Below are 57,671 nucleotides of genomic sequence, written 5' to 3'. Positions count from 1 at the left end.
CCTCGCACCAACCCTCTCCCGCAAGCGGGAGAGGGAGCACACAATCGGTCGTGATGCTGGAGCGGCCTGCTCCATCAGCGCCGCGTTCTGCGGCGTCACGGTATTCATATGCGCCAGCTCCCCTGACCTGCGCGATGCGATCTGGTAGCGCGGCACCGCGCCTGACCGTGCAGAAAATTCTTCGACTCTAATCGACTGATCCTGCTGTTTGAGCCCCCGCTATAGACCCAGCGCTGGCCCCCCACCTTACAGCCTGAACTCCCCCACCACCTGCTGCAACTCCGTCGCCCGTCCCGCCAGTGCCTGCGACGCACTGGCTGCCTGCTCCACCAGGGCCGCATTCTGCTGCGTCACGCTGTCCATCTGCGCCACCGCCTCGTTGACCTGCGCGATGCCGGCGCTTTGCTGTTCGGATGCTGCGGTGATTTCACCCAGCAGGCCGGTGACGCTGGCCACCGCCTGGACGATCTCCTGCATGGTTGCGCCGGCCTGGCCCACCAGCGCCGAGCCGCTGTCCACTTGCTGCACGGAATCGTCGATCAACTGCTTGATCTCGCGCGCCGCGGCGGCGCTGCGCTGCGCGAGCGTGCGCACCTCGCCCGCGACCACGGCGAAGCCGCGGCCCTGTTCGCCCGCGCGCGCGGCTTCCACGGCGGCGTTCAGTGCCAGGATATTGGTCTGGAAGGCGATGCCCTCGATCACTTCGATGATGTCGGTGACCTTGCGCGAACTGGCGCTGATCGCCGACATGGTCTGCACCACGTTGCCCACCACTTCGCCGCCGCGCGCGGCGATGCCCGAGGCGCTGGCCGCCATGCCGTTGGCGGCGCGGGCGCGTTCGGTGTTCTGCTGCACCATCGCGGTCAGCTCGCCCATGCTCGACGCGGTTTGCTGCAGCGCCGCGGCCTGCTCTTCGGTGCGTTGCGACAGGTCGGTATTGCCGGCGGCAATCTGGTGCGAAGCGTCGGTAATGGAGTCGGTGGCGGTGCGGATGCGTGTCACCAGGTCGGTCAGCATGTCTTCCATCTCGCCCAGGCCGCCCAGCAGCCGGCCGAACTCGCCGCCGCGTTCGGTGTTGAACTCCTGGCTGAGGTCCCCCGCGGCCACGGTTTCGGCGATGTGGACGGCTTCGGACAGCGGCGCCTCGATGCCGCGCGCCAGCGCCCAGACCCCGCCCACCGCCACGCACAGGGCTGCAGCGGCCAGCGCGATCAGCAAGCGCCGGGCATCGGCGGCTTCCTGCATGCGCGGCAAGGCCACCGCGATCCCGATCGCCATCAGCGACCACATGGCGCCAAACGCCGCGCCCAGGCGTATGCGAATCCCCAGGTTCTGCATGTCAGTCTCCCGTCTCCGTCCCACTGCGACCCCATTGTTTAACGGCCGGGAAGGGCGAGGGCTTTAGGGTTGGAAGCGCGCGCTCCGCTTACATTTGCAATTGAGTTGCGTTATGATGGCGCCCGTCGATTCCGCCAGCGCCACCTGCAATGCGTCAGCATGCGAACCTCGTACGTCTCGCCTGGGCCATGCTCCTGCTCGTTCTCGTGCAGGCGTGGGCGGCGGCGACGCACGTGCATGCGGTGCCTGAGCCAGGCTCGCAAGCCATGATGGCCAGCCCGTCCGCCACCGCGGCAGCGGACATACTTGACACCTCCGGCGCCGTCGATACCGACCGCGCGCCCGCCGACGGCGAGACCGAGTGCGATTGCCTGTGGTGTTCGCCCAGGCTGCATCTGTTCCTGGGCATCGCCATCGCGGCGCAGCTGCTTGGCGTAATCCGCCGCTTGCTCTCGCGCACGCGGCCGGTCGATGTCGCCGCGCCGCCGTGGCGTACCCGCTTCCTGTCTCCACCCACCTTGCGCGCGCCCCCGGCGCTGCCCCGCGCCGCCGGCTGACCGCCACGGCGCCACTCTCCCTTTACGTCTGATTCCGCGCCCGCGCCATCGCAGGCGGGCGGCTTCCTTACGTCTGGATTGGTACGGCCAGCCCGGTGCCCGCAGCGGCTACCGTTCGCGCTGCCGCAAGGTTTCATGCACAACAACGAATACACGGGTACCGCGCGCGCCCTCGCTTGCGCGCTGTTGCCGCTGGCGTCCGGCGGCCTCAGCCAGGCCGCTACGGCCGAGACCGGACACGCGATACTGCCGCAAGTCAGCGTGGTGGCGACACAGGATGACCGCCCGCATGACCAGCGCGGCGTCGTCACCACAGACAGCGCCGGCCTGCCGGCCGCGGTGTCGGTGGTGACGGCCGACGAACTGGCCACCATCAATATCGGCCGGGACATCTCCAACATGTTCCGCCGGGTGCCGGGCGTGGTGGCCAACAACATCGACCAGGGCGACACCGGCAATGGTTTGCGCATGCGCGGTTTTGCCACGCAGGGCACGCACGGCGCCGACACCGCGGTCTATGTCGACGGGGTGCCGCAGAACATGCCGTCCAGCCAGGCGGGTGCCGGGCATGGACCGGCGTTCCTGGAATGGCTGACGCCGGACATGATCGGGCAGATCGACGTCATCAAGGGGCCGGTGTCGGCGCTGTACGGCGACCAGAACCGGGCGGGCGCGGTGCCGATCCAGACCCAGTCTGGCGACGTGCCCTCGAGCATCGGCATCGGGCTGGACCGCTACGACGGCAGGCGCGCCACCCTGGTGCTGTCGGGCAGCCATGCGTTGCGGCCGGAAGCGGAACCGATCCGGTCGCTGTTCGTCGCCGACCTCTACCGCACCCACAGCTATCGCTACGATGGCAGCACCGATCGCGACAACCTGTTCTGGAAATTGTCCACCAGGATCGGCGAGGGCAGGTACAGCCTGCGCCTGAATCACTATCGCGCGGAATCGACGGCCGCCGGCTACCTGCTGCTGAGCGACCTGCAATCGGGCAAGGTGGACCCGCGCTCGACGCAGTACGGCCTGCCGGGCTTCGGCAGCGGCAAGCGCACGATGTTCGCGCTGAACCGGGCGCCGGCGCATGGCGAAGAAGGCTGGTACGCGACCGTGTACGGCGAGGCGTTCGAGCGCGAGCGCGGGATCGCCACCAGCAGCGTGCAGCATACCGTGGGCTCCGACGACCGGAATATCTTCGGTGGCCGGCTGGCCGGCAATGTCACCTTCGCCGACCGGGCCGCGCTCATGGCCGGCCTGGAGGTGCGCCGCGACCGCGGCGACGCACAGCGCCAGATCTGGCTGCGCGGCGCGCCGACCGCGAACTATGTCAATGCCCAGCAGCTCAGCCTGCTGACCTACGGGCTGTTCGTACAGGGGCAGTTCAAGCCGGTCGAGTCGATCAAGCTGAGCGCCGGCCTGCGGCGCGACTGGTTCGACTACGACATCGTCAATCGCAAGCTGCCGGCTGCCAGCACGCACTATTTCGACGGCGTCACCACGCCGAAGATCGGCGTGGCCTGGACCGTGCTGCCCGGGCTTGACCTGTTCGCCAACGTCGCCCAGGGCTTCCGTTCGCCTGCCGCGGAGCAGATCAGCAGCAGCGGCGCGACCGGGCCGCTGGGCGCGCCCGGCGGGACGGTTTATGACGTCTCGCCGTCGAAGGTGAAATCCTACGACGTGGGTTTCACCGCAACCCCGGCCCGCAACCTGACGGTCACCGCCGCGGCGTATTACACGCTGAACGAGGACGAGATCGTCGGACAGGCGGACGGATCGTTCCGCTCGGTGGGGGACACCACCCGCAAGGGCTATGAGGTCGAGGCCCGCTGGCGGCCGGTGCGGCCGGTGTCGGTCTATGCCAGCTACGGGCACATCATCCAGGCCGAAGCCAACAACCCGCTGCCCAACACCGGGGCACGGCTGTCGGTGCCCCGGCACCAGCTCAAGGTGGGGGCGGAGTACCGGCAGCGGCTGCAAGGTGCGCAGCTGACGCTCAATGCCGACGCCTACCTGACCACCGGCATCCCGTACTACATGGGCACGCCGCAGACCCAGCTGCGCTTCATGCCGGCCTACACGCGCTTCGACCTGCGCGGAGTACTCGACTGGAAGCAATACCAGCTGTCGCTGTTCGCGGTGCTGCAGCCGCACCGGTTCTCGACCGAGGCCGCCTATGGATCGGCGGCCGGGCTGCTGGTGGCCCCCCAGCCGACATGGCAGTTCGGCATGGCGGCGCGCTACTTCTTCTGACCTGCCCGACGGAGACAACACATGCTTGAAATTCGTGACCTGGTAGTGCTGCGCGACGGGCGTCGGGTGGTCGACGGCCTCCGTCTCCGCGTGCCCAGGGGCTGCGTCTATGCCTTGCTGGGCGGCAACGGCGCGGGCAAGACCACCACCATCGACGCGATCCTGGGCTTTGTGCCGCCGGCCGCCGGCGTGGTACGCGTGGACGGGCTGTCGCCGCTGGCCGAACCGATCGCGGTCAGGCGGCGCGTGGCCTATCTGCCCGAGAATGTCGCCCTGTATCCCTACCTGTCCGGTGTTGAGAACCTGGACTACTTTTGCGCGATGGCCGGCATTGCCCTGTCGCGCACCGAGGCCGCCGCGCTGCTGGACGGCGCGGGGCTGGCGCGCGAGGCGCAGGACCGGCGGGTCGGCGCCTACTCGAAGGGGATGCGCCAGAAGGTCGGGCTGGCCATTGCCGAGGCCAGGTCGGCGTCGCTGCTGCTGCTCGACGAGCCCACCTCGGGGCTGGACCCGGCGGCCGCCGATGACATGGCGCAGCGCGTGCGCAAGGCCGCCGACGCGGGCATGGCGGTGCTGATGGCCACGCACGACCTGTTCCACGCCAGGCAGCTCGCCGACCGTATCGGCATCCTGCGCGCCGGCGTGCTGGTGGCCGAGTTCGACGCGGCCACGCTCGACCACCTGACCCTGACCGCCGCCTACCTGGCGCATGCGCGCGCACCGGGGAGCGCGTCATGATCGGCGCGGTGTTTCGCAAGGAAATGAAGGCGATGGCCCGGGAAGGACGGATCGCCGCGCTGCTGGCCCTCGGTGCGGTGGTACTGGCCATCGCCTTGCTGGTGTCGCTGCAGCGGCATGCCACCGTCGCCAGCGAGTTGGCGCAGGCCGCCGCCGCGACGCGGCAGCAGTGGGACGACCAGGGCGACAAGCATCCGCATCGCGGTGCGCACTTCGGTCTGTACGCGTTCCGGCCAGCTTCGCCGCTCACCGCGATCGAGCCGGGACTGGGCGATTACTTCGGCCAGGCGCTGTGGCTGGAGCCGCACCGGCGCAATCTCGCGCGCTTCGAGCCTGCGCAGGACGCGCTGCCATCGGCGCGCTTCGGCGACCTGAGCGCCGGCTTCGTATTCGCGGCGCTGTTGCCGTTGCTGGTGCTTGCCGTCAGCTTCGATGCCGTCAGCGGCGAGCGCCAGCGCGGCACGCTGCGGATGCTGCACGGGGCCGGCATGGCCCCTGCCAGCCTGCTGGCCGGCAAGTTCCTCGCGCTGGCCGCGGGCTTCGCCGGTTTTTCGTTTGCGCTGGCGGCGGCGCCGGTGGTGGCCAGCTATGCCGACGGCTCGCTCGATGCCGCGATGTGGTGGCGCGCCGGGGGACTGGGTGCCGGCTATCTGCTGTACACGGCCATCCTGGCGGGCCTGGGGCTGGCGGTTTCGGCATGGATGGCCAACGGCAGGAGCGCGCTGCTGACGCTGGCCGGGCTGTGGCTGGCCTTTGTCTTCGTGATCCCCGGCGTCGGTGCGGCGCTGGCACGGCAGGCCGTGCCGCTGCCTTCGGCGCAAGCCTTCTGGGCCGCGATCGGGCACGACTACACGGAAGGGCTGCCGGGCGACGGCAACCTGGCCGCCCGCACCGCGCGCCATGACGCCGCGCTGCTGGCGCGCTACGGCGTGTCCCGGCTGGCGGACCTGCCAGTGGGCGCGGCGCCGCTGCGCCGGCTGCAGCGCGATGCCTACGCCGACCGGGTCCACGCCTTGCATTTCGATGCGCTGTGGCAGCGCTACGCGGCGCAGGAGAACGTGATGCGCGTGGCCGCGCTGCTCAGCCCGACGCTGGCGATCCGCAATTTCGCCATGAAGATGGCCGGCACCGATCTCGCGCACCAGCGCCACTACGAGACCGCCGCGGAACGCTATCGGCAAACGGTCAATACCGCCATCGATGCCTGGGATGCCAGCCACACCCGCGGGCTGACGTCGTTCGAGGAAAAATATGCGGGCGCATCGCTGTGGCGGGCGATCCGGCCCTTTGCCTACACCATGCCGCCGGCGGGCTTCGCGCTGCGCGCGGCGTGGCCCGAGATCGCGTGCCTGCTCTGGTGGTGCGTGCTGGTCGTGGCCGCACTGTACGGTTCCCTGCGGAGGATGCAGCCATGAATGTCATCGACGAGAGCGGGCGCATGCTGCGCGCCCAATGGCGCGCGCTGTGCGCCGCGCGGGGCGCCCGCTGGGCGCTGCTGCTGTTCGCCATCGCGCTGTGCGCCTGCGCGCTTGCCTCGGGGCTCGGCGCGCGCGCCTGGCATGACCGGTTCCAGCAACTGGAAGCCAGCGCCGAGGCCGCCTTGCGCCAGGCCGGGACGCACGCATTGCCCGCTGCGCCGGACGAGGCCGCCATGGCCGCATTCCGCTTTGCCCGGGCGCACGCGCCGGCGGCGCTGCTGCCCGCGGCCGGCGGCCGGGCGCTGACCAGCGGCATGCTCGAGCTGCTGCCGCCAGCCATCCGCGTCACCGTGGAAAGCCGCCATACCGACGCACGCAACGAGGAGAAGCTGGGCAACCCGCTGTTGCAGCGCTACGGCATGGTGGATCTGGCCACGGCGGTTGCGTTGCTGGTGCCGCTGATGCTGGTGTGCCTGGGCGCAGGCATTGTCCAGGGCGAGCGCGAGCAGGGCACGTGGCGGATGTCGCTGGCGCAGGGCGCGGCCGGCTGGCGCCTGCTGCTTGCCGCGATGGCGGTGCGGGCGGGCGCGGTGTGGATGGTGGCGGTGCTCGCTTCGCTGCTGGCGTTCCTGCTGGATCCGGCGGCGACGCTGCGCGCCTTCGCGGCGTGGGTGTTCTGCCTCACCGCGTTCGTCGTGTTCTGGAGTGCGGCCAGCGCATGGCTGAACTTGCTGGCGGGTTCCGCCGCCACGGCGGTGCTGGCTGGCCTGGGCCTGTGGGCGGTCATCACCTTCGGCGCGCCCGCCGTGATCGCGGCCGCGACTGATCGCGTGGCGCCGATGCCCTCGCGGCTGGCCGCGATCGTGCAGATGCGCGCCGCCCAGCAGGCGGCCGAAGCCGCCACGACGGAACTGGTGCAGGCATGGTATCGCGCCAACCTGCAATGGACCCCCGCCGTGCAGCGCCAGCACACCTGGCCGGTGTCGTTCATGCCGCGTTACCTCGAACAGGCCGCGCGGATCGAGCCGATCGCGGCTGCTTTCGAGAACGTGCGCGCGCAGCGGTTCGAGCACGCGGAAGTTTGGGGATGGCTGTCGCCGCCGCTGTCACTGCTGCTGGCGGCGGACCGGCTGGCGGGGCACGACGCCCCGCGCTATGCCCGCTACATGGCGCAGGTGAACCGCTTTGAAGCCGAGTGGCGTGCCTTCTTCGTCCCGCGCATCATGAGCTATCGCGGCGTGCTACCGCACGACTACGCCAACGCGCCGCGCTTCGCCTGGGCGGACCGCTTCCCATGGCATGCGGTGTGGCGTGCCGGCCTGCAGCAACTGGCACTGGCCGCTGCGCTGCTGGCCCTGCTGTGGCGGTGCCGGGCCCGGCTGGCCCGGCCCTGACGTGCGGCTCAGGCAGCTTCCTTCAGTGCCGCCAGCGCCTGCCGCCCTGCCACCAGCTGCTGCGCCACTTCGGCCACGCGCGCGCCCAGGTGCTCGGCGGTACGCAGGTCCGCCGGCGGCGGGGCCACCTCGGCGCTGACATCCGCATCCGACTGCGCGGCCGCGCCCAGGAAGAACCCGTGGCGGTTCAGCGAATCCTCGGTCGACTTCGAGTTGTTGTGGCCCGGAGGCAGGCCCAGGTTGACCCAGTGCATGCCGTGCTGCGCCGCGAAGATGGCGATCTGCTGCAGCGTGGCCAGCTTGTCGCCGGAGCGCGAGGCTGCGTTGGTAAAGCCGGCGGCTACCTTGTTGGCCCACTTGCCACCCTTGGCGAACACGTTGCGCGAGGTCGCGTCCATAAAGCCCTTGAACTGGGCCGAGGCGCTGCCCATGTAGGTCGGCGCGCCGAAGATGATGGCATCGACCTGTTCCAGGGTATCCCAGTGCTGGTCGATGTCTTCGACCGGGATCAGCAGGCTTTCGGCGCCCGCCACACGGCCTGCGCCGCGCGCGACGGCCTGGGCCTGCCTGGCGGTGTGGCCGTAGCCGCTGTGATAGACGATGGCAACGCGGGTGGAGGCGGTAGTCATGATATCGGGTCCTTTTAATTCCGAAAATCTGAATAAGCTTGTGCTGCATCGATTCCTTGTTTTGATGGGCGATGCGGCGGCTGGTGAGGGAAGTGTAGGGGGATGGAACACCTCTGGCAGGGGCGCTCCTGCAATCAGTTGTTGAAATTTTCTGAATATCCGTCCGAGGGGCGGTTCCGCCAGCCGATCCACGGGTTTTCCCGGCGGCGCCGCGCGTAGCCAGCATGGCGTCGGCCGGGATAAAGTTGCGCTATATCCGCTCACGCCCGGCGCTGCCCGGCTCCGCGCCCCAACCCGCAACCGCTTCCGATTCCCATGAACCCAGGCGGCAGGCAGATCCCGGCGGTGCGGCCACAGCGCCGTCCCCCCTCTCGTTTCCTTGCCGTGCGCACGCTGGCGTGCGCGGCGCTGGCGCTGGCCGGCGCGGCGCGGGCCGCGGATGCGCCCGGCACGGCCGTTGCCGCGGCCACCGGCGAGACCCTGCCCGACGTGGTGGTCAGCGCCACCCGCAGCGAGCAGCGCCGCTTCGACGCGCCCGCCGCGATCGACAGCGTGCCGGTCGATCCGCTGCGCAGCGCCACGCCGCTGGTCAACCTGTCGGAGGTGCTCGCCGGCGTGCCCGGCGTGGCGGTGCGCGACCGGCAGAACTATTCGCAGGACCTGCAACTGTCGGTGCGCGGCTTCGGCACGCGCTCGACCTTCGGCGTGCGCGGCGTGCGGCTGTATGTCGACGGCATTCCCGCCACCATGCCGGACGGGCAGGGGCAGGCTTCGACGGCGGACCTGGCCAATGCCAGCCGGGTCGAAGTGCTGCGCGGCCCGTTCGCGCAGCTGTATGGCAATGCCTCGGGCGGAGTGGTGCAGGTGTTCACGCCCGATCCGCCCACGGATGGGTTCACCGGGCGCGTCTCGACCGGCTTCGGCGCCGACGGCCAGTGGCAGGCCGGGGTGGCGCTGGCCGGCGGCAATGACCGGCTCGGCGGCTCGCTCGATGCGTGGACCTACCAGACCGACGGCTATCGCGAGCACAGCGCGGCGCGCCGCTACCAGCTCAATGCCAAAGTGGTGGCGCAGCCGGCCAGCGGCACGCGCGTGACCGGGCAGTTCAATTACTTCAACCAGCCGCTGGCGCAGGACCCGCTCGGCCTGACCCGCGCGCAGGCCGATGCCGACCCGCGCCAGGCGGTGGCCGCGGCCACCCAGTTCGATACCGGCAAGACCGTCGAGCAGGCGCAGGCCGGGGTGGTGGTGGACCACCAGGTCAGCGGCACCGACAGCCTGTCGGCACGGCTGTACGGCGGCACGCGCAACCTGTACCAGCGGCTGGGCTTCAGCGGCGCCGCGCCGACGTCGTCCGGCGGCATCGTCGACCTCGACCGCACGTTCGGCGGTGCCGCGCTGTCCTGGAACCGGCGCACCACCACTGCCGCGGGTCTGCCCTTGCTGTGGAGCGCCGGGCTCGAAGCCAACGGCATGCGCGACGGCCGCAACGGCTACGTCAACCAGAACGGCAGCCAGGGGGCGCTGCGCCGCGACGAAACCAATACCGCGACCGACCTCGGCGCCTTCGCGCAGTTCGACTGGAGCTTCCATCCGGCCTGGCAACTGGTGGGCGGGGCGCGCGCCAGCCGGGTGCGGCTGGGCATCGACGACCATTTCATCACCGCGGCCAGCCCCGACGACAGTGGCCACGCCAGCTACAGCAATGTCAGTCCGGTGCTTGGCGTGGTCTGGCACGCGCTGGATTCCCTCAACGTCTACGCCAACCTCGGCCGCGGCTTCGAAACCCCGACGCTGACCGAGGTCGCCTACGGTCCCGGCGGCGTCGGCAGCAACCTCGGTTTGCAGGCATCGACCAGCCGCCAGGGCGAGATCGGCATCAAGTGGCAAGGGTCGGGGCAGCGCCTGGAAGCTGCGCTGTTCGATGCCGACAGCCATGACGAGGTGGTGCCGCAATCGAACAATGCCGGGCGCACCGTCTTCCAGAATGTCAGCGGCGTGCGCCGGCGCGGGCTGGAGCTGGGCTGGCGCGGCGGCTTTCTCGGGCAGGTCGGCACCCCGGGCCAGGGCGGCGGCAGCCGGATCGAAGCGGGGCTGGCCTATACCTGGCTCGATGCGTACTTTGGTGATGGCTTTATCAATGCGCAGGGCCAGGCGGTGGCGGCCGGCAACCGCCTGCCCGGCACCGCGCGCCACAGCCTGGCCGCCGACCTGTCGTGGCGACCCGTCGCCCCGCTGACACTGGGCGCCGAGCTGCGCGTCGACAGCCGCGTCTATGCCGACGACCTCAACACCCAGGCGGCGCCGGGCTATGCCGTGTTAAACCTGCGCGCGGGCTATGCCTTCCGGATCGGGCCGACGCGTTTCTACCTGTTCGGCCGCATCGACAACCTAGCCGACCGGCGCTACATCGGCTCGGTGATCGTCAACGAGGCCAACGGACGCTACTTCGAGCCGGCACCGGGCCGGCGCTTCTTCATCGGGCTGCGGGCCGCGCTGTAAGCGCCGCGCCGATTGCCTCGGCCGTGGTTGCCCTTTAAGGTGTTGGCTTTGGCCGGCGCGCACCGGGTCACGGCGGCGGCGGCCGGACCCGGAGCCGTACCATGACCTCGCCCGCGCCCGACGACCGCACCCGCCGCATCATGCTGTGGGTGGTGGCGGTCGGCTTCTTCATGCAGACGCTGGACTCGACCATCGTCAACACCGCGCTGCCGTCGATGGCGCACAGCCTGGGCGAGAGCCCGCTGCGGATGCAGTCGGTGGTGATCGCCTACTCGCTGACCATGGCGGTGATCATCCCGGCCTCGGGCTGGCTGGCCGACCGCTTCGGCACCCGCACCATCTTCCAGACCGCGATCGCGCTGTTCGTGGCCGGCTCGCTGCTGTGCGCCTACGCGCCGACGCTGAACTTCCTGATCGGCGCGCGCGTGGTGCAGGGCGTGGGCGGCGCGATGCTGCTGCCGGTGGGGCGGCTCTCGGTGCTGCGCACCTTCCCGCGCGAGCAGTATCTGCAGGCGCTGAGCTTTGTCGCCATCCCCGGCATGATCGGCCCGCTGATCGGGCCCACGCTGGGGGGCTGGCTGACCCAGGCGCTGTCCTGGCACTGGATCTTCCTGATCAACGTGCCGGTCGGCGTGCTGGGCGCGCTGGCCACCGTGCGCTACATGCCCAATGCGCGGCTCGCTGGCGTCGGCCGCTTCGATCTCGCGGGCTACCTGCTGCTGGCGACCGCCATGCTGGCGCTGTCGTTCTCGCTCGATGGCCTGGCCGGGCTGGGCTTCCAGCACGCCACCGTGCTGATGCTGCTGATCGGCAGCATGGCCGCGCTGACGGCCTACGGTTTGCACGCCAACCGTCGCAAGCAACCGCTGTTCCCGTTGCGGCTGTTCCGCATCCACAGCTTCAGTGTCGGGCTGCTGGGCAACCTGTTCGCGCGTATCGGCAATGGCTCGATGCCGTTCCTGATCCCGCTGACGCTGCAGGTCAGCCTGGGCTATGCGCCGCTGGACGCCGGCCTGATGATGCTGCCGGTCACAGCGGCCGGCATGGCGTCCAAGCGGCTCGCCACGCGGCTGATCCAGCGCCATGGCTACCGCCGCGTGCTGGTGTCGAACACCTTCGTGGTGGGGTTGGTGATGGCGGCCTTCGCGCTGATCACGCCGCAGCTGCCGCTGTGGCTGCTGGTGCCGCTGCTGGCCGTGTTCGGCATGGTCAATTCGATCCAGTTCACGGCGATGAACACGGTCACGCTGAAGGACCTCAGCGGCGCCGGTGCCAGCAGCGGCAACAGCATGCTGTCGATGGTGCAGATGCTGTCGATGAGCCTGGCCGTGACGGCGGCAGGGGCGTTGCTGGCGACTTTCCAGCACCGCTTTGGCGGGGATCCCGCCGCGGTGCTGCCGGCCTTCCATGCCACCTTTATCTGCATGGGGCTGATCACCTGCGCGTCGGCCTGGATCTTCATGCAACTGGGCGTGCGCGAGGCCGCGCCGGCGATCCCGGTGCAGCACGGCGAAAAGGAGGTGTAGCGCGCGCAGCGTTTCGGCCTGGGCGTGGCACATGCGGCGCTTTGCGCCGCGGCGGCGAACTTACCGTGCGCTTTGCGGCTCCTATTTCTATCCCATTGGAGCCGGCCGTTGCCGGTACAAGGAGGCGTCCATGCGGCCGACCGGCAAGCCCGATTCCGAAACCGTGGTGCCACCGCCGCCCGGCACCGCCACCAGCGGCAGCACGGTGCCGAGCAGCGCCCCGGCCACGCCCGACGGGGCCGGCGCCGTGGCCGGGCCCGCCGCGGCGCCCGGCCAGATCCATGTGGCGGCGCGCCCGGGATTGATCACACACCGCGACTGCCCGCCGCCGCATGCGCTGCCAGGCTGCGCGTGCGCCGACATGCTGTCGCCCGCGGCACGCTATTGCGAACTGTTCGTCGACGTCCAGCACAGCGGCCTGTTCGCCGACAGCAAGACTTTCCCGGACTGCATTCCCAACTGCGACCCCGACCTGATCGTGGCGCGCTATCGCGAGACCCGCGACACGCCCGGCTTTTCGCTGGCGGATTTCGTGCAGGCGTATTTCACCCGCGCCACGGTGCCGGAAAGCCACTACGTGTCTGACCCGGCCAGCACCTTGCGCGAGCACATCGACGGCCTGTGGCCGGTGCTGACGCGCGAGCCCATGGCCCATCCGCCGCTGTCGTCGCTGTTGCCGCTGCCGCACCGCTACGTGGTGCCGGGCGGGCGCTTCGGTGAACTCTATTACTGGGATTCCTACTTCACCATGGAAGGGCTGGCCCGCAGCGGGCACGGCGACCTGATGGTGGAGATGACGCGGAATTTCGCCTACCTGATCGATCACTACGGCCTGGTGCCCAATGGCACCCGCAACTACTACCTGAGCCGCTCGCAGCCGCCGGTGTTTGCGTTGATGGTGGACTTGCTCGAACGCGAGCAACTGGCCAGCGCGCAGGACTTCCTGCCGCAGCTGCGCCGCGAATATGCCTTCTGGATGGACGGCGCCGACGGCCTGTGTCCCGGCCATGCGCACCGCCGCGTAGTCTGCCTGCCCGGCGGCGCGCTGCTCAACCGTTATTGGGACGACCGCCCATGGCCGCGCGAAGAGGCTTTCCTGGAAGACATGGAGACCGCGCTGCGCAGCGGCCGCCCGCACCATATGGTGTTCCGCGACCTGCGCGCCGCGGCGGAGTCGGGCTGGGACTTCAGCTCGCGCTGGCTCGATGCGCCCGACCCGGCCGCCGGCCAGCCCGCTGACCTGGCCACCATCCGCACCACGGCGATGCTGCCGGTCGATCTCAATGCGCTGCTGTGGCACCTGGAAACACGGCTTGCCGCGCTGTGCGAGCGCGCCGGCGATGCCGCGGCAGAGGCTTACCGCGCTGCGGCGCAGCGGCGCGAGGCCGCCATCCTGCAGTACCTGTGGGACGAGGCCGCGGGCGTCTTCATCGACTACGACTGGTGCCGCGGCGCACCGCGCCGGTTTCTCACCGCCGCCACCGTGATGCCGCTCTATCTCGGCCTGGCCAGTCCGGCGCAGGCGCAAGCGGTGGCGCAGGCGGTGCAGGAGCGGCTGCTGGTCGACGGCGGCCTGGCCACCACGGAGTGCACCTCGGGACAGCAATGGGACCATCCCAATGGCTGGGCGCCGCTGCAGTGGCTGGCGGTATGCGGCCTGGAGCGCTATGGCCACGCGGCCCTCGCGCGCGAGATTGCGCGGCGCTGGCTGGCCACCGTGGCCAGCCTGTACACCCACGAATGCAAGCTGGTCGAGAAATACCGCATCCGGCATATCGAAGGGGCCGCCCAGGGCGGGGGCGGCGGCGAGTATCCGCTGCAGGACGGCTTTGGCTGGACCAATGCGATCGCCGGTGCGCTGATGGCGCGCTACGGCGAGGTGCCGGCTACGTGCCGCGCGGATGGCGCGGCGAGCTGAGCCGCGCGTGCCTTGCGGTCAGTGTTGCCGCGCGAGCGCGTCGGCGATCTGCTTCACGTTGTCCTGCATGGCGCCCAGCCCGGCGCCGCCGAGCAGGTACCAGTTGGCGGGATCGAGGTACAGCACCTGGCCGCGCTGCCAGGCGCGCCCGCCCTGCAGCGGCGCCACGTCGAGCAGTTCCTTGGCCGAGGGGCCGGCGCGGCCGATGGCGGCATCCCGGTCGATCACCAGCAGCCAGTCCGGATCGGCCTGGCGGATCTCCGCCGGCGTCATCGGCATGCCGCGCGCGTCGGCTTCCGGCGCGGTGGCAAGCGCCGGGCGCAGGCCGAACGCCGCATGGATCACGCCAAAGCGCGTGCCCGGTGGCTGTGCGCTGATCTTGCCGCCGGTGGTCAGCACCACTAGCGCGGTACCGGCGCCCGCCGCCTGCGCCTGCAGGCGCGCCACCGCGGCGCGCAGCGCCGCAACCTGCTGCGCGGCCCGGGCCTGGCGGCCGGTCAGCTGGCCCAGCAGTTCCGCCTGCGCGGCGACGCTGCCGACCAGGTCATCGCGAGACGGGCTCAGGTCCAGCGTGGGGGCCAGCTTGGCCATCGCTTCATACTTCGATGCCGAACGCCCGCCGACCACGATCAGCTGCGGCGCCAGCGCGCGCAGGGCGTCGACGTTGGGCGCGCTGGCCGACCCGAGCCGGGTGTAGCGCGCGTCCTGGTAGATGCCGAGCTTGCCGGGCAGCTTGCCGTCGGGCACGCCGGCCACCGGGGCGTCCAGCACGCGCAGGGTGTCGAGCGTGGCCAGGTCGAACACCGCGATCCGGGCGGGATGCCGGGGCACTTCGGTGATGCCCTGCGCATGCCTGACCGGCAGCGCCAGCGCGGGAAGGACGGGTGCAAGCATTGCCGCCGCGCAGGCCGCCAGCAGGCGCCGCCGGGTGGGTTGGTACTTCATCATCGGGATTCCTCTGGGAGATGAATGCGCCCGGCCGGACCGCACGGGCGCCGGGACGCACGACAACAGCGGGGCTCAGAACTTGACCGCCACGCTCATCCAGTAGCGCCGGCCGTCCTCGACATAGCCGTAGTCGGTGTAGTTCACCTGCTTGTCGAACAGGTTGTAGATGCCGGCGAACAGCGACACGTTCTTGGTCACGGCGTAAGTCGCGCCCAGGTCGACGAAGGTGTATGACGGCGCCACCACGGTGCTGGAAGACGGCCCGGTGATCGGCTGGCTTTCCTTGCCGCGGTAGTTGACGCGGGCCCAGGCGTTGAGCTTTTCCGACGGGCGCCAGTTCAGCGTGGCCACCAGCAGATGCATCGGCAGCTGGTTCAGCGGCTGGCCCTGGTACTGGCCGGTCTTCTGTTCCGAGCGGGTGTAGGTATAGCTGCCGGTCAGCGACCACGCCTGCGCGATGGGCCAGCGCAGGCTGGCTTCCACGCCGCGCGAGTAGGCGCGGTCCACGTTCATGTACGTGGTCGGTGCGGCGCCGAACTGGTTGGGACCGTCGGTGCATTGCGTGAGTGGGCAGGCCACGCGCGTGATCTTGTCCTTGAAGTCATTGTTGAACAACGTCACGCCGGCCTGCAGGCCGTTGCCCTTGTCGTAGAGCAGGCCCAGTTCCTGCGACACCATGGTCTCGGGCTTCAGATCCGGGTTGCCGTACATGTTGCCGCCGCGGCTGGTCTGGCCCCAGCCGGCCACGGTCTGGCGCAGGTCCGGCGCGCGGAAGCCGGTCGACACCCCGCCCTTGACGGTCCACCGCTGCGCCGCGTGCCAGACGCCGTACAGGCGCGGGCTGTAGTGCTGGCCGAAGTTCTGGTCATGGTCCATGCGCACGCCGCCGGTCAGTGCAAAGCTCTGCGCCAGGCGCCATTCGTCCTCGGCAAACAGCGCCCACTGGTAGCGCTCGACCCGGTTCGGGCCGCCCGCGATCTGGTTGCCGGTCTGGTCGTTCAGGCGCTGGTTCAGGTATTCGGCGCCGACCGACAGCATGTGGTTGCCCAGCGGCATGGCCCAGCTGGTGCGCGCATCCAGGTTCTTGATCTTCATCCGGCGGCTGCGATTGTCGAACTCCTCCTGCTGGATATAGCTGTCGGAGACGCCGAAGCCCCAGCGGCCGGTGTGCGACAACGCGTACTTCTCGCTGCGGTAGTCGGTCTCGGACGAGGTGGGGCAGCCGGTGCGCGGGCACGGCGTGCCTGGCGGCAGCGGCGGCACGGTCTTGCCCACGGTCTCGCTGCGTTGCTGGCGCATGCCGGTGGCCTCGAACACGATGTCGTGCTGGCGCGTGGGCGTCAGCGCCAGCTTGGCGGTCAGGCTCTCGGCACGGCGGCCGCGCAAGCCGTAGTCGATCTCGTCCTCGACGCGGTGCGTGCTCTGGCCGTACAGCTGCAGCCCCAGCAGGTCGCTCTTGAGCGGCCCGGCCAGGTAGAAGTTGCCCTGGTACTGGTTGCCCGAGTCGCTGTGCTGCTGCAGCGTGGCGTCGCCGCGCAGCTCGCCGGTCCATTGCTTCGGCACCTTGCGCGTGATGATGTTGACCACGCCGCCCATGGCATCGGACCCATACAGCGACGACATCGGGCCGCGCACCACCTCGATCCTCTCGATCGCGGCCAGCGGCGGGGTCCAGCTGCTCTCGACGCCGGACGAGTCGGAGTTGGTGCGGGTCTCGCGCGAACTCTGGCGCTTGCCGTCGATCAGCACCTGGGTGTACTTGGCGCCCATGCCGCGCAGGCTGATATCGGTGCGGTCGCCGCCGCCGCTGACGATCACGCCCGGCACTTCGACCAGCGCGTCGTTGATGTCGCGGTAAGCCTTGTTTTCCAGTTCCGAACGGGTGACCACGCTGATCGACGCGGGCGCATCGCGGATATCCTGCGCGCTGCCCGCCGCCGTCACCACCACGGTGGCGAGGGTGGCGTCCGCCTTGGGTTCCTGCGCCTGGGCCCAGGCCCCCGTCATGCCCGAGGCCGCGCAGACCGCCGCCAGCCCCTTCGTCCATTGGGCCCGCGACATGCCGCCCGGTGATGCCGTCCCAACGACTGCCCGTGCTGCCGCCTTCAATGCCAACCCGCTTCCGGCGGCCTGCCTGTCCTTCATTATTTTCCCCGCTGTATGCAAATAACAATCATTCTCATATTAGAATCGGAGGGCAAATTGCTAACCAGTCACTTTGGAAAGCTTTTGTTTTCTTGACGTTTCTTGACGGAACCGGAGGCCGGCGGCCCGCTCCTCGCCCGCCAGGGCCCCGGCAAGCTGCATGCTGATGTGCTCTCACACGCCGCCCGCGCGCGTGCTGCTGATCGACGACGACCTGGAACTGGCGCAGATGCTGCGCGAATACCTGGAGCCCGACCACTGCACCGTCACGCTGGCGCACACCCGCGAGCAGGGTGAGATCCTGCTGGCCCGCAATGACTACGATGTCGCGCTGCTGGACCTGATGCTGCCCGACGGCAACGGCCTGGAGCTGCTGCGGCTGCACCGCGCGCGCTCGCAGCGCCCGGTGATCATGTTTACCGCGCATGGCGACGAGACCGACCGCGTGCTCGGGCTGGAGCTCGGTGCCGACGACTACCTGAGCAAGCCCTTCAGCCCGCGCGAACTGCGCGCGCGCATGCACGCGGTGCTGCGCCGGTTCCAGTGCGCCACGCCGGCCACCGGCGCCAACCCATGGCTGGAGGCCGGCGCGCTGCGCCTGAACCTGGCATCCGGCGAAGCCATGCACGGACCGGCGCTGGCCACGCTGACCGGCGCCGAACAGCGCGTGCTGGAAATCCTGATGCGCTCGGCGGGCCGGGTGGTCGCGCGCGAGGAAATCGGGCGCTTCGCACTGGGACGCGCTCCCGAGCGCTATGACCGCAGCCTCGACACCCACGTCAGCGCGCTGCGCCGCAAGCTGGCGCTCGACGGCACCTCGTCGCCGCTGCGCATCCGCAACCTGCGCGGTCAGGGCTACCTGCTGGTGCAGGCGCCGTGACCGGCTGGCGCCGCGTGCGCGCGCTGTTTCCGCTGCCGCTGTTCTGGCGCAACTTCCTGGCGTTCTGGCTGGGCATGGCCGCGATCGTCGGCATCGGCATGGCGCTGACGGCAGCGGTGGCCTGGTACCGCTTCGAGGCGCTCGACGGCCTGAGCCCCGCCGCGCTCACCCAGGACGCGGTCGAGGTGGCGCGGACACAGGGGCGTCCCGGACTGCGGCGCTGGCTGCGGGCGATGGATTCGCATGCGTCGGCGCTGGACGTCTATATCGTCGACCACGCGCTGCAGGACATGCTGGGCCGGCAGCTGCCGGCGCGGCTGCGCAACCATCTGGCCGACCGCATCGTGCCGATGTGGCGCGCGGGCATGATCGGCCATGCGGTCGCCCACGTGCCGCGGCCCGGCGCGCGCGTGTCATGGTGGGACCCGCAACCGATCGCGCTGCCGGACGGCGGCGAGGTGCTGCTGCTGTTCCTGCCGTTCGATTCGTCGCGCTGGGAGGTCCTGCACCTGTCGCCGGTGGCGCTGGCGCTCGGCCTGTTCGCCCTGGCGGTGTCGGCGCCGCTGTGCTGGGCCCTGACGCGACACGTGACCGGCCCGGTGCGGCGCCTGCGCGAAGCCACGCAGGCCCTCGCCCACGGCGAGCTGGCCACGCGCACGCCGCCGGTGCTGGCCCGCCGCGCCGACGAGCTTGGCCAGCTGGCGCGCGATTTCGATGCCATGGCCGGCCAACTGCAGCGCCTGGTGGACTGGCGCGAGCAATTGCTGCGCAATATTGCGCATGAGCTGCGCTCGCCGCTGGGGCGGCTGCGCCTGTCGCTGGAGCTGGCGCGCCGCCGCGATGCCACGCTCGCGCTGCAGTTCGATCGCATCGAGCGCGAGACCGAGCGGCTCGATGCCCTGGTCGAGCGCACGCTGCAGCTGGCGCGGCTGCATGCGATGGCGCCGGTGCGCAGCCCCATCGACCTCGCCGGACTGGTCGACGTGATCGTCGCCGATGCCCGCTTCGAGGCCGCGGCCCGCGGCGTGGCGATCCACTGGAGCGCGCCGGACGAGCTGATCTTCGACGCCGATGCCGCGGCGCTGGGCAGCGCCATCGAGAACATCCTGCGCAATGCCATGCGGTACACCGACCCGGCCGCGCCGGTGAGCGTGACGCTGCAGGCCGACGCGCACGAGATCCGCCTCGATATCGTCGACGGTGGCCCCGGCGTGCCGGCTGAAGCGCTGGCAAGCCTGTTCGAACCGTTCTATCGCGTGCGCAGCGGTCCGGGCCATCCGGCCGGCGCAGGGCTCGGGCTCAGCATCGCGCATGCGGGCATCGCCGCGCATGGCGGTACGGTGTCGGCCCGCAATGCCCAGCCGCGTGGGCTTGCGGTGTCGGTGTCACTGCCGCGCCTGGCCTGAGGCGCGCAGCGGCGGCCCAGCAACAGGGCGGCCCGAGGGGTGCAGACCCACGCCGGCCCCCCGGTGGTGTCAACGCATCATGGCGTGACCCTGGTATGTCAAAGGGGAAAATTCCGAACAAGATCTAAGGCTTGCCTGATTGGTGGCATTAAGCACCATCCCTATATTCCACTTGTCCCCGGGGCGGCCGGCAACTGCACAACCTGATCGGCAGTTGCACGCGGCACGGGGCAAGGCGGGATCCGCCGGATCCGCATGCCATTGACCTACCAACCTCTGAATCACCCATCATGACCAATAACAAGCTTCTCGCCGCTCTGATCGTCGCCGGTACCGCCATGGGCGCGCAGTTTGCCCATGCCGCCGATGGCACCATCACTTTCAATGGCAACATCACCGCCCAGACCTGCACCATCAACGGCAACGGCACCGGCTCGCACGACTTTACCGTGCAGCTGCCGACGGTTTCGGCCTCGACCCTGAACGGGATCGGCAAGGTCGCTGGACAGACGCCCTTCAACATCGCGCTGACCGAGTGCACGCCAGACACCGGCAACGTGCATACGTTCTTCGAGGCTGGCCCGACCACCGACCTCACCACCGGCAACCTGATCCTGAACGCGGGCGGCGCCCAGAACGTGCAGATCCGCCTGCTGAACGGCGGCACCGCCAACACGCCGATCAAGGCCGGCGCCACCAATGCGGCGCAGAACTCGAATTCGGTGCCGCTCACCAACGGCGCGGCCACGCTGTCGTACTACGCGCAGTACTACGCCACCGGCGCGGCAACTGCCGGTGCCGCCAACTCCAGCGTGATGTACTCCATCGCCTACGAGTAAGCCTTGTGCCCGAGGGTGCGGAGCGTGTTACCGGTGCGCTCCGCGCCTTGCACTACCCGATGTGCGCCGGTAAACCCATTTGGCGGTCCATCCGGTTGCCGGTTCATCCGAACCATGGGTCCCGCTGCCATCATGAACATGACAATCAAGTCCCTGATTTCCGCCGGCGTTGTTGCGCTGGGACTCTTTAGTGCTGTGCACGCGCAGGCCTCCGTGGTCATCGCCGGTACGCGGGTCATCTATCGCGCCCAGGAGACCGAGGCCACCATCAAGCTGACCAACGAAGGCAAGGCGCCGGCCCTGACGCAGGTGTGGATCGACAAGGGCGATCCCAAGGCAGCGCCGGCGGCCATCGAAGTCCCGTTCACCGTAACCCCGCCGGTGTCGCGTGTCGATCCAGGCAAGGGCCAGACGCTGCGCATCCTATACACCGGCGAGCCGCTGGCGCAGGACCGCGAATCGGTGTTCTGGCTCAATGTGCTCGAAATCCCGCCCAAGCCATCGGCGGAAGAAGCCGATACCAACAAGCTGCAACTGGCGTTTCGCTCGCGCATCAAGCTGTTCTTTCGTCCCGCGGGGCTGAAGGGCACGGCGGAGGAGGCACCGGGCATGATCCACTGGCGCGTCGTCCAGGCGGGCGGCAAGCCTGCGCTGGAAGGCAGCAACCCGAGTGCGTATCACGTTTCCTTCGCCAAGATTGAACTGGTCGGCGGCGGCAAGACCGCCCGCTTTGAAGAGGGCGGCATGATCGCGCCGGGCGAAAGCCGAAGCTTCCCGCTGACCGGCGAGGTTGCGCAGGGCCCCGACGCCAGAGTTCGCTTCAACACCATCAATGATTACGGCGGCGCCGCGCGCGGTGAAGCCGCGCTCGACGGCGCCAGCACCCAGGCCGTTTCGCGCTGATCTTGCGCCGGGCGCCGCCCGGCGAACCTCCAGGCTGAATCCTCCGATTGACGATGCCGCGCAGGCGGCAGGGGCAAGTCTTGCCCGCGCAGTGCCAGACATCCGGCATAAACCATGAAAACCCAGAAGACCTCGTCGTTCCCGTCGCGGCTGCGCCCGGCCAGTGCGGTGGTGTTGTCCTTGTTTGCCAGCATGAGTGCGTGGGGAGCGCCCGGCAGTTCCCGTGGTTCAACGTTGCTCGCCGAAGTCGAATTCAACGATACCTTCCTGCAACAGCCAGGCGGGGTCCGCATCGACGTGAGCCGCTTCAACAAGGGCAACGTGGCCCTGCCGGGCAACTATCGCGCCGAGCTCTACGTGAACGACGTCTGGCTGGGCCGGACCGAGGTGACGCTGCGCCAGGTCGGCGACGATACGCGCAACGTTCAGCCCTGCTTCGACCGCGCCGGGGTCGAGCGCATCGGGATCGATCTGTCGAAACTCTCCCCCGAGGCCTCGGCCAGACTGGTGGCGGGCTGCGTGACGTTGCCCGAGCTGGTGCCAGATGCCACCGCCAGCTTCGACAACGGCGAGCAGCGGCTGGACGTGTCGGTGCCGCAGATGGCCCTGTCGCGCACGGCACGCGGTTATGTCGATCCCAAGTACTGGGACGAGGGCGTCACCGCGGCGCGGCTGCAGTACAACGCCAACGTCTACCACTCGGACGCTGGCGGGCTGTCGACCACGCAGAGCTACGTCGGCCTGAACGCCGGCTTCAATTTCGGCGGCTGGCGCTTCCGTCATGTGGGCAACCTGACCCATGGCGATTTCGAGGGAAGTCGCTACCAGAGCGTGCAGACCAGCCTGCAGCGCTCGCTGGCGCCGATCCGCAGCCAGCTGGTCATCGGCGAGGCCTATACGGATGGGGCGCTGTTCGACAGCTTTGGGTTTCGCGGCGTACAGGTCGCCAGCGACGACCGCATGTACCCCGAATCGCAACGCGGCTATGCACCCGTCGTGCGCGGCATTGCCAACAGCAATGCCCGGGTGCAGGTGCGCCAGAGCGGCAACATCATCTACGAAACCACGGTCGCGCCCGGCGCGTTCGAGATCACCGACCTGTATCCGACCGGGTACGGGGGCGACCTCGAACTGGTGATCACCGAAGCCGACGGCAGCGTGCGCACCTCGCGCCTGCCCTTTGCCGCGGCCGTCAATGCGCTGCGCCCCGGCATCACGCGCTACAGCATGACCGTGGGGCAGTACCGCAATGTCGCGCTCCAGAGCCGGCCGATGATGATGCAGGGCACGGTCCAGCACGGCATCAGCAATATGGTGACCGGCTACGGCGGCTTTATCGTGGCGCAGGACTACACCGCGGTGATGGGCGGCGGGGCGCTGAACACGGACCTGGGCGCCTTCGGCGCCGACATCACGCAAGCCTGGACCGACCTGCAGAATGCCGGCGGGCGCGACGGCCAGAGCGTGCGGCTGTCGTACAGCAAGCTGGTGGCGCCGACCAACACCAACCTGACCCTCGCCGCCTACCGCTACTCCAGCAGCGGCTACCTCAGCATGGCCGATGCCATGGCGCTGCGCGACCTGGAACAGCGCGGCATGGCCGCTGGCATGTTCATGGGCGGAATCCAGCGCGGCCGGCTGCAGGTGACCATCAACCAGATGCTGCCGCAGGGCTACGGCTCGTTCTACCTGACCGGGTCCACGCAGAACTACTGGAACCGCAGCGGCAGCGACACCCAGTTCCAGGCCGGCTACAACAACAGCTACAAGCGCATCAGCTATGGGATTTCGGCATCGCGCCAGTTCAACGTCAACGCCGGCAAATGGGATAACCGGGTGATGCTGACGGTGGGCATCCCGCTCGGCACCGGCCAGCATGCACCGCACTCGATGACCAGCCTGTCGCACGACTCCAGCGGCGGCACCTCGCTGCAGGAATCGGTGACCGGCACGCTCGGCGACGACAACGCCTTCACCTACGGCATCAACGCCGGCTACACCGGCGGCGGCAACAACACCGACACCGCCACCGTCGGCGCCAACGTCGGCTATGTGTCGCCCTTTGCCACCGTCACCGCCAGCGCCAGCAAGGGCCGCAATTACTCGCAGGCCGGGTTTGGCATCAGCGGCGGCATCGTCGCCTATGCCGGCGGCGTGGCGTTCACGCCGATGCCGGGGGACACCATGGCCATCGTCGAGGCCGCGGACGCCGCCGGCGCGCGCGTGACCAATGGCAGCGGCCTGCGCGTGGATCCGTGGGGCCACGCCATCGTGTCGAGCCTGACGCCGTTCTCGACCAACCAGATCGAGATCGATCCCAAGGGGCTGCCGATCAGCGTGGCGCTGAAGACCACGCAGCAGAACACGGCACCCACCGCCGGCGCCATCGTGAAGATGAAGTTCGAGACCGACAACCCCGGGCGCGCCGCGATCCTGCGGGTCATGGGCCCCGATGGGGCGCCGCTGCCATTCGGCGCCGAGGTCACCGACGCGCAGGGCCAGGCGGCCGGCACCGTGGGACAGGGCGGGCGCATCATCGTGCGCGGGCTGAAGCAGGACAGCGGCGAGCTGCTTGTCAAATGGGGCAGCGATGCGAAATCCTCGTGCGCGCTGCGCTATGCGCTCCCCCCGGAAACGGCGCGCCCGGCCAACCCGTTCGCGGTGCTTGACGCGGCGTGCGTGGCATCGGCGGCGCGCTGACCCGGGACCATGACATCGTCCATGGCACGCCAGCCGTCGCGACACGGCTGCGTGCCGGGAAGAGCCGGGATGTTGATGCATAATCCATAGGCAATTCCCCAGCCATCGGGCGCCGGACGACGCCCGGTTCCCGAGCAGCGTCAGGCAGGTCGCTGAGAAGGAGCTTCGCCAATGCCCAATTGGCTGTCTCGCGCAAACAAGCAGTTTCCCGGTCGCCTTCTCGCCGTCGTTGCCGCCCTGCTGATCGTGGTCATCAGCGGATGCCTCGCCTTGTTTCTGCATAACCGGTTCCAGCGCGTCGTATGGGAGCAGGCGTGGGCCGCGCGCCAGCACTTTGTCGCCGTGATGGCGGCCAAGGCCACCCATGAGTACTTTATCCGGCGCATGGCCGAGATCACCGGGCCCGAGTACCGGCTGGTGCGCAACGACCGGCCCGCTACCCAGCTGGAAGCCACGCTCATGGACGTGCCCGCGGGCAGTGCGCGCGCCGTCGACTTGCCCGGACTGATCAATCCCGCGACCCTGATGCGCGGCGCACCGGTGCCTGGCGCGGACCGGTCCGCGGCGGTGTCGCACATCATCCGCTTTGCCATCTTCGAGCGCGCGTACTGGGGCACGGCGCCGCAGGGCGTGCGCTCGGTGTTTCTGATGGCCGACGGCAGCGAGGCGCTGGTGACCCCCGCGCTGCCGGCGGCGCTGCCGCTGAGCGGGCCGCGGGTTGCCGATGCCGTCAGCAACTGGGCCAAGGCGCTGGCGCGCCGGTCCGGCGAGGCGCGCGCCTCGACGCCGGCAGGCACGCCGTTGTGGGCCGGGCCCTATCCGGGCCTCATCGGGCAGGAACCGATGCTGAGCTGCTACCTGCCCGTGCGCAACGCCACGGGAACGCTGCTCGGCTATGCCGCGACCGCCATTCCGATCCATGCCCTGATGGGCGATGTCAGCCTGCCGGGCGCCACGCAAGCGGCGCAGCGGGTATCGGGCAAGCGCGCCGTGTTTTTCGATGAGCGCGGCAAGCTGCTGTTCCAGGGCCGCGGCGCCGGCTGGCTGCGCACGCAGGCCCTGGGCGAGCGGGTTGCGCGCGAGCTGGTCCCCGGCGAGCAGGGCGTGGCCTACTGGTTCGAGCAAGGCAGCCTGATGATAGGCAGCATGGCGCGCGACCAGGGCTGGCGTGCGGCCTATGCCTACCCGCTGTCGCAAGGCCTGGCCGACCACGGGCTGGCGCTGGGGGTGGCGCTGCTGCTCTACGGGCTTGGCATCGCCGCGGTGCTGCAAGGCGCGCGCATGGTCCGGCGCCGGGTCGTGGTGCCGATGCAGCGCAATGCAGAACGCATCGAGGACAGCGAGCGCTTCAACCGCACCGTGATGCAGGCCGCGCCGGTGGGCCTGCGGGTGGTGCGCATCGCCGATGCGCATGTGCGAGTCGAGAACGCGCTGGCCGCGCAATGGCTGCCGCTCGATGCGCGCACGCAAGGCCGGCCATGGCTGGATGCCATCCTGGCGCGGCGCGGCGAAACCCCCGTGCGGCTCGAGGTGCGGGTACCGGCGGGCGCCGGCGGCGCGCGCGACGTGCTGGTGGTCGGCCGCCGTACCCGCTTCGAGGGCGAGGACGTGTTGCTGTGCGCGATCCATGACGTGACGGAAGAACGCGAGGCGCACCGCAAGCTGGCCCGCGCGCGCCAGCTTGCGGACGAAGCCAGCGCCGCCAAGCTGCGCTTCCTGGCCACCATGAGCCATGAGATCCGCACGCCGTTGTACGGCATGCTGGGCACGCTGGAATTGCTGTCGCTGACCAGCCTTGCGCACAGCCAGCGCGAGATGCTGTCGACCATCCAGTCTTCGTCGCAGGTGCTGCTGCAGATCCTGGACGACCTGCTTGACTACTCGCGCGCGGAAGCGGGCCAGATGCAATTGGACAGCGTGCCGTTCGACCCGGTCGACCTGCTCGAGTCGACGGTGCGGGCGCACGCGCCGATCGCCCTGCAGAAGGGGATTGCGCTGTCGTGCTATCCGGAGCCGGGCCTGCCGTGCCTTTGCGGCGACCCCGTGCGCGTGCGCCAGATCATCGGCAACCTGGTCGGCAATGCGCTGAAGTTCACCGCCACAGGCCATGTCATCGTGCGCCTGGGCCGAGCGCCGCAGGGTGAGGTGGCCGCTGTACCGGAGACCGCCGATGCGGCTGGCAGGATCACGATCCAGCTCGAGGTGGCGGATACCGGGCCCGGCATCGCGCCCGAGGTCCAGGAAAAACTGTTCGAGCCATTCGTGCAGGCCGACCCGTCCACCGCCAGGCGGTATGGCGGCACGGGCCTGGGCTTGTCGATCTGCCGGCGGCTGGCGGCGCTGATGGACGGCAGCGTTTCCGTGCACAGCGAACCCGGCAAGGGCAGCGTGTTCCGGGTCTTGCTGCGCATGCCGCAGGCGGGGCCGCGCACGGCGCTGGAACCGTTGCTGCCGCCGGTGGCCGTGCTGACCGAGGACGACGAGATCCGCAACCATGCCATCGACACGCTGCGTGCGGTCGGGTGCAAGGCGATCGCCTGCGACGGGCCGGCGCCGGAACCCGGCATGGTGCTGTTCGTCGCCACCCGCCGTATCGCGGCGATTCCGCAGGGCTATGCCGGCGTGGTGTTCGGACGTGCCGATGGCCCGGCCGAACCGCAGCTCGTCGGGGGCAGCTGGCTGGTCAGCGCTTATCACCAGGCTGGCATCCTGCGCGCACTGTGCCTGGCCGCCGGCATGACGCCGATGAGCGCGCCGCCAGCGGCGACGGCCGCCGATCCCGTGCCGCAGCTGGGCCTGGAGATCCTGGTGGTCGACGACCACCCCTACAACCGGCTGCTGATGCAGCAGCAGCTCGACCGCCTTGGCTGCCGCGCCACGCTGGCGAGCGGTGGCGAGGAAGCGCTGGCGCTGTGGCGGCAGCGCAAGTTCGACCTGGTGCTCACCGACGTCCACATGCCCGGCATGGACGGCAACGAACTCTGCCGCAGGCTGCGCGCGCAAGGCGTGGCCGTGCCGATCGTCGGGCTGACCGCCAGCATCGCGCAGGGCGAGGCGGAGCGCTGCCTGGAAGCCGGCATGGACCGTTACTTGTCCAAGCCCGTCTTGCTCGGTCCCCTGGCCGAGTGCCTGCGGGCAGTGCTGCCGGAGCATGCGGCCGGGCCGAAGCGGCCGGCCGACGTCGAAGCCGGGTTGCCGCGGATCCCCGACAGCGCCGCCAGCCTGGCGCTGCTGGCGCATACCATGCGCGAGGACTTCGCGGCGCTGTCCGCCGCCGCGCGCAGCGGGGAATGGAAGGCTATACGCCACCACGCCCATCGCATGCGCGGCGCCATGGCATTGGCCGAAGACGGCGAGGAAATCGTCGCATTGTGCCGGGAACTGGAACTGGATGTGGCGCAGGCGCAGGAGGCCGTGCAGGCCCATGTCGACAACCTGGCCTTGTATCTTGCAGCGTACTTTGACGCGTCCGGCGATCCCGCAGGCGAACAGAACGGCAGCCAGAACGACAGCAAAAGCGGCAGCAACAGCGGCAGCCGGAATGGCCATCCTGGCGATTGGCGGAGTACTATTTAAGGAATACCTTAATTCGGGTTTTTCGGAAGACTCCTAATATTAAGTCAGCGAAGATGACCGGTATTGAATACCGGCTCAGTTCCGCGGCGCACCAGTGCGTGGCCCACGGAACCGAAAAATCAGGGGGTAAGAATGATCAAAATAATCATCGCCGATGACCACCCCGTCGTCCTGGACGGCATGAGCCGTGTGCTCGCCCTTGAAGTGGGCATGCAGGTTGTCGGCAGCGCCACCAATTCGACGCAACTGGTCGCCTTGCTCGAAAGCACCGACTGCGACGTCATCGTCACCGATTACTCCATGCCCGGCGGGCAGTTTGGCGATGGCCTGCCGATGCTGCAGATGCTGCGGCGCCGCTATCCCACCACGCGCGTCGTGGTCATGACCATGCTGGATAATCCGGCGCTGATCCGCAATATCCAGAAAGTCGGCATTTCGGTGATCCTCAACAAGACCGATCCGGTGCAGGAACTGATTCCCGCGGTGCGGGCCGCGTTCAGCGGCCTGAGCTACCAGCCGGCCTCGGTGCGCGCCATCCTCGCCTCGGGCGGGCTCGATGAACTGTCGCGCCGGCCGATCCTGACGCGCCGGGAACTCGAAGTGATCCGCCAGTGCGCGGCCGGCGTGCCAGTCATCGAGATTGCGCGCCAGGCCAATCGCAGCAGCAAGACCATCAGCGCGCAAAAAAGCATCGCCATGAAGAAGCTGGGCCTGGCAAACGATTATGAGCTTTACGAATATGCCCGCACCAATGGCCTGCTTGGGGGCGCCTGATAATCGCGGCCGCATTGCGGCCGCGGCTGCGTGAGCGCCCGGGCTTCAGCTTCCCTTCCTTCGCTTTCTCCTTCTCTTTCTCACTGCCGATTTCCGCGCGGGCGCTGACCCGCGACGTTATGGCCGGTCTGCGCTCGACCGCGCGTCCCCTCGGCAACTGCTGATCAGAAAATACCGCAGACATTTCAGGCTTGGCTGATTTCGAAAGCCGGGCGCATGGCCCATCCTGAAACCGGGACAACGCTGGAGCGAAAAGCGGTCATGGAAAAGATCCGGGTGATCGTCGCGGACTCGCAACCCGTGATGCGGCGGCTGTTGGGCCGGCGGCTCGCGGCCAGCGCCTGCATCGAACTGGCAGGCCTGGTCGCCGACGAGCGCGGCCTGGTGCAGGCGCTGGGGCAAGGCGCTTGCGATGTGGTGGCGCTGCGGTTCCCGCTCGGCAACGGCAACGATGCGCGTTTCGGCAGCTACGCGCGCCTGGGTGCGCGGCTGGCCACGCTGGGGCGGCAACGCGTGGTCGCCATCGCCAACATCGCGGACCGCGCCGGCGTGCTGCAGCTGATCAAGGATGGCTGCCGCAATGTCGTGACCGCCCGCGACCACGCCGATGAGGTCGTGAAGGCAGTGCGGATGGCACACCTGGATCTCGCCTCGGTGTCGGAAATCGCTTGTGACCTGATCTGGGGCCGGCGCTGCCGCGGCCTGGGCGATTTCGACGACTGGGCCGAATTGCTCACCACCCGCGAAAGCGAAGTGCTGCGGCTCTATCTGTCCGGCCTGTCCGTGACCGAAATCGCGGTGCGGACCGGGCGCACCGTCAAGACCATCAGTACCCAGAAGCAGAGCGTCATGCGCAAGGTCGGCGCCGACAACGACGTCGAGCTCGCCGCCTTCGCCATCCAGCGCGGCATGTTGTGAGTCACCCGGCGCCACGCGCGCCCGGGCGGTTCGCGGTGAATACGAGGTAATCCATGAAAAGGCTGATGCCGGCCGACAGCAGCGCCGCATTGCCGTTGAGCATTCGCCAGATCCGCTATCTGGTTTATCTGTTCTCGGCCTGCGTGGTGGGCCTGACCGTATTGTCCTGGGGCGTGCTGCTCCATTACCGGCTGCGCGAGGCGATCGACCGCCAGGGCATGGTGCTGCGCGCGCAGTCCGAGCAGCTGCAGTCGACGCTGCATCGTGCCGAGGCGCTGACCGTGCGCGCGCAGGGATCGCTGGCACGGCTGTCCGATATCGGCCTCGCCAACGATGTCACGGCGGTCCGCGACGCGCAATGGACCGACCGCCTGGAGCGCCGCGGCGACCGCCAGTACATCGCGTTGCTGGTCGCGCCTGCGCACGCCAGCCCGCCGGCCAAGCGCCTGAAGGATCTGGTCGACGTGATGACGTTCACCTTCCGCGTCAACAACCTGCAGTACCGGGACGTGCAGAACGCTTACCTGATCGATCTGGAGGCCGACCAGCTATATGTCATTCCGCGCCGGCTCAGCCCCGCGCGCACGCTGTTGCAACGTGACGACGCGCGCCAGAACTTCCTGCACGACACCCTGCAGCGGCTGCGCAACGATGCGCTGCTGGCACGCCTGCGCGCGCATCCGGCCCAGGCGGTGATGCTGCCGCCGGCACAGGACTGGATCAGCGGCATCCGCACCGTCACCTTTGCCACCCTCGTGCAGGACGGCGGCGAGCCCGCCGCGGTGCTGGCGATGGAGTTCCCGCTGTCGCCGATGCTGCCCGACGGGCAGGCCCTGGACAGCGACTTCATGCTGCTGACCGATGCCGGCATGGTGCTGACTGCCGGCGGCATGCCCGGCGGCCCGCTTGCAGCGCCCGTCGCCGCGGCGCTCGCCGCCGCAGGCGCGCGGCCGGGGACGGTGCGGTCATCGCTGGTGCGGCATGGGCTGCTGCAGCATGAGCTGGTGCTGGAGTATCCGCTCGATGCCTGGGGCTGGCGCACCGTTGCCGTGGTCGAGGTGGGCCGCGTGTGGCGTCAGTTCCGCGAGAATACTTTTTGGATGCTGGGCCTGACCGGTTCGCTGTCGCTGATGGTCTTTGCGTGGATCTGGTTCATCGACCGGCGCATCATGCGGCCGGCGCAGCGCCAGTCCCTGCGCCTGCAGGAAAGCGACGCGCTGGGGCGCTTCGTGATCGAGGTGGCTGGCGTGGCCCTGATGATCGTCGAGCGCAGCACGCGCCAGGTGCTGCTGGCCAATGCCGCGGCCCAGTCGCTGATCGGCCAGGCCACCCCCGCCGGGCTGGCGCAGTTGCAGGACGCATGCGAAGCGCGCCTGGCCAGCGGCGACGCCAGCGCCGAGGGGCCGCCGCAGGTGCTGCCTTGCTTCGATGTCGACATGGCCTGCGGCAACGGCGAGACGCGCTACCTGGAAGTCCGCCTGGTGCAGATCACCTACGAGGTCCGCGCCGCGCTGCTGTGCGCCCTCAACGACGTCACCGAGGCGCGGCGCAGCGAGGCGCGCCTGCGCGAGGCGATCCGCGCGGCGGATGCCGCCAACCGGGCCAAGTCCGCGTTCCTGGCAACCATGAGCCATGAAATCCGCACGCCCCTCAACGGCATGCTGGGCAGCATCGAACTGCTGAGCCTGACCCGGCTCGAGCCGCGCCAGCGCGACCAGCTGGCCGTGATGCAGCACGCCTCGCAATCGCTGATCGACATCATCAACGACGTGCTCGACTTCAGCAAGATCGAGGCCGGACAGATGTCGCTGCAGCCGCGGCCGTGCCGGCTCGACGAGGTGGTGGAGGAAGTGACCCGGGGCTTTGCCGCCGAAGCCGCGCGCAAGCACCTGCGCCTGCTGTGCATCAACGATCCGTCGCTGTCCGAGCCGGTGATGGCCGACGTGCTCAAGCTGGAGCAGATCCTGAACAACCTGGTCAGCAATGCGGTCAAGTTCACCGAACAGGGCAAGGTGATCGTCACGGCCCGGCGCATACGGTCTGCGCAGGGCGGCGGCGCCGAAGGCGTCGAGATCCGCGTGGTCGATACCGGTATCGGCATTGCGGCGCACGACCAGCGCCGCCTGTTCGAGCCATTCGTGCAGGCCGGGCAACCGGATACGCGCCACTATGGCGGCACCGGGCTGGGGTTGTCGATCTGCAGGCGGCTGGTCGAGCTGATGCGCGGCGAGATCCGCGTGGTCAGCGAACCGGGCCTGGGCAGCTGCTTTATCGTCGGCCTGCCGCTGGCCAGTGCCGGCATCCCGGCGCCCGCGGAGCCCTGGCCGCAGACCGCGCTGCGCGGCCTGACCGTTGGCCTGAACGTCACCTTGCAGGAGCTCTACCAGGGCGTCGAGCAACTGCTGCGGTACTACGGCGCACGCGCGGTCAGGTACGATCCCGGCGCGCCCCCGGTGACGCCGGTCGACGTGCTGGTCTGCGACGAAGAGGCGCTGTCGGCCTGCGCCGATGCCGATGTGGTGATTTCCGCGCTGGCACCGATCGCGCCGGACCTCACCCAGACCCCCGTGGTGGCCTCGCCTTATTCCTGGCAGGGCCTGGTCGCGGCAATCGCGGCCGCCGCGGGCGCGGAGGTGGAGGCGGTGCCCGCCACCGCGCCCGCGCGCGCCGAGGCGCCCGCTGCGCAACTGGCCTTGCTGCTGGTGGAAGACCACCCCATCAACCAGGTGGTCATGCGCGAGCAGCTGGAGAGCCTGGGGCAATCGGTCGACCTGGCCGGCGACGGTCCCGAGGCCCTGTCGCTGGCGTCGGGCCGGCACTACGACCTGATCCTGACCGACCTGCAGATGCCGGGCATGGACGGCTTCACGCTGGCGCGGCGCCTGCGCGAGGCGGGACACGCCATGCCCATCGTCGCCATCACGGCGAGCGTGGGACCCGATGTGGCCGAGCGCTGCCGGCATGCCGGCATCGACCGCTGCCTGACCAAGCCGGTCGGCCTGGCCACGCTGCGCGAGCTGCTCGGGGATTTCTCCGGCGCCCGCGTGACCGCACGCACCGCGCCCGACCGGCATGCCGGCGGCGGCGCCGTGCTGCATGCCGATGCGCTGCGCAGCGACCAGCGCGCGCTGGCCGAGGCGCTGCGCGCGGGCGATGCCGACACCTTCGCCCAGCGCCTGCATGGGCTGGCCGGCGCACTGTCGGTGATGGGCCATCCGGTGCAAAGCCAGGCCTGCCGCTGGCTGGAGCAGACCGTGCGGCGCGCCGGGCTGGGCGCCGTCGGCAGCGACTGGCAAGCCATCCGCGCCGAACTGGAGCAACTGGCGGAGCGGCTGGAAGCGCAGTGCGGCAGCCACGCCGCCTGAGCAAGTCAACGCAGCCGTGCCTCCATTACTGCAGATCGGCCAGGCGCTGGCGGCACAGGCTGACGAACTGCTGTGCCGCAGTGGATTGTCCCAGGCTCGGATGGAAGGCCAGGATGGCGCGGAATCGAATCGGAGCGGTCAGGGGTACGCTGCGCAGCCCGAGCGCCACATAGGTGCGGGCGACCAGGGGATTGGTGATCGCCAGGCCGGCACCGGCCAGGGCCAGTGAGCATTGCGTATGGCTGTACGGGGTCGTCGCCACGAAGCGCGGCGCGATGCCGAGTTCGGCAAAGCACGCCTGCAGCCGGCGTTGCGCCGGATCCGCGGCGTCCAGGCCGATCAGCGGTACGTCGACCAGGTCCTCGATGCCGACCTTCGCGCGCGCCGCGAACGGATGCGTTGCCGGCGCGACGCAGACGGCCTGCACCGCGTAGAACTCGGAAGCGGTCAGGCCGCTGGTGTCGGCTTCGTCGCCCATGAAGGCGATATCGAGTTCGCGTTGGAGCAAGCGCTCGCGCAGGCCGCGGGAGCTGTCGACCTCCAGCTGGCAACGCACGCGCGGATAGCGATGGACAAAGTCTGCCACCGCCGCCGGCATCACGCTGGACGCCATGGCGTGCAACACCCCCACGCGCAGCACCGTATCCTCATGCGCGCGCAATTGATCGATCCGGCGTTGCACGGCGTCGAGGCCGACATAGACCCGCTCGACCTCGTCCAGCAGCGACGCCGCCTCGGGCGTCGGCACCATGCGCCCCTTGCTGCGGTCGAACAGCCTCAGCCGCGCCGCCTTTTCAAGCTGCAGCACGATCTGTGTCACGGCGGGCTGGCTGATATGCAGGGCTTCGGCGGCGCGGCGCGCCGATCCCAGGCGCATGACCATGCGGAACACCTCGACCTGCCGGGCGCTGATGCCTGAATCGGCGGCTGTCTCCATCTCTACCCTATAAGTTTTACTTAAGTCGATCATCGGCACGCCTGCGCCGCGGGGTCGTCGCCTGGCATAGACTCGAACCACTTTCACTCCGGCCTTTACCATGCGCGCCAGCGGCAATCCGCCTCCGACCAAACCGCTCATCAACCCGGCCATGCAAGGGCTGCGATGCATCACCTGCCACGCCCGTTATCCGCTCGGCGACATGCCGGAAGGCTGCCCGGCCTGCGCGGCCGCGGGTCATCCCAGCAGCCTTGAAGCCGTCTACGACGCCCAGGCACTGGATTTTGCACCGAAAAGCGGAAGTTATACATGGGGCCATTGGCAGCCCTACCTGGATGGCGTGTCACTGGGAGAGGGCGCCACGCCATGCATTCCAGTGCCAGCTCTGGCGTCGCTGGCCGACGTGGCGTCGGTCTGGATCAAGAACGAAGGCGCGAACCCGACCGGCTCGCACAAGGACCGCATGTCGGCGCAGGCCGTCAGCCGCGCCCTCGATATTGGCGCGCGCGAGGTGGTGCTGGCATCCAGCGGCAACGCCGCGGTTTCGGCCGCGGCCTATTGCGCCGCCGCCGGGCTGGACTGCGAGGTCGCGACCTACCAGGCGCTGCCCGCCGTATTCGACGCGGCGTTGCGCCATTACGGCGCACGGCGCGTGGTTTGCGATAGCGGTCATGCGCGCTGGGCGCATGTGCGCCGGCGCGTCCGCGAGGAGGGCGCCTTCGCGCTGACCAACTACAGCGTGCCGGCGGTGGGCAGCCCCGTTTTCGGCGTGGAAGGCTACCGGGCCGTTGCGTTGGAGTGGGTGGCGCAAGGGTGCCGGCCCGACCATGTCATCGTGCCGACCGCGCGCGGAGACCTGTTGTGGGGCATCTACAGCGCACTGCGGGATCTGGTCGCGCTGGGGCACCTGCCGAAGCTGCCGCGCCTCTGGGCGGTCGAGCCGTTTCCACGGCTGTCGCGGGTGCTGGCGGGCGCGTCGCAGCAGGCCGACTTCGCCGGCACGACGCTTCAGTTCTCCACCGCCGGCTCTACCGTGACCGCCCAGCAAGTCTTTGCCGTCAGGCGCTCGGGCGGCGGCGCGGTGGTTGTCGACGACGCCGCGGCACGCGACGGCACCGGCCATCTCGCAGCCGCGGGATTCTGGGTCGAACTATGCGCCGGCGCGGGCCTTGCCGCGGCGCAGCGGCTACGCGCCGACGGCCGCATCGACCGGACCGAAGCCGTGATGCTGATGCTGACCGCGCGCGGCGACCGCGATCCGGGCCAGGCATGATTTCAAACACCTTGGGGAGACACTCATGACGTTGCGTTACCTGCTGACTGCCATCACCTGCTGCCTCGCGGCCCATATGCCGGCGGCGCTGGCTGCCTATCCGGAAAAGCCGATCCGGCTGATCGTGCCGTGGGCCGCCGGCGGCAGCACCGATGCGCTGGCGCGCGCGGTCGCGCAGCGCATGAGCGAATCGATGGGTCAGCCCGTGGTGGTCGACAACCGTGCCGGTGCCTCCGGCCGCATCGGCGCCGACACGCTGGCCAAGTCCGCGCCGGACGGCTACACGCTGGGCGTCATCGAACTGGCGCACACCGTTGCGCCGTCCGTTTTCCGCCAGATGCCCTACGATGTGTTGCGCGACTTCACGCCGGTTTCACTGCTCGGCGAGGCGCCGCTGGTGCTGTTCGCGGACAGCACGCAATACCGCGCCGGAGAGATCCAGCGCTTCCTGGCGGACTCGCGCAAGGCGGGAACGCCGCTGCAGCTTGCCACCAGCGGCAACGGCTCGATCAGCCATCTGGCCGCCAAGATGCTGGAAAGCCAGGCGGGTATTCCAGTCGACCCGGTGCCGTATCGCGGTTCCGCCCCGGCGCTGACCGATGTCTCCGCGCAACTGGTCAAGGGACATTTCGCCACGCTGGCAAGCGGCAGCAGCCTGCTTGGCGGCAACAAGATCTCGGCGCTGATGGTGACCGGCCCGGCGCGCGTGGCCGCGCTTCCCGGCGTGCCGACCGCCGCCGAAGCCAAACTGCCCGGCATGCAGGTCAGCCAGTGGTGGGCCCTGGTCGCGCCGGCGCGGACACCGACGGCGGTGGTGAACAAGCTTGCTGACGAAGTCCGCGCGGCGCTGGCCAGTCCGCAGACCAAAGCCCGGCTCGACAGCCAGGGCATCGACCTCAAGGCTTCGACCCCCGCCCAGCTGGGTGATCGGCTGCGCACGGAGGTAGACCGCTGGGGGAGCCTGGTGAAGCAATCGGGTATCCAACCGGAATAATCCGAGGGCCGGCGGGCCCTTGCGACGATCCATATCGACTGCCGATTATCCGGAAATCCACACTGCAAGCGCGCTTGTGGCCGTGGATTGTCGATCGACATTAATTACCGTCGGCAATTATTCAAGGAGATCTTGCGAATTCGCTTTGTGGAAAGAGGGATTGCGATAATGCTTGCGCAAAAAACATGGCTACCGTGGCAAGCAATTCGTGCAGGGGATTATTTGCGGGTGCCGGAGAACCGAAAATATTCTTTAGATCGCGCATAAGAAACATTCAATGCGAACGCGCGTTTCAATAAGCATATTATCGGTCTGCTCCTGAAAACGCAGAATAAAAACGCCCCTGGGAGATTCAACTTGGCCAGACACCTTGTCTATGCGTCGCTGCTGGCAGCGTCCGCATTCCATTGCGAGGCATACAGTGCCTGCGTCACCACCACCGGTCTCGGCGACCCCTACAACCCGGCTCCCGGCGAGAGCGTCTCCTGCAGCAGCGCGGCACCCAACCCCGACCCACAGCGGATCGACGCCGTGGCGGGCAGCAGCAATGTCAGCGTCAGCGTGGCGCAAGGCGCCGCGCTCAGCGTCGCCGGCGCCGATGCGGTGCGGCTGCGCAATACCAGCACGCTGACCAACGCCGGCCAGATATCCGCGGCCGCGGGATTTGCCGGCGTGTCGCTGGCCGGCAACGGCAATACGCTGACCAATACCGGCACGATCACGGGCGGCACCGGCGTGCTCGGCGCCGGCAGCGGCAACGCGGTGGTCAACCGCGGCACCATCACCGGCACCGCGGGCGCCGGTGTGTCGCTGACCGGCGGCGACAGCAGCCTGGTCAACAGCGGCAGCATTGCCGGCAGCGGCGCCACCGCGGTGCAGTTCGGCGCCGGCGCGGACAGCTTCACCATGGAGGGCGGCACCATCCAGGGAGCGGTCAGCCAGGGCGACGGCCGCAACCGCGCGGCCATCAGCGGCGGCACCATCACCGGTGCGGTGACGCAGGGCAATATGTCGGACGATTTCCGCATGACCGGCGGGCAGATCGGCTCGCTGGCGCAGGGGGATACGCGCGACACCTTCTTCATGTCCGGCGGCACCATCGTCGGTGCGTTCGAAGACGGCGACGTCGCCACCATGACCGGCGGCACCATCGGCCGGGTCGACATGAAGCTCGACAACAACATCTTCGACATGTCGGGCGGCGCCATCCGCGGCAACCTGGTGGCGGGCTTCGGCAACGACACCATCCGCCTGTCGGACGGCGTGATCGGCGGCAATATCAGCGTAAGCGGCGGCACGGACAGCCTCACCATCACCGGGGGGCGGCTGGAGGGCTCGGCGTTGATGAGCTTCGGCAGCGACACGCTGAGCTGGGATGGCGGCGGCACCGTGCTGGGCCGCATCGACATGGGCCCGGACAGCGACACCGCGACGCTGCGCAACCTCGGCGCCACGCAGCTGGCGCCGACTGCGTCCTTCGACGGCGGCCTCGGCACGGATACGCTGACGCTGGACAACACGCAGGCCGGCGGCGTGGCCCGCTTCGCCAACTGGGAATCGGTGGCGCTGCAGCGCGGCTCGGGCCTGGCGATGGACGGCGACCTGGTGCTGGGCGACAGCGGCACCGGTACCGGCGCGCTGACGCTCGACGCGACCAGCACGCTCAAGGCGGTGCCGGGCACGGCGGCGGCCATTCGCGCGATGACGGCGGGGCAGCTTGCCAGCGTGACCAACGCCGGCACCATCGACCTGACCGGGGGAGGCGCCGCCAACCGGCTCACCATCGCCGGCAACTACACCGGCAACGGCGGCACGCTGAAGGTGGATGCGGTGCTGGCCGGCGACGGTGCCGCGGCCGACCGGCTGATCGTGTCGCAGGGGCGCATCGGCGGCCAGTCGCTGCTGTCGGTCAACAACCTTGGCGGTGCCGGGTCGGCGACGGTCACCGACGGCATCATGGTGGTCCAGGCCACCAACGGCGCCACCAGCGATGCCGCGGCGTTCAGCATGCCGCAGACGGTCAAGGCCGGCCCGTACCAGTATTTCCTGTACAAGGGGGGCGTCAGTGCCGGCTCGCAGGAAAACTGGTACCTGCGCTCGACCATTCCGGTGGTCGCACCGCCGGCAGTGCCCGGCGAACCGCAGCAGCCGGTGCCGGAGCAGGCGCCGGGCGCTCCGGTGGTGCTGCCCCCCGCGATCGTGCTGGCGCAACCGCAGGCAACGCCGGCGGAAGTGCCGATCTATCGCCCCGAGGTGGCGGTGCAGGGCGCGGTGGTGGCTACATCGCGGCAGCTGGCCATGACCACGCTCGATACCTTCCACCAGCGCCAGGGCGAGCAGTCGCTGCTGACCGGCAAGGGCCGCTGGACCGGCAGCTGGGGCCGGATCTTTGGCGAGAGCGTCGACAACCGCTACAGCGGCGGCGCCGCGCCGCAGTTCGACGGCCATATCGCCGGCTTCCAGCTGGGGCAGGATCTCTACACCTGGCAGCGCGACAACAAGCACCAGGACCGCATCGGCTTGCTGGCCAGCTATGCGCGGGCCAAGGGTGACGTGCGCGGCTTCACGCTGGCGCAGTCAGGCGCGCTCAGCGGCTCGCTCGATATCGATGGCTACAGCCTGGGCGCCTACTGGACGCACGTCGGGCCCACCAACTGGTACACCGACGCCGTGGCCATGGTCACCTGGCTGTCGGCCGACATGAAGTCGCGCGACGGCATGGACCGCAGCACCCGCGGCACCGCCACCACGCTGTCGCTCGAAGGCGGCTATCCGCTGCCGCTGGGCAGCCGGCTGACGCTGGAGCCGCAGGCACAGTTGATCGCGCAGTTCGTGTCGATGAACGGCTTCAACGACGGCGTGGCGCAGGTCAGCTTCAATGAATCGAACGCCTATGTGGGGCGGCTCGGGCTGCGGCTGAAGAGCACCTTCGAATCCGGCGGCCGCCTGGTGGAACCCTACCTGCGCGCCAACCTGTGGCGCGAGTTCTCCGGTACCGACCAGACCGTGTACGACGGCGCCGCTGCCGTGCCCACGCGCTTCGGCTCGACCTCGCTGCAGTTCGGCATGGGCGTGGCGGCGCGCGTGCAGGAGCGTGTCAGCCTGTATGCGGAGGTGGACTACCTGACCGATGTGTCCGGCGACTATCGCCAGGCCTGGACCGGGAATCTCGGCATGCGGATCCGGTGGTAGCCGCGTAAGGCAAGGACATCGCTCGAGACGGCCGTCACGCCACGAAACTGGCGACGACGGTCGGCCAGCGATGGCACATCACAAGGCTGTGGGTGGCCGAACGCACATGCTTGCGCAGGTCCCGTCTTGACTTCCCCTTGCTGCACACTAGATTCAAGCCAGACTGCCCATCGTGCGGGGACGATAAGCAGGCGCTTAAGACGTCAAGCGCAAGGAGAACTGCCATGACCCCCTGGGAAATCCAAGGCACCGAGCTGATCAACTGCAATTGCTCGTACGGTTGCCCATGCCAATTCAACGCGCTGCCAAGCAATGGCTTTTGCGAAGCAATGGGCGCGATCTCGATCAGCGCCGGCCATTACGGCGAGGTGCGACTCGACGGCCTCAACATCGCGGTGGTGTTCCAGTGGCCCGGCCCCATCCACGAAGGGAGGGGCAAGTGCCAGCCGATCGTCGATGAACGGGCCGCCCCGGAGCAGCGCGAAGCTCTTCTGAAGATCATGACAGGGCAGGACACCGAGCCGTTCGCAACGATGTTCGCGGTATTCGCGTCGACGCTCGAGCAAGCCTTCGATCCGATCTTCACGAAGATCGACTTCGAAGCCGATGTCGATGCCCGCCGCGGCCGCATCCATGTCGAAGGCGTGTTCGACACCGTCGCCGAACCGATCCGCAACCTGGTGACCGGCGATGAACATCGGGTCCGTATCGATCTGCCGCACGGCTTCGAGTACGAGCTTGCCGAGATCGGCTCCGGCACCAGCCGCTCGCAAGGCAATATCGCCCTGGATCTCAACGGCACCTACGCGCAATTCGCGCGATTGCACATGAACAACAAGGGGCTGATCCGGCATCGCACTGCCGCATGAGCGGCCTCGAATACGTCCTCGGACGCGAGCGCGTCATCACGTCGCTCGGCATCGTCGTCATTGTCGCGTTGTCGTGGGCTTATCTGTGGACGGGGGCCGGCACCGGCATGTCTGCGCTCGACATGACGGCAGTCACGCTTTTTCCGCATCGGCTGCCGGGCGGCATGGGCGGCATGGATACGCCGTTGTCCACCGTCATCCTGATGTGGTGGGTGATGATGGTCGCCATGATGACGCCCAGCGCGGCGCCGGTCGTCCTGCTGTATCGGCGGGTATTGCGGCATCACGACGCTTCCGGTGGCGGGTCTGCCACGTCGATGTTTCTCCTGGCCGGCTACCTCACTGCATGGCTGGCGTTCGCCATCGGTGCGGCAGCGCTGCAACTGGCGCTGCAGCCGAGCGGCCTTATTTCGGCAATGATGCTGTGGTCGAAGAGCGCTCTCCTTTCCGCGACCGTGCTGCTCGCGGCGGGCATCTATCAGTTTCTGCCGCTCAAGCGTGCCTGCCTGGCACAGTGCCGCTCGCCGGCAGCGTTCCTGGTCGCGCACTGGCGTCCCGGCGTCGCCGGCAGCTTCCTGCTCGGCCTGCGCCACGGCGCCTACTGCGTGGGCTGCTGCTGGATGCTGATGGCTTTGCTGTTTGTCGGCGGCATCATGAACATCGTTTGGATCGCCGCGCTGTCCCTGGTGGTCTTCGTTGAAAAGATCCTGCCCGGCGGCGAGCGTGCCGGCCGAGTGCTGGGTGTCCTGTTGATCGTCTGGGCCGGCGCAACCTTGTTGGTGGAGTGAGGCTTCCGCCCGCTCATGGCGGGGGCGCCGGCATGGCAACCGTGTCTGAAACGGCAAGGCAAGGCCGTGGAAGTTGCCCTATAATTCTTGACAATGCAACGATTGATCGAGCAATAAAATGACCCCCGAACCACATAGTCCCCAGCCGGCCGGCCAGGTCCTGCCGTTTCGCGAGTCGCTGCTGGCCATGCTGGGCGTGGCCTTCGTGGTGATGCTGGTGGCGCTGGACCAGACCGTGGTGGGGACGGCGCTGCCCACGGTGGTGGCGGAGCTGCAGGGCTTCGAGTACTACGCATGGGTGGCCACGGCCTACCTGCTGACCTCGGTGATCACCGTGCCGGTGTTCGGCCGTCTGGGTGACTATTACGGGCGCAAGCCCTTCGTGCTGGCCTCGATCGTGGTGTTCTCGATAGCCTCGGCGCTGTGTGGCATGGCGCCGAACATGCCGTTCCTGGTGGCGGCGCGCGCGCTGCAGGGCATCGGCGGCGGCATGCTGGTCGGTACGGCCTTTGCCTGCATCGCCGACCTGTTTCCGGATTCGCACGTGCGGCTGCGCTGGCAGGTGATGCTGAGCGCGGCGTTCGGCGTTGCCAATGCGGTAGGTCCGTCGCTGGGTGGCCTGCTGACGGAGTGGTACGGCTGGCGCGCGGTGTTCTACGTCAACCTGCCGGTGGGCGTGCTGGGACTGTGGTTCGCCTGGCGCTACCTGCCGCATCTGCGCCAGCAGGCGCATCGCGGACCGATTCGCGTCGACTGGCTGGGGGCGCTGCTGATCGCGGCCGGGCTCGGCAGCTTGCAGATGAGCGTGGAATTGTTGCCGGCGCGTGGCCTTGACGCCTATACCGCGGGGCTGCTCGTGCTGGCGGCGGTGGCACTGGTGGCGCTGTGGCAGTGGGAGCGGCGCTGCGCCAATCCGATCCTGCCGGTCGAGATGTTCCGCGATCCGGGGCTGGCACCGCTGTTCAAGCTCTCGGTGTTCGCCGGTTTCACCATGTTTGCGCTGCTGCTGTATGCGCCGCTGCTGTTCCAGGGCGGCTTCGGCTACTCGCCGAAGGAGGCCGGGGTATTGATCACGCCGCTGGTGGTCTGCATCACCGTCGGCAGCATCCTGAACGGCCGCATCGTGACGCGCATCCGCCGGCCCAACACCATGCTTTACGCCGGCTTCGGCATGCTGGCGCTGTCGTGCCTGGGGTTGTCGCAGGCCACGCGCGGCATGCCGCACGGCGTGCTGATGGCCATCATGCTGGTCGGCGGCCTGGGCCTTGGCTTTATCATGCCGAACCTGACGGTGTTCGCGCAGCAGACCGCGGGGCGCGAGCACCTTGGCATCGCCACGGCCATGCTGCAGTCGCTGCGCATGGTGGGCGGCATGGTCGGCACCGCGATCGTGGGCACGCTGGTGACGCGCAGCTATACCGGTGGCGTCGAACAGGCGCTGTCCGGCGCCAATGCCACCCAGTGGGCATCGCGCATGGCGGACCCGCAGGTGCTGATCGACAAGGCGTCGCAGCTGGCGCTGCTCGGCCAGCTGGAGCAGGCCGGGCACAATGGCGCATTGCTGCTGGAGCAGGCGCGCGTGTCGCTGGTGGGGTCCATCCACCTCGGCCTGGTGGTGGCGGGTGCGGCGGCCGCGCTGGGCGTGTGGTGCGCGCGCCAGGTGCCGTCGATCAAGCTGACCCGCGCCGCCGCGCCGGCGATGGCGGCGGACTGAAGCCCGGCGGCAACTTACCCTGAGGAGAACGGATGGAACTGGAGCGACAGAGCGTGGCCGTATTGCAGCAGTTCGGCCGAACCTACCGCGCCTATGCGGGGGCGTTCGAGCAGCGCATGGGACTGCCCTTGCCGCGCTGGCGCATCCTGCATGCGCTGCATCACCAGGAGGGCGCCATCGGCCAGAAGGCGCTGGCCGACCTCGTCGTCATGGACCCCGGCGCGCTGACGCGCCAGCTCAAGGCCATGCAGGAACTGGGCTGGGTCGAGCGCACGACGTCCGAGCGCGACAACCGCGTGACCCATGTCACGCTGTCGCCGGCCGGGCGCGAGGTGGTGGCACGCGCCATGCCGCTGCGCTCGGCCTTTCTTGAGGACGTGCTGTCCGAGGTGTCGCCCACGACCATGCGCGAATTGTCGCGCGGCCTGGCGCGTCTGGAGGCGGGCATTGCCCATGCGCAGGCCCGCGCGGCGGAGCCGGCCGACGCGGCCTGATGGCTCGGTGCCCGCGGCGGTGCGCGGCACTGCGCTCAGCCGCTCAGCAGCAGGCCGTTGAGCGCGGCAAACTCGAACAGCTCGCGGTCGTTGGTCACGCCGAGCTTCTGCATGGCGCAGTTCTTCTGCCGGCTGATGGTCTTGACGCTGCGGCACAGCTGGATGGCGATTTCGCTGACCGAGCGCCCGGTCAGGTATAGCCGCAAGACTTCCATTTCCCGCCGCGACAGGCGTTCCGCGCCGGCCCGGCCCGCACCTGCCAGGCTGCCCGGGTCGGCCTGCGACAGGACTTCCATGGCCGACTTGCCGATGTAGTGAAAGCCGCGCTGGATGCGGTACACCACCGTGACCAGTTCGGTCAGCGGCGCGTCCTTCAGCACCAGTCCATGCACCTGGGTATCGAGAATGGAGCGCAGTACCAGCGGGTTGGTGATCATGGTCAGCACGATCACCGCCATCGACGGATGGCGCCGCCGCAGGCTTGCCAGCAGCCGCAGGCCGTCGCTGTTGCGTTCGCCCTGCGCGGGCATGTGGTAGTCCGTGATGACGACATCGGGGCGCAGGCTGTCGATACTGTTGAGCAGCGCCGTCGCGCTGGTGACGCTGCCGCAGACTTCCCAGCCGGTCTGGGTGTGCAGGCGGTCGGCGACGGCCGCCGCGACCAGCGGGTGGTCGTCGGCAAGCAGGATCCTCAATGCCATCGGGTTGCTCCTCGATTCTCGTTCAGGCGGCGCAGCCTTCGGCGAACGTCAAGAAAACGCCGCACGCCAAGAGGACGTGCGGCGCAAAAATGACGCCAGACAAGGAGGCGCCGGACAACTGCTCGCATCGCCGCCGGTCCGGGCCAGACGGGAGACGGCCGGACTGCGGCAATGCCATGGCAGCATAGCGGCGAGTGGGTCCGGCGGAACTAGGAGGATTCGTAAATCAGGGCGCGAAAAGATCCTTGCGCCTGCCAGCGCGTGCGAGCGCAGGCGGGCCGGCAATTCGGAAAGCCATCTCGGGAAGAGGATGAACGGCGCGGGTGTCGCCGATCCGTGACAACGATCGGTGACAACGATCCGTGACAACGATCCGTGACACGAAAGGGCGCAGCCGCCTTGCGGCGGACAGCGCCCGTTTGTACCCTGGCTATCGCGCCTGGCGTCAGGTCGTGGCGGCTTCGACCGGGATTGCCGGACGGCCGTTGCGGCGCCCGTCAATGGCCTTGAGCGGGTCGCGCAGCACGGCGCTGCCGACCTCCATCACGTCGTGCAGCACGCCCTGGTCGCGGCTGCGCTCCGGCCCCCAGAAATGCACGGCGGCCCATTCCGGGAAGGTGCTTGGCGGCGCCAGCAGCCGGGTCTTGCGCTCGCGCGTGACCAGCGGCACGTTGAAATCCAGTACCGGGCAGACGCCGCCTGCGGAATGCAGCAGCGTGATCTGCGTATGCCAGGACGGCACTACCGTCTCGCGATGGCCGGGTGTGCTGGCCTGGCGGCTCAGGAAGACACGCAGCGGGCTGCCGGCCTCGCTGTCTTCCTGCAACAGGATCCACGCACTCTCGCTCTCCTGGCTGCCGCCGCGCGTGGCGCTGACCAGCCGGCGCGGCGTCGCCATGATGTTGTGCTGGCGCACGTGTTCCGGATCATGCCCGCTGTCGACGACGAAAGCGCAGTCCAGTTCGCCGTCGCCCAGCTGGCCGGCAAGCGCAGCGTCGGCAATTACCGGGCGCGTGACAAAGGTATCTTGCGGAAACTGCTCGCACAGCGCGGCCAGAATCTCGGTGATGACGGGATCGCCGATCGATGAGGAAAAGCCGATGGAGACACGCCGGCCGCCGTCGCGGCGCTTGTTCAGGCCTGGTTCGCCGGGCCGCACCAGGTGGTTCCATTTCGCCAGGATCTGGCGCGCCGTCTGTTCCAGCCGCAGCGCATGCGGCGTGGGCTCGAGCATGCCGTTGCGCTTGACGAACAATGGATCGCCGGTGATCTCGCGCAAGCGCGCCAGGCTGTAGGCCACGGTGGGCACGCGTCCCTGGGTGCAGGCGGCAACCGCGCTCAGGTCACGGTACTCCATGACGAGAACAAAGACATGCAACAACTTCGTGCTGACATGACGCATTCCGACTTCTCCTGATACACAGCTTCGCTTTCTTGTTCTTTTTGTCTGTCCGACCCAAACAGCGATGCGCCTGTCATGGCGCGCATGAAACCAGGGCGCTCCGCGGCGCGTTGGCCATGCCGCGCGAGCCAAGGGGTCAGGCATGAAGTCCCGCACGCAAGGCGTCGGCAGGATGTTTCACCACACGCGTGACACGCCAGTGTCCACGCAGCTCAGACCCACAGCTTAGCGACTCTTTGATCCATCAAATCCGGCGCATGCCGACGGCCGGGATGGCTACCGGCATGCGGGGCGACTTCTGGGTAGTGCGCTGCCGGGCCGCACTTCTGCCGGCGCCGCAGGGGCGCCGTGCGAAGGCGTGTGAAATTTAGTTATGCCGAGGAATCTTAATACATGCTTAGCAAAAGTCATAGAAACTTGAATTGATGACTGACCTGTCAATTCTTTTTTGATGCTTTTGTATCGCTCCGAATACATGGCTTGCCATCAGCGTTTAAGGGCCGATCTGGCGCCAAATACCGGTTCTGGACACGGTATTTCATCCCCCGCTTGGGTGACATTTGCATGCAATCAGTCCATGCAATTTCCAAATTGGAATAACGAAATTTGGTGGCGCATGCCAATGGCTGCTACCGGTGCACCGCGATAATTTTCTTAACTCGCATTGCGAAGACACTGAATTGCCTTTTGCGGCGGCCCTGGGCTAACTTAGGGCGAGAGTCGGCACGGTTGGCGTCGCGGCTGTGCGACGCCTGGGCCCCGCCGTTGCGAAGCGGAGAGATTCGTGAACAGACGGTATTCGGAAGAACAGATCCGCGGATATCTGGCCGAGGCGGCCAGCGGCGTGCCCGTGCGCGAGTTGTGCGCGCGCTATGGCTTCAGCGATGCATCGTTCTACGGATGGCGCACCCGCTATGGCCAGCCCGGCAACGGCGAGGCGCGCGACGGGCGCAAGCTGCGCGAGCTGCAGGAAGAGAATGCCCGGCTGAAGAGTATGCTTGCGGATGCGCTGCTCAAGCTTGAGTTGATGCGCAATCGTACCGGCCGTCGCGGCGGCAACAGCAAGGACCGCTAGCGGCGGACGGTTCCCGCAACATGCCCACGGCAGACGACACGCCGTGGATGGCTCTGGAGTGATGGGTTTGACGAAGTTTCTGATCAAGGCGGGCATGCTGGCATGCGGCGCCATGGTGGCTGCCCCGATGTGGGCAGCTGGCAATGCCAGCGCGGCTGCGGCCGCTTCGGCGGCCGGTACGCCGATGGTGGCGCCGCCACCGCCGCGCATGCTGGATGAGGCCACGGCGGTGGTGGAAGGGCCTGGCGGCACGCTTTCGGCGTCGCAGCGGCAGCACTGCCAGGGCTTGCTCGACCAGATCAACGCACTGCCCGGCGGGCCGCAGTGGTCCACCGGCAAAGGTTCGGTCACCACGGCTGACGGGCGCACCTACCCGACACTGGAACGCCAGGCGGATCGCAAGCGCCTGGAAGAAGCGTATCGCCAGCAGTGCGCGCAGGAGCGCCGCTGAGCGGCGCACTGCGGGCGGCCGCTGTCACTTGCGGACTTGTGGAGCGTCAACATGCATCGTCTTCAACAGCTTTTCGCATGGTGCCTGGCACTGATGCTGATGGCGCCGCTGCAGCCCGCGCTGGCGCAAGCCACGCTGAGCCAGGCGCAGCTGGACCAGCTGACCGCACCGGTGGCGCTGTATCCGGATGCGCTGCTGTCCCAGGTGCTTATGGCCGCCACGTATCCGGCCGACGTGGCCGCGGCGGCGCAGTGGTCCAAGGCCAATCCCAGCCTGTCGGGCGATGCCGCGACCAAGGCGGTGGCCGGCCAGAACTGGGATCCCAGCGTGCAGTCCCTGGCTGCCTTCCCGTCGGTGCTCGACATGATGGGGCGCCAGCCGCAGTGGGTGCAGTCGATCGGCGATGCGTTCCTGGCGCAGCCCAACGACGTGATGGACTCGGTGCAGCGGCTGCGCTCGCAAGCGCAGAAAGCGGGCACGCTCAAGACCACTGAGCAACAGAAGGTGGTGACCCAGAGTTCGGGCGGTACCACCATCGTGCAGATCGAGCCGGCCAATCCGCAAGTGGTCTACGTGCCGACTTATAACCCGACCACGGTCTACGGCACCTGGCCGTATCCGGCCTATCCGCCGGCGTATTATCCGCCGCCGCCAGGCTCGGTGTTCGCCACGGCGCTGGTGTCCGGCATCGGCTTCGGGCTGGGCGTGGCCGCGGTCGACGCGATGTGGGGCGGGTTCGACTGGCACGACCACGATGTCAATATCAACGTCAACCGCTACAACAACATCAACGTCAACCAGCGCCTGGACGTGAATCGTGCCAACGTGAACTGGCAGCACAATCCGGCCCAGCGCGGTAATGTGCCCTACAACAATGCGGCCGTGCGCGGCCGCTATGACCAGCAGCGCCAGGCCGGCCTGGCCAATCGCCAGGCGGGGGCGCAGCCGGGCCAGCGCGTCGGCGGCGCCGGGGCGGTGCAGCGCGAACCGTCCGCGCGCGACCAGGCACGCGATCGCGCCGCGCGCTCGTTCGAAGGGCGTACCGGCCAGGCCATTCCCGGCCATGCCGGCGGCGTTGCCGGCCGCACCGAAGGCACGCGGCCCGGCGCGGGCGACGCCGGCGCGCGCAATCCGCGCCCCGCGGGTGCCGAGCACCAGCGCGCGGACCAGGCCGCGGCGCGCGACCGCGCCCGCAATGCCAATCGCGACAGTGCGCTGCGCGACGCCGGCAACGGCGAACGCATGCGCCAGCAGACCCAGCGCGCCGGCTTGTCCCAGCAGCAGGTGCGTCCGGCCGCGCACAACGCTGGCGGCATGCATCAAGGCGGCGGGCTGGGGGGCGGGGGCCGGCGGGGCGGCGGCGAACATTTTGGCCATGGCCGGAGGTAAAGCATGATGCGCAAGACCGGTAACCTGATCTCCGCCGTCGCCTTGGTCCGCGGTGCGCGCGTGCTGCCTGCGGTGGCTGCAGCCCTGGCATTGACGCTGGCCGTCCCCGCCGCGGCTCAGCAGGTCTATCCGAACCCCGAAGCGGCGGCCGATGCGCTCGGCGATGCCATCGCGCGCAGCGATGGCGAGGCGCTGAAGCGCGTGCTTGGCCGGCAATACCAGTCGCTGGTGCCACAGGGCTCGATCGACCAGGATGACGTCTATGACTTCCTGGGCGCATGGGCGCGCCACCACGCCGTGCAGCCCGAAGGCGACAACCGCGCGCGCATTGCGGTGGGAGAGAGCGGCTGGACCTTCCCCGTGCCGCTGGCCCGGCAGAACGGCGGCTGGCAGTTCGACCTGCCCGCCGGCAAGCAGGAAGTGCGCCGCCGCCGCCTTGGTCGCAATGAGCTGGTCACCATGGAAACCCTGCTGCAGCTGGCAGACGCCCAGCAGCGCTATGCGGATCAGATAGGGCAGGGCCGCTTCGCCCGGCGCCTGATCAGCTCGCCCGGCAAGACCGACGGACTCTACTGGCCCGCCGCCAGCGATCAGGACGCCAGCCCGCTCGGTCCCGACGCGCTGGCAATGGGTCCCGAAACGCCCGCCGCCGACGCCTTCTATGGCTATCACTACCGCATCCTGCCGGTGGGCAAGGGCAGCGAGGCCTCGTACGGCCTGATCGCGTGGCCCGCCCGCTATGGCGATAGCGGTGTCAATACCTTCATGCTCGGCAGCGACCGTGTGTTCTACGAACGGGACTTCGGACCCGGCACGGCCGCGCGCGCGCGGGCCATACGCAGCTTCTCGCCCGAAGGCTGGAAGCGCGTGGCCGATCGCTGACATCTTCCGCTTGCGCCGCCCGGCGGTGATGGGCCGCCGGCGGGCCACGGCATCGCCAAGGTTTCGTTTCGTTTTTCCGACGCATAGCCGCCCATGGCGGGTGGACGGCTCACGCCTGTGGTATGCTGCAACGCAACAATAAAGGCATAGGGGGAGATTCCGTCACAAAGGAGTCCTCATGACGAAGAGCCTTGCAGCAGACTGGCATGCCCGCATGCGGCGTTTGAGCCGCGTGCAGACCCGCACGGAAGCCCAGGTGAAATCCTGGCTCCGGCGCATGGATTCGCTGAATCCACTTACACCGACGCACCTGCCCGACCCGCCCCGGCCTGCCCGGCCTGCGCGCCCGCTCGCCGATCCCGGCATCCTGCCCGGCACCTGGCAGGCCCACCGCCTGCGCCTGGCACCCATGCCGGGCGAACTGGTGCCGCAACTGTCATATCACCTCTACATCCCGTCGAAGGCCCATCGCGGCCCGCTGCCGGTGGTGGTGGTCCTGCACGGCTGTCGCCAGACGCCGGATGACCTGGCCGCGGGCACGCGCCTGAATGCGCTGGCCGAACGCGAGGGCTTTATCGTCGCCTACCCGCAGCAGCCATTGCGCCGCCAGGTGCAGCGCTGCTGGCAGTGGTTCGACCTGAGCGCGGCCGACGGCGGACGCGAGGCGCAGGCGGTGGCCGCGCTGGTCGACGCGCTGGCGGCCCGCCATGACGTGCGCGAACGCGAGATCTACCTGGCGGGCATGTCCGCGGGCGCGGCCATGGCCGCGGTGGTGGCGTTGCGCTATCCGGACAAGGCGGCGGCCGTGGCGCTCCATTCGGGCGTGGTCATCGGCGCGGCCGCCAACCCGCGTGCCGGCTTGCGCGCGATGCAGGCGGGCTCCGAGGCCGAGCCCGCCTGGCTGCTCGATGCCGCCGGCGTGACGCCGGGCGGCCCGGAGATGCCCGCGCTGGTGATCCATGGACTGGCCGATGACGCGGTGCATCCGGTCAACGGACGGCTGCTGGCGCGACAGTTCCTGGCCTACAACGGCCTGGAAGACCGCCTCGCCGGCCGCCCCGCGCGCTTCGAGCCGGATGGCAATGTCCCGGGCCGGTCGCATGAATACCGCTTCGGCCGCTGGCACCGCGACCTGGTGACGCTGGTCGAGGTGGAGGGACTGGGCCACGCCTGGAGCGGTGGCGACGACCGCTACAGCTACCACAGCGATGTCGGGCCCGATGCCAGCATGATGATGTGGCAGTTTTTCCGGCAGCACCGGCGCTAAGGCGAGCCCGCGGGCGACGCAAGAAAAGCCACCCCCGGCTCCCCGCTAGCCACTGGATTCAGTGTCCACGGCATCGTGCAGCACGACCGCCACCGCTTCCACCTCGACCTTCAAGCCGAAGTGAAGCGCACCCGTCGGCACCACGGCCCGCGCGGGACGTGCCGCTCCCGCCCACGCGGCATAGATGTGGTTGAAGGCGGGCCAGTTCTCGATGTTGTCGACATAGACGCGCACCTGGGTCAGTCCCTCGATGCCACTGCCCGCGGCAACCAGTGCTGCCTCCACGTTGGCCAGCGCCTGTCGCGCCTGCCCTTCGAACGATGCGTCGACAAGCTTGCGCCCGTCCGATGCAAGCGGGAGCTGGCCGGAGACGAACACCATACCGTTGGCGACCGTGGCGTGGCTGTAGTGGCCCCCTGGCGCCGCCAGCGTGGTGGGATGAATGGCGCGTACCGCGCCATCTCGTGCGTTGCGCTTACCATCCATGCAAGCGGCTCCATTCGGTGATTTCACCCGTCTCGGCGAGAGCGTGGTACGTGGGGAACTGCGCACCGGTGGCGCAGGCGTGGTTGGGCAGGATGCGCAGCAGCGTGCCGATCGGGAAGTGCTTGGCGATGTCGGAGTCCATGCCGCCTTCGCGCGACAGGATGCCGTGTTCCTGGTTGGCGCCGCTCAGGATGTAGCCCGGAATCACCGCGCCGTCGATTCCGCACACCTGGCCATAGCCGAAGTCGTGCTTCTGTTTCTGCGTGCCGCGGTCGCGGCTCATGGCCATCCAGCCGGCGTCGACGATGGCCCAGCCTTTTTCGGCCTGGTGGCCGATCACGGTGGTCAGCACGCTGAGCGCTACGTCCTCGGTCGAGCAGACCCCCACGTTGCGCATCACCAGGTCGAAGAACACATAAACGCCGGCGCGCACTTCGGTGACCGCCTGCAAGCTGTTCGCGGAGAGGGCCGTGGGCGTTGAGCCCACGCTGACCACCGGGCAGGGCAGGCCGGCTTCGCGCAGCCGCTCGGCGGCGAGCGCGCAGCCGGCCCGTTCCTGCTCGGCCATCGCGGCCAGTGCCTCGGGGGTATCCAGGTCATAGCTGGAACCGGCGTGCGTCATCACGCCGCCGAGGCGCGCGCCACCCTCATGGAGTACGGTTGCGACATCGAACAGCGCCGGCTCGTCCGGGCGAATGCCGGAGCGGTGGCCGTCGGTATCGATCTCGATCCAGACCTCGAACGCTTCGCCATGCTCCGCGCCGAAGGCGGCGATGGCACGCGCGGAGTCCACGTTGTCGGTCACGATCTTGAGATCACAGCCCCGGCGGCGCAGCGCCAATGCTTGTGGCAGCTTGCTTGCCACCATGCCCACGCCGTAGAGGATGTCGGTGATGCCGTCGTCAAAGCATTGCGCGGCTTCTTTCAGCGTCGAGACCGTGATGCCGCTGGCGCCCGCCAAGATCTGCGCGCGCACGACCTCAGAACACTTGCTGGTCTTGACGTGCGGGCGGAAGCGCACGCCAAGCGCGTCCATGCGCGCCTGCATGCGGCGGATGTTTCGCTGCATGCGCACGGTGTCGATGATTGCTGCGGGGGTTTCCAGGCTTGTCAGCGAGGCGGCGGAATCGGTCATATCGTCCTTGATGGGTTCAGTCCAGGAATTGGCGCTTTGCCTTCAGCGCCGGCACGTTATCGCGCAGGCCGCGCAAGATCAGGCCCGACACCACGCCGGGCGCAGGCAGGTCGATGCCAACCGCCTGCATTTGCCGGCGCAGCTGCGGGTCCGCGGCGGCGTTTGCCATTGTTAGGGTGTGTCCCAGGAAGGCGACGCTCTGTGCCATCGCCTGCGTTGCCATCGGCCACAAGGCCACCGCGGTCATCGTCCAAAGGCGGTTCATCCTGCAAGGCATGCCGGTCATAGCGGATCTCCCTGGCGGTTGGCAGCGTGAAAGGACCGCACCCACGGCAGCGCCAACGCCAGCGTCGAAGACTCGGCTTCCGGCGCCGGCGCGCCCGCGGGCAAGGCCAGGCCGACGCGGTTATGCCAATACGTGCGCAACCTCACCGCCGAGGTGCCGAACATGTCGTAGCCGGAGCCTGCGATAAAGGCGGCATCCGCTGCCTGCGTGCCGAGCTGCGCCAGGGCGAGCTGGTAGGGGCGCGGATCCGGCTTGTAGTAACCGGCCGCTTCGGAGGTGACCACGGCATCCCAGTCGATGTCCAGCAAGGCTGCAGCACGGCGACCCAGGTGCTCGGAGCAGTTGGTCACGACTGCCAGTTTGCAGTGCGGCCGCAGCGCGTGCAGCAACTCGCGGGCGCCGTCCCAAGCAGGCAATTCGTCCCAGTGCGCTTCCAGCGCCTGCGGTGCGCTCGCGGGCAGGCCGACCTGGCCGGCAGCTTCCCGCACCAGCTGTTCATAGCCCACGTAGGCGCCACAGCCGTAAGTCCTGCGCAGGTACTCGGCGCGCCAGGCCCGGCCCGCGGCCTCGGAACCGGCGGCCGCGTTCCAGACAGTCCAGGAATCCAGTAATGCGGTGAGAAGGTCGAAAAGCACGGCACGGGGCCAGGCGGGCGACGTGTGGGGAGCGGGCTTGTCCATGAGATCCTTTGGCGAGGTGGCTTGCGCAGGGCTGTCAGAGGTTCCCAATGTAGAAACGATATGGTGACTTGTGGTTAAATTTCCGAACATCAATCGTTAAGCTGAAGTGAATGATCCAGATCGAGGACCTGCGCCTGGTCGAGGCGCTGGCTCAGTCGCCTTCGCTCAGTGCCGCGGCGCGCGCCCTGAATGTGACGCCGCCGGCCTTGTCCGCGCGCCTGCGCAAGCTGGAGTCGACCCTGGGCCTCGCGCTGGCCACCCGCACTGCCCGGCGGCTGAGCCTGACACCCGAAGGCGAACGCTTCGCGCGGGAGGGCGCGGCGCTGCTGGCCCAGCTCAACGCACTGCCCGAATCTTTCCGGCGCGAGGACAGCCGGCTCACAGGCACGCTGCGCATTGCCGCCCCCTTCGGCTACGGACGGCAACATATCGCGCCGCTGCTGGCGCGCTTTGCGCAGGCCCACACTGGCTTGCGCCTGCAGCTTGACCTGCGCGAAACGCCCTGGCCTGACCGGCACGACTCGGATGCCGTGATCCACATTGGCGCCGTGCGCGACTCATCGTGGATCGCCCGCACGCTGGCGCCCAATGCACGCTGGCTGTGCGCCAGCCCGGCTTATCTGCGCCAGCACGGCACGCCCGCCGAGCCGCGCGACCTGCTCGCGCACGCGTGCATCTGCATCCGCGAGAACGACGAAGACGTGACGCTGTGGCGCTTTCGGCGGCCCGGTACCGGCGCCGGGCGGCGCTCGTCGGCGCGCGAGACCGTGCGGGTAACGCCCGCCTACACCAGCAACGACGGCAGCGTTGCGCGCCAGTGGGCGGAGCAGGGCCTGGGGCTGGTGCTGCGTTCGGAATGGGATACGGCCGACGCTGTCGCGCACGGCAGGCTGGTGCGGGTGCTGGCCGACTGGGAGATCGACAGCGCGCCCGTGACGTTGCTGGTGCCGACGCGGCGCGGACGTACCGCCCGCGTGCAGGCCCTGATGCAGTTCCTGGAAGAGGCGCTCGGAGGCGAGAAGCGGGACAAGGCGCGCAGGGACAGGCCCGGACCATGACGCGCATAAGGGAAATTTATGAGGGCGGCGATGCCCTTCGTTGTAGGCTAGGCCCCTGAGCCTTCGCCTAGCTACCTATGCAACTGAATCCCCGCCAACTCGAAGCCTTCCGTAGCGTGATGGCCTCCGGCAGCATGACGGTGGCCGCCGAGCGGCTGAAGATCAGTCAGCCCGCGGTCAGCGCACTCATCAGGGATCTCGAGAAGAGACTGGAAATTCGCCTGTTCAGGCGGGAAGGCAATCGCCTGATTCCGGGGGCGGAAGCCCAGCGGTTGTTCCGCGAGGTGGACCGGTTCTACCAGGGCATCGAGCAGATCGAACGCGTGGCAATGGATCTCAAGTCAGCGCGCATCGGCACGCTGCGTGTGGCCTCCATGCATACGTTGGGGTTGAGCTTGCTCAGCGAAGGCGTCAGGCAGTTTTCTCTCTCCCGCCCCGAGGTGGCGATCTCGCTGGATGTGCGCAACTCTCTGGGCGTGCTGGAGCTCGCCGCTGCGCACCAGATCGATATCGGATTCGTTCAGATGTCTGGCGACGAATACCCGGGGGTCGATGTCTTCCCGCTACCAAGCGTCGCGGCGGTCTGCGTGCTCCCGCGCGGCCATGCTTTGGCGCGCAAGAGATCATTGAAGATTACCGACCTGCAAGACGAGTCGCTGATCTCCCTGAACAGCAATAGCCCGGTGCGCATGCGACTGGAGATGGAACTCGACGCCGCCGGCGTGACGTGCAAACGGTCGGTGGTCACATCGCTTGGCCACGTGGCATGCAGTCTGGTTTCAGGCGGTCTTGGCCTGGCGGTCGTCGATCCCTTCACCGCTCGCAGAGTGCGGGATCCGGGCGTGGTCTGGCGCCCGTTGTCGCCAGCCGTGCTGTTTCATTTCTCCATGGTCTTGCCCGCCCATCAACCGCGATCGAAGGTGGTCGAGGACTTTATCAAGGTGGTCAGGGAACTCTTCAAGGCGAGCGTCGACTTGCCTTAGTCCGCGGCAAGCAGCGCTGAAACTGCGCCGGCGCAGAAGATTTTCTTATATGCGTCCAACCCTGCCTGTAGTTGTGCCCGCGGGCCCGGAAATTCATCATCCAGTCATGGAATCGGACCAGCAGCACTGACCGCGGCGCGGTCTTTCGGCGAAGGTTCATTCCGATCGTTCGCTCCGCGCGACCTGCTTGCAGCGCGCCCGGCGAGGCCCCCGTCTGAACCGTTTTATGCTGGGTAGAGAAGCGCCGCCGCATGGCCGGGCGTCATTTGCCTCGCTCGTTACCATGACTACGACTTCCCACGAAACATTACTCGCCGAGGCCCGGCTAAGTTCGCCTCCCGCCGCCCGGCTGACCAAGCACTACGCCTTGCCGGGACTCGAACGCGAACGCAAGCAGTTTCACGAGTTCGTTGCCGTCGATCTGGCCCATGTCACCATGCTTGTCGAAGAAGGCATTGTTTCCGGGGAGACCGGCCGCGCCATCCTGCGGCAATTGCTGACCATCCGCCAGATGCAGCCTTCCGAGTTTCCAGTGGATGCGCGCAAAGGCAGCTTTCTGCTGCAGGTCGAGTCGTATCTGTTCAACGCTGTCGGTGAGGACGTGGGTGGCCAGATGCATACCGGCCGCAGCCGGATTGACCAGGGTGCCACGGTACGTCGCCTGTACAAGCGCAACCGCATCCTGGACGTGATGGACCAACTGAACGCGTTCCAGGATGCGCTTGCCGAGCAGGCGCGCCGTCATGCGCACACCATCATGCCCGGCTACACGCATATGCAGCAGGCCCAGCCCTGGGTGTTCGGACATTATCTGCTGAGCTTCAGTTCGCGCCTGCATGACAGCTTTGAGCGCCTGGCTCAAGCCTATGGACGCGTGAATCGCAATCCATTGGGAACGGTCGGCCTTGTCGGTACCTCGTGGCCGCTCAACCGCGCGCGCACCACGGAGCTGCTCGGGTTCGATGGCCAGGTCGAAAACTCAAAACTTGGCCGTGAAGCGTTTGATGCGGCGGATGCCATCTGCGCGCTGTCGTTCATCATGGCCGATCTGAACGATCTGGCTACCGACCTGCATATCTGGTCCAGCACCGAGTTCGGACTGGTGGAATCCGACGATAGCTACAGCGGTACGAGCAGCATTTTTCCGCAAAAGAAGAACCCGGTCGCCCTGGAAACCATCAGGAGGGCCGCCGGCCCGGCCGTGACGTGGCTGGGAGCTGCCCTGGCTACGTTCCGCGCGGAGGGAACGGGCGATCAGGCCATGCGCAGCGTCTCTCATATCGATGAAGCCCTGGCAACGACCGAGAGCATGCTGGATCTGTTCACCGGCGTCATCGAAACGTTGATCGTGCACCAGGATCGCATGTCCGAATCGCTCAAGGGGAGCTGGTGCACGTCGAGCAATCTTGCGGATCTGATCGTGCGTGAGCGACGCCTGTCCTTCCGCCAGGTGCACCACATCGTCGCCCGCGCAGTGCGCAACTGCGTGGCGCAAGCATTGCGCGCCGATCAACTGACCAGTGCGCGTCTGGACGAAGCTGCGCTCGAAACGGTTGGTGTCGCATTGAATCTGGGCGACACCGCGGTACGCGACGCGCTCGACCCGGTTCGCTTTGTCGAAACCCGGATTACAGATGGCAGCGTAGGGCCGCACCAGGTTGCAAGACTGCTGGCGCGCGCGGCGCAGGAGCGTGCGGCGGATCAACAATGGGTACGTGACGCACGCCACCGCTTGAGCCGGGCGCAACTCGCACTCGACGAAGCCGTGGGCAAGCTGGTGGCCTAAGAGCAAGTACTCAAGAAGAGATACTGAAGGAGACGCAGGTTATGTTGAAATCAAAGTGTATCGCCTTGTTCATGTCCGTCTCGGCGCTCTCCCTGAGCGTTCGCGCAGAGACCTATCCGTCCAGACCGATCACGCTGGTGGTGCCTTTTGCCGCGGGCGGTACGGTGAACATGATGGGGCGTCTGGTGGCCGAGCATATGGGAGAAAAACTCGGCCAGCCGGTTGTCGTCGACAACAAGGCCGGCGCCGGTGGCGCGATCGGCGCCGGATTCGTCGCCAAGGCCGCCCCGGACGGATATACGCTGCTGCTGGGGTCGATGGGTCAAGCCGTTCAGTCGCTGCTGACCAGGCGGCTACCGTACGATCCCAAGAAGCTGGTCCCGGTCGCGCTGTTCTCGACCGTGTCGAATGTGCTGGCCGTCTCCGCCACCGCTCCCGCGAAAAGCGTCACGGACCTGATCGGCTATTCGAAGGCGAACCCCGGCAAGCTGAACATGGCATCGGCCGGCGTGGGCTCGATCAATCATCTGATCGGTGAACTGTTCATGTCCAGAACCGGAGCCAGCTTCGTGCACGTGCCGTACAAGGGCGCAGGCCCGGCCGGCGTTGATCTGCTCTCGGGACAGGTACAACTGATCTTCGCGAACCTGCCGAACGTGCTGCCTTATGCCAAGGCAGGAAAGGTCCGTCTGCTCGCAGTCGCCAGCGAAAGGCGTGACCCCGCCATTCCCGACGTCCCAACCTTTGCCGAGGCAGGTGTAAAAGATGCGGTGGTCGAATCGTGGTACGGCTTGATGGCGCCTGCCGGTACCAAACCAGAGGTCGTCAAGCAGCTGCAGGATACCTTGCTGACCGTGACCAGGGACAAGCGATTCATTTCCCAGCTGGCGGAGCAGGGCGCACGACCGTACCCCGGATCCGGCGCGGACATGGCCCAGCTCATGGAAAAGGAAGGAACACGCTGGCGCGAGGTGATCGACCAGGCCAGGATCTCGCTGGACTGAATCGTTACGCTGCCGGGCAGAGGCGGCGCGCCGCGGTGCAGTGTCATCGATACTTCATCGCACAGAGAGACACATCAGCCGACACGCTGGATATCCGGCAGCTT

The 57,671-nt window shown here is 68.3% G+C and carries 45 protein-coding genes (1 of these 45 cut by a window edge); 33 read left to right on the top strand and 12 right to left on the bottom strand.

The window, feature by feature from the left end:
- Window positions 1-246: 246 nt before the first annotated feature.
- A complete protein-coding gene (locus GA0116996_RS11625; RefSeq protein ID WP_092311011.1) occupies window positions 247-1,338 on the bottom strand; it encodes a methyl-accepting chemotaxis protein in 1,092 nt (363 codons plus the stop codon).
- Between the two features lie 188 nt (window positions 1,339-1,526).
- On the opposite strand from GA0116996_RS11625, the gene GA0116996_RS11620 reads away from it, so the two are divergent.
- The 5 genes from GA0116996_RS11620 to GA0116996_RS11600 all read left to right on the top strand — a co-directional run bounded on the left by GA0116996_RS11620 (window position 1,527) and on the right by GA0116996_RS11600 (window position 7,692).
- Window positions 1,527-1,895 carry a hypothetical protein gene (locus GA0116996_RS11620; protein ID WP_092311008.1) on the top strand — a complete coding sequence of 123 codons (369 nt, stop codon included), beginning with the start codon at window positions 1,527-1,529 and terminating at the stop codon, window positions 1,893-1,895.
- 135 nt (window positions 1,896-2,030) lie between these two features.
- Window positions 2,031-4,142, top strand: coding sequence for a TonB-dependent receptor (locus GA0116996_RS11615; protein ID WP_092311005.1), 2,112 nt, complete (start codon window positions 2,031-2,033; stop codon window positions 4,140-4,142).
- A gap of 21 nt (window positions 4,143-4,163) precedes the next feature.
- Window positions 4,164-4,880, top strand: a complete 717-nt coding sequence (locus GA0116996_RS11610; protein ID WP_092311002.1) for an ABC transporter ATP-binding protein — start codon at window positions 4,164-4,166, stop codon at window positions 4,878-4,880.
- A complete protein-coding gene (locus GA0116996_RS11605; RefSeq protein ID WP_092310999.1) occupies window positions 4,877-6,295 on the top strand; it encodes an ABC transporter permease in 1,419 nt (472 codons plus the stop codon). Before GA0116996_RS11610 ends, GA0116996_RS11605 begins: the two co-directional genes overlap by 4 nt.
- Window positions 6,292-7,692 (top strand): DUF3526 domain-containing protein, encoded by a 1,401-nt coding sequence (locus GA0116996_RS11600; RefSeq protein WP_092310996.1) that lies wholly within the window; start codon window positions 6,292-6,294, stop codon window positions 7,690-7,692. The genes GA0116996_RS11605 and GA0116996_RS11600 overlap by 4 nt, the downstream gene beginning before the upstream one ends.
- Before the next feature lie 8 nt (window positions 7,693-7,700).
- Here GA0116996_RS11600 and GA0116996_RS11595 read toward each other — a convergent pair whose 3' ends face one another.
- Window positions 7,701-8,321, bottom strand: a complete 621-nt coding sequence (locus tag GA0116996_RS11595) for a flavodoxin family protein (protein WP_092310993.1) — start codon at window positions 8,319-8,321, stop codon at window positions 7,701-7,703.
- Window positions 8,322-8,636: 315 nt separating this feature from the next.
- On the opposite strand from GA0116996_RS11595, the gene GA0116996_RS11590 reads away from it, so the two are divergent.
- The 3 genes from GA0116996_RS11590 to treF all read left to right on the top strand — a co-directional run bounded on the left by GA0116996_RS11590 (window position 8,637) and on the right by treF (window position 14,267).
- Window positions 8,637-10,823 carry a TonB-dependent receptor family protein gene (locus tag GA0116996_RS11590; protein WP_092310990.1) on the top strand — a complete coding sequence of 729 codons (2,187 nt, stop codon included), beginning with the start codon at window positions 8,637-8,639 and terminating at the stop codon, window positions 10,821-10,823.
- A gap of 101 nt (window positions 10,824-10,924) precedes the next feature.
- On the top strand, window positions 10,925-12,349 hold the full coding sequence (gene mdtD, locus GA0116996_RS11585) for a multidrug transporter subunit MdtD (protein ID WP_092310987.1): 1,425 nt from the start codon (window positions 10,925-10,927) through the stop codon (window positions 12,347-12,349).
- Window positions 12,350-12,479: 130 nt separating this feature from the next.
- Entirely contained in the window at window positions 12,480-14,267 is a 1,788-nt protein-coding gene (gene treF, locus GA0116996_RS11580; protein WP_092310984.1) for an alpha,alpha-trehalase TreF, read from the top strand.
- Between the two features lie 18 nt (window positions 14,268-14,285).
- Here the strand turns inward: treF and GA0116996_RS11575 are convergent, their stop codons facing one another.
- Complete coding sequence (locus GA0116996_RS11575) at window positions 14,286-15,215, bottom strand: siderophore ABC transporter substrate-binding protein (protein WP_244159817.1); 930 nt, start codon at window positions 15,213-15,215, stop codon at window positions 14,286-14,288.
- Window positions 15,216-15,287: 72 nt separating this feature from the next.
- Entirely contained in the window at window positions 15,288-17,276 is a 1,989-nt protein-coding gene (locus tag GA0116996_RS11570; RefSeq protein ID WP_092310981.1) for a ligand-gated channel protein, read from the bottom strand.
- Between the two features lie 244 nt (window positions 17,277-17,520).
- Between GA0116996_RS11570 and GA0116996_RS11565 the strand changes: the two genes are divergently transcribed.
- From GA0116996_RS11565 to GA0116996_RS11525, 9 genes are all read left to right on the top strand, one after another.
- Entirely contained in the window at window positions 17,521-18,240 is a 720-nt protein-coding gene (locus tag GA0116996_RS11565) for a response regulator transcription factor (RefSeq protein WP_092310978.1), read from the top strand.
- Window positions 18,237-19,646: a sensor histidine kinase gene (locus GA0116996_RS11560; protein ID WP_092310975.1), complete on the top strand. Its 1,410-nt coding sequence runs from the start codon at window positions 18,237-18,239 to the stop codon at window positions 19,644-19,646. Before GA0116996_RS11565 ends, GA0116996_RS11560 begins: the two co-directional genes overlap by 4 nt.
- A gap of 290 nt (window positions 19,647-19,936) precedes the next feature.
- On the top strand, window positions 19,937-20,485 hold the full coding sequence (locus GA0116996_RS11555; RefSeq protein ID WP_092310972.1) for a fimbrial protein: 549 nt from the start codon (window positions 19,937-19,939) through the stop codon (window positions 20,483-20,485).
- A 132-nt stretch (window positions 20,486-20,617) separates the two neighbouring features.
- Window positions 20,618-21,388 (top strand): fimbria/pilus periplasmic chaperone, encoded by a 771-nt coding sequence (locus GA0116996_RS11550; RefSeq protein WP_092311237.1) that lies wholly within the window; start codon window positions 20,618-20,620, stop codon window positions 21,386-21,388.
- A 114-nt stretch (window positions 21,389-21,502) separates the two neighbouring features.
- Window positions 21,503-24,088 carry a fimbria/pilus outer membrane usher protein gene (locus GA0116996_RS11545; protein ID WP_092310969.1) on the top strand — a complete coding sequence of 862 codons (2,586 nt, stop codon included), beginning with the start codon at window positions 21,503-21,505 and terminating at the stop codon, window positions 24,086-24,088.
- A 171-nt stretch (window positions 24,089-24,259) separates the two neighbouring features.
- Complete coding sequence (locus GA0116996_RS11540; RefSeq protein WP_092310967.1) at window positions 24,260-27,664, top strand: ATP-binding protein; 3,405 nt, start codon at window positions 24,260-24,262, stop codon at window positions 27,662-27,664.
- Window positions 27,665-27,796: 132 nt separating this feature from the next.
- Window positions 27,797-28,438 (top strand): response regulator, encoded by a 642-nt coding sequence (locus GA0116996_RS11535; protein ID WP_092310964.1) that lies wholly within the window; start codon window positions 27,797-27,799, stop codon window positions 28,436-28,438.
- Between the two features lie 261 nt (window positions 28,439-28,699).
- Window positions 28,700-29,356 (top strand): response regulator transcription factor, encoded by a 657-nt coding sequence (locus tag GA0116996_RS11530; protein ID WP_092310961.1) that lies wholly within the window; start codon window positions 28,700-28,702, stop codon window positions 29,354-29,356.
- 53 nt (window positions 29,357-29,409) lie between these two features.
- Window positions 29,410-32,721, top strand: coding sequence for a hybrid sensor histidine kinase/response regulator (locus tag GA0116996_RS11525; RefSeq protein WP_092310958.1), 3,312 nt, complete (start codon window positions 29,410-29,412; stop codon window positions 32,719-32,721).
- Between the two features lie 25 nt (window positions 32,722-32,746).
- Here GA0116996_RS11525 and GA0116996_RS11520 read toward each other — a convergent pair whose 3' ends face one another.
- On the bottom strand, window positions 32,747-33,775 hold the full coding sequence (locus GA0116996_RS11520) for a LysR family transcriptional regulator (RefSeq protein WP_244159815.1): 1,029 nt from the start codon (window positions 33,773-33,775) through the stop codon (window positions 32,747-32,749).
- Between GA0116996_RS11520 and GA0116996_RS11515 the strand changes: the two genes are divergently transcribed.
- From GA0116996_RS11515 to GA0116996_RS11485, 7 genes are all read left to right on the top strand, one after another.
- Window positions 33,759-34,931, top strand: a complete 1,173-nt coding sequence (locus tag GA0116996_RS11515; protein WP_092310952.1) for a pyridoxal-phosphate dependent enzyme — start codon at window positions 33,759-33,761, stop codon at window positions 34,929-34,931. The genes GA0116996_RS11520 and GA0116996_RS11515 overlap by 17 nt on opposite strands.
- Before the next feature lie 25 nt (window positions 34,932-34,956).
- The gene (locus GA0116996_RS11510) at window positions 34,957-35,925 is read left to right on the top strand and encodes a tripartite tricarboxylate transporter substrate binding protein (protein ID WP_092310949.1); all 969 of its coding nucleotides are present in this window, start codon (window positions 34,957-34,959) and stop codon (window positions 35,923-35,925) included.
- Between the two features lie 357 nt (window positions 35,926-36,282).
- On the top strand, window positions 36,283-39,117 hold the full coding sequence (locus GA0116996_RS11505; protein ID WP_092310946.1) for an autotransporter family protein: 2,835 nt from the start codon (window positions 36,283-36,285) through the stop codon (window positions 39,115-39,117).
- 224 nt (window positions 39,118-39,341) lie between these two features.
- Window positions 39,342-39,986: a DUF1326 domain-containing protein gene (locus tag GA0116996_RS11500; RefSeq protein WP_092310944.1), complete on the top strand. Its 645-nt coding sequence runs from the start codon at window positions 39,342-39,344 to the stop codon at window positions 39,984-39,986.
- Window positions 39,983-40,774 carry a DUF2182 domain-containing protein gene (locus tag GA0116996_RS11495; protein WP_092310941.1) on the top strand — a complete coding sequence of 264 codons (792 nt, stop codon included), beginning with the start codon at window positions 39,983-39,985 and terminating at the stop codon, window positions 40,772-40,774. The genes GA0116996_RS11500 and GA0116996_RS11495 overlap by 4 nt, the downstream gene beginning before the upstream one ends.
- 118 nt (window positions 40,775-40,892) lie before the next feature.
- Entirely contained in the window at window positions 40,893-42,488 is a 1,596-nt protein-coding gene (locus GA0116996_RS11490; protein WP_092310938.1) for an MDR family MFS transporter, read from the top strand.
- A gap of 32 nt (window positions 42,489-42,520) precedes the next feature.
- A complete protein-coding gene (locus GA0116996_RS11485) occupies window positions 42,521-42,982 on the top strand; it encodes a MarR family winged helix-turn-helix transcriptional regulator (protein ID WP_092310935.1) in 462 nt (153 codons plus the stop codon).
- Between the two features lie 35 nt (window positions 42,983-43,017).
- Here GA0116996_RS11485 and GA0116996_RS11480 read toward each other — a convergent pair whose 3' ends face one another.
- Both GA0116996_RS11480 and GA0116996_RS11475 read right to left on the bottom strand, forming a co-directional pair.
- Window positions 43,018-43,683, bottom strand: a complete 666-nt coding sequence (locus GA0116996_RS11480) for a response regulator (protein WP_092310932.1) — start codon at window positions 43,681-43,683, stop codon at window positions 43,018-43,020.
- 445 nt (window positions 43,684-44,128) lie between these two features.
- A complete protein-coding gene (locus GA0116996_RS11475) occupies window positions 44,129-45,085 on the bottom strand; it encodes a LysR family transcriptional regulator (protein WP_092310929.1) in 957 nt (318 codons plus the stop codon).
- A gap of 784 nt (window positions 45,086-45,869) precedes the next feature.
- Here GA0116996_RS11475 and GA0116996_RS11470 point away from each other — a divergent pair.
- The 5 genes from GA0116996_RS11470 to GA0116996_RS11450 all read left to right on the top strand — a co-directional run bounded on the left by GA0116996_RS11470 (window position 45,870) and on the right by GA0116996_RS11450 (window position 50,149).
- Complete coding sequence (locus GA0116996_RS11470) at window positions 45,870-46,160, top strand: transposase (RefSeq protein ID WP_092310926.1); 291 nt, start codon at window positions 45,870-45,872, stop codon at window positions 46,158-46,160.
- A 67-nt stretch (window positions 46,161-46,227) separates the two neighbouring features.
- Window positions 46,228-46,611, top strand: coding sequence for a hypothetical protein (locus tag GA0116996_RS11465; protein ID WP_092310923.1), 384 nt, complete (start codon window positions 46,228-46,230; stop codon window positions 46,609-46,611).
- A gap of 51 nt (window positions 46,612-46,662) precedes the next feature.
- A complete protein-coding gene (locus tag GA0116996_RS11460; RefSeq protein ID WP_092310920.1) occupies window positions 46,663-48,000 on the top strand; it encodes a DUF3300 domain-containing protein in 1,338 nt (445 codons plus the stop codon).
- 3 nt (window positions 48,001-48,003) lie between these two features.
- The gene (locus GA0116996_RS11455) at window positions 48,004-48,882 is read left to right on the top strand and encodes a DUF2950 domain-containing protein (RefSeq protein WP_092310917.1); all 879 of its coding nucleotides are present in this window, start codon (window positions 48,004-48,006) and stop codon (window positions 48,880-48,882) included.
- 178 nt (window positions 48,883-49,060) lie between these two features.
- Window positions 49,061-50,149 carry an extracellular catalytic domain type 1 short-chain-length polyhydroxyalkanoate depolymerase gene (locus GA0116996_RS11450; protein WP_092310914.1) on the top strand — a complete coding sequence of 363 codons (1,089 nt, stop codon included), beginning with the start codon at window positions 49,061-49,063 and terminating at the stop codon, window positions 50,147-50,149.
- A 45-nt stretch (window positions 50,150-50,194) separates the two neighbouring features.
- Here the strand turns inward: GA0116996_RS11450 and GA0116996_RS11445 are convergent, their stop codons facing one another.
- Genes GA0116996_RS11445 through GA0116996_RS11430 form a run of 4 tightly spaced genes read right to left on the bottom strand, consistent with a single transcriptional unit; the run spans window position 50,195 to window position 52,736 of the window.
- Complete coding sequence (locus GA0116996_RS11445; protein WP_092310911.1) at window positions 50,195-50,635, bottom strand: RidA family protein; 441 nt, start codon at window positions 50,633-50,635, stop codon at window positions 50,195-50,197.
- On the bottom strand, window positions 50,625-51,770 hold the full coding sequence (locus GA0116996_RS11440) for a DSD1 family PLP-dependent enzyme (protein ID WP_092310909.1): 1,146 nt from the start codon (window positions 51,768-51,770) through the stop codon (window positions 50,625-50,627). Before GA0116996_RS11440 ends, GA0116996_RS11445 begins: the two co-directional genes overlap by 11 nt.
- 16 nt (window positions 51,771-51,786) lie before the next feature.
- A complete protein-coding gene (locus tag GA0116996_RS11435; RefSeq protein ID WP_141693728.1) occupies window positions 51,787-52,056 on the bottom strand; it encodes a hypothetical protein in 270 nt (89 codons plus the stop codon).
- Window positions 52,053-52,736, bottom strand: a complete 684-nt coding sequence (locus GA0116996_RS11430; protein ID WP_092310903.1) for an HAD family hydrolase — start codon at window positions 52,734-52,736, stop codon at window positions 52,053-52,055. The genes GA0116996_RS11435 and GA0116996_RS11430 overlap by 4 nt, the downstream gene beginning before the upstream one ends.
- Before the next feature lie 110 nt (window positions 52,737-52,846).
- On the opposite strand from GA0116996_RS11430, the gene GA0116996_RS11425 reads away from it, so the two are divergent.
- The 4 genes from GA0116996_RS11425 to GA0116996_RS11410 all read left to right on the top strand — a co-directional run bounded on the left by GA0116996_RS11425 (window position 52,847) and on the right by GA0116996_RS11410 (window position 57,567).
- Window positions 52,847-53,794 (top strand): LysR family transcriptional regulator, encoded by a 948-nt coding sequence (locus tag GA0116996_RS11425; RefSeq protein ID WP_092310900.1) that lies wholly within the window; start codon window positions 52,847-52,849, stop codon window positions 53,792-53,794.
- Between the two features lie 77 nt (window positions 53,795-53,871).
- The gene (locus tag GA0116996_RS11420; RefSeq protein ID WP_092310897.1) at window positions 53,872-54,777 is read left to right on the top strand and encodes a LysR substrate-binding domain-containing protein; all 906 of its coding nucleotides are present in this window, start codon (window positions 53,872-53,874) and stop codon (window positions 54,775-54,777) included.
- 283 nt (window positions 54,778-55,060) lie between these two features.
- A complete protein-coding gene (gene argH / locus GA0116996_RS11415) occupies window positions 55,061-56,563 on the top strand; it encodes an argininosuccinate lyase (RefSeq protein ID WP_092310894.1) in 1,503 nt (500 codons plus the stop codon).
- Between the two features lie 41 nt (window positions 56,564-56,604).
- Window positions 56,605-57,567: a Bug family tripartite tricarboxylate transporter substrate binding protein gene (locus GA0116996_RS11410; protein WP_092310891.1), complete on the top strand. Its 963-nt coding sequence runs from the start codon at window positions 56,605-56,607 to the stop codon at window positions 57,565-57,567.
- A 74-nt stretch (window positions 57,568-57,641) separates the two neighbouring features.
- Here the strand turns inward: GA0116996_RS11410 and GA0116996_RS11405 are convergent, their stop codons facing one another.
- Window positions 57,642-57,671, bottom strand: the final stretch of a protein-coding gene (locus GA0116996_RS11405; protein ID WP_244159813.1) for a DUF1254 domain-containing protein. 1,500 nt of this gene lie beyond the right edge of the window; 30 of the gene's 1,530 nt are visible here — the last part of the coding sequence; its start codon lies beyond the right edge, outside the window; its stop codon occupies window positions 57,642-57,644.

The sequence above is a fragment of the Cupriavidus alkaliphilus genome (genome assembly GCF_900094595.1).
GTDB classification, from domain to species: Bacteria; Pseudomonadota; Gammaproteobacteria; order Burkholderiales; family Burkholderiaceae; genus Cupriavidus; species Cupriavidus alkaliphilus.
Note: the sequence above shows the minus strand (reverse complement) of the source record. Positions and strands in the feature narration are given on the sequence as shown.

Coding starts and splice junctions, on each gene's coding strand:
- GA0116996_RS11625 (WP_092311011.1), bottom strand. CDS start 1,338: ATGCAGAACCTGGGGATTCGCATACGCCTGGGCGCGGCGTTTGGCGCC.
- GA0116996_RS11620 (WP_092311008.1), top strand. CDS start 1,527: ATGCTCCTGCTCGTTCTCGTGCAGGCGTGGGCGGCGGCGACGCACGTG.
- GA0116996_RS11615 (WP_092311005.1), top strand. CDS start 2,031: ATGCACAACAACGAATACACGGGTACCGCGCGCGCCCTCGCTTGCGCG.
- GA0116996_RS11610 (WP_092311002.1), top strand. CDS start 4,164: ATGCTTGAAATTCGTGACCTGGTAGTGCTGCGCGACGGGCGTCGGGTG.
- GA0116996_RS11605 (WP_092310999.1), top strand. CDS start 4,877: ATGATCGGCGCGGTGTTTCGCAAGGAAATGAAGGCGATGGCCCGGGAA.
- GA0116996_RS11600 (WP_092310996.1), top strand. CDS start 6,292: ATGAATGTCATCGACGAGAGCGGGCGCATGCTGCGCGCCCAATGGCGC.
- GA0116996_RS11595 (WP_092310993.1), bottom strand. CDS start 8,321: ATGACTACCGCCTCCACCCGCGTTGCCATCGTCTATCACAGCGGCTAC.
- GA0116996_RS11590 (WP_092310990.1), top strand. CDS start 8,637: ATGAACCCAGGCGGCAGGCAGATCCCGGCGGTGCGGCCACAGCGCCGT.
- mdtD (WP_092310987.1), top strand. CDS start 10,925: ATGACCTCGCCCGCGCCCGACGACCGCACCCGCCGCATCATGCTGTGG.
- treF (WP_092310984.1), top strand. CDS start 12,480: ATGCGGCCGACCGGCAAGCCCGATTCCGAAACCGTGGTGCCACCGCCG.
- GA0116996_RS11575 (WP_244159817.1), bottom strand. CDS start 15,215: ATGATGAAGTACCAACCCACCCGGCGGCGCCTGCTGGCGGCCTGCGCG.
- GA0116996_RS11570 (WP_092310981.1), bottom strand. CDS start 17,276: ATGTCGCGGGCCCAATGGACGAAGGGGCTGGCGGCGGTCTGCGCGGCC.
- GA0116996_RS11565 (WP_092310978.1), top strand. CDS start 17,521: ATGCTGATGTGCTCTCACACGCCGCCCGCGCGCGTGCTGCTGATCGAC.
- GA0116996_RS11555 (WP_092310972.1), top strand. CDS start 19,937: ATGACCAATAACAAGCTTCTCGCCGCTCTGATCGTCGCCGGTACCGCC.
- GA0116996_RS11550 (WP_092311237.1), top strand. CDS start 20,618: ATGAACATGACAATCAAGTCCCTGATTTCCGCCGGCGTTGTTGCGCTG.
- GA0116996_RS11545 (WP_092310969.1), top strand. CDS start 21,503: ATGAAAACCCAGAAGACCTCGTCGTTCCCGTCGCGGCTGCGCCCGGCC.
- GA0116996_RS11540 (WP_092310967.1), top strand. CDS start 24,260: ATGCCCAATTGGCTGTCTCGCGCAAACAAGCAGTTTCCCGGTCGCCTT.
- GA0116996_RS11535 (WP_092310964.1), top strand. CDS start 27,797: ATGATCAAAATAATCATCGCCGATGACCACCCCGTCGTCCTGGACGGC.
- GA0116996_RS11530 (WP_092310961.1), top strand. CDS start 28,700: ATGGAAAAGATCCGGGTGATCGTCGCGGACTCGCAACCCGTGATGCGG.
- GA0116996_RS11525 (WP_092310958.1), top strand. CDS start 29,410: ATGAAAAGGCTGATGCCGGCCGACAGCAGCGCCGCATTGCCGTTGAGC.
- GA0116996_RS11515 (WP_092310952.1), top strand. CDS start 33,759: ATGCGCGCCAGCGGCAATCCGCCTCCGACCAAACCGCTCATCAACCCG.
- GA0116996_RS11510 (WP_092310949.1), top strand. CDS start 34,957: ATGACGTTGCGTTACCTGCTGACTGCCATCACCTGCTGCCTCGCGGCC.
- GA0116996_RS11500 (WP_092310944.1), top strand. CDS start 39,342: ATGACCCCCTGGGAAATCCAAGGCACCGAGCTGATCAACTGCAATTGC.
- GA0116996_RS11495 (WP_092310941.1), top strand. CDS start 39,983: ATGAGCGGCCTCGAATACGTCCTCGGACGCGAGCGCGTCATCACGTCG.
- GA0116996_RS11490 (WP_092310938.1), top strand. CDS start 40,893: ATGACCCCCGAACCACATAGTCCCCAGCCGGCCGGCCAGGTCCTGCCG.
- GA0116996_RS11485 (WP_092310935.1), top strand. CDS start 42,521: ATGGAACTGGAGCGACAGAGCGTGGCCGTATTGCAGCAGTTCGGCCGA.
- GA0116996_RS11480 (WP_092310932.1), bottom strand. CDS start 43,683: ATGGCATTGAGGATCCTGCTTGCCGACGACCACCCGCTGGTCGCGGCG.
- GA0116996_RS11475 (WP_092310929.1), bottom strand. CDS start 45,085: ATGCGTCATGTCAGCACGAAGTTGTTGCATGTCTTTGTTCTCGTCATG.
- GA0116996_RS11460 (WP_092310920.1), top strand. CDS start 46,663: ATGCATCGTCTTCAACAGCTTTTCGCATGGTGCCTGGCACTGATGCTG.
- GA0116996_RS11455 (WP_092310917.1), top strand. CDS start 48,004: ATGATGCGCAAGACCGGTAACCTGATCTCCGCCGTCGCCTTGGTCCGC.
- GA0116996_RS11450 (WP_092310914.1), top strand. CDS start 49,061: ATGACGAAGAGCCTTGCAGCAGACTGGCATGCCCGCATGCGGCGTTTG.
- GA0116996_RS11445 (WP_092310911.1), bottom strand. CDS start 50,635: ATGGATGGTAAGCGCAACGCACGAGATGGCGCGGTACGCGCCATTCAT.
- GA0116996_RS11440 (WP_092310909.1), bottom strand. CDS start 51,770: ATGACCGATTCCGCCGCCTCGCTGACAAGCCTGGAAACCCCCGCAGCA.
- GA0116996_RS11435 (WP_141693728.1), bottom strand. CDS start 52,056: ATGACCGGCATGCCTTGCAGGATGAACCGCCTTTGGACGATGACCGCG.
- GA0116996_RS11430 (WP_092310903.1), bottom strand. CDS start 52,736: ATGGACAAGCCCGCTCCCCACACGTCGCCCGCCTGGCCCCGTGCCGTG.
- GA0116996_RS11425 (WP_092310900.1), top strand. CDS start 52,847: ATGATCCAGATCGAGGACCTGCGCCTGGTCGAGGCGCTGGCTCAGTCG.
- GA0116996_RS11420 (WP_092310897.1), top strand. CDS start 53,872: ATGCAACTGAATCCCCGCCAACTCGAAGCCTTCCGTAGCGTGATGGCC.
- argH (WP_092310894.1), top strand. CDS start 55,061: ATGACTACGACTTCCCACGAAACATTACTCGCCGAGGCCCGGCTAAGT.
- GA0116996_RS11410 (WP_092310891.1), top strand. CDS start 56,605: ATGTTGAAATCAAAGTGTATCGCCTTGTTCATGTCCGTCTCGGCGCTC.